At 59.3% G+C, this 57671-nt stretch carries 52 protein-coding genes and 3 tRNA genes (1 of these 55 only partly in view); 29 read left to right on the top strand and 26 right to left on the bottom strand.

The window, feature by feature from the left end:
* Positions 1 to 159, bottom strand: partial view of a hypothetical protein gene (locus CKW17_RS18525; RefSeq protein WP_095120936.1) — the 5' end (the start) only. 198 nt of this gene lie to the left of the window's left edge; only the first 159 of its 357 coding nucleotides appear in the window; its start codon is at positions 157 to 159; the stop codon falls past the left edge of the window.
* A 210-nt stretch (positions 160 to 369) separates the two neighbouring features.
* Here CKW17_RS18525 and CKW17_RS18530 point away from each other — a divergent pair, with 210 nt between their 5' ends.
* The 5 genes from CKW17_RS18530 to ada all read left to right on the top strand — a co-directional run bounded on the left by CKW17_RS18530 (position 370) and on the right by ada (position 3507).
* The gene (locus tag CKW17_RS18530) at positions 370 to 672 is read left to right on the top strand and encodes a DUF1883 domain-containing protein (protein ID WP_007912251.1); all 303 of its coding nucleotides are present in this window, start codon (positions 370 to 372) and stop codon (positions 670 to 672) included.
* Between the two features lie 28 nt (positions 673 to 700).
* Complete coding sequence (locus CKW17_RS30405) at positions 701 to 877, top strand: hypothetical protein (RefSeq protein ID WP_095120937.1); 177 nt, start codon at positions 701 to 703, stop codon at positions 875 to 877.
* Between the two features lie 93 nt (positions 878 to 970).
* On the top strand, positions 971 to 1681 hold the full coding sequence (locus CKW17_RS18540; protein WP_095121021.1) for a 2OG-Fe(II) oxygenase: 711 nt from the start codon (positions 971 to 973) through the stop codon (positions 1679 to 1681).
* Positions 1682 to 1686: 5 nt separating this feature from the next.
* Positions 1687 to 2352 (top strand): DNA oxidative demethylase AlkB, encoded by a 666-nt coding sequence (gene alkB, locus CKW17_RS18545; protein ID WP_095121022.1) that lies wholly within the window; start codon positions 1687 to 1689, stop codon positions 2350 to 2352.
* Positions 2353 to 2439: 87 nt separating this feature from the next.
* Positions 2440 to 3507 (top strand): bifunctional DNA-binding transcriptional regulator/O6-methylguanine-DNA methyltransferase Ada, encoded by a 1068-nt coding sequence (ada, locus tag CKW17_RS18550; RefSeq protein WP_095120938.1) that lies wholly within the window; start codon positions 2440 to 2442, stop codon positions 3505 to 3507.
* Positions 3508 to 3534: 27 nt separating this feature from the next.
* Here ada and CKW17_RS18555 read toward each other — a convergent pair whose 3' ends face one another.
* Positions 3535 to 4518 carry an MDR family oxidoreductase gene (locus CKW17_RS18555; RefSeq protein WP_095120939.1) on the bottom strand — a complete coding sequence of 328 codons (984 nt, stop codon included), beginning with the start codon at positions 4516 to 4518 and terminating at the stop codon, positions 3535 to 3537.
* Positions 4519 to 4705: 187 nt separating this feature from the next.
* Here CKW17_RS18555 and CKW17_RS18560 point away from each other — a divergent pair, with 187 nt between their 5' ends.
* The 9 genes from CKW17_RS18560 to CKW17_RS30600 all read left to right on the top strand — a co-directional run bounded on the left by CKW17_RS18560 (position 4706) and on the right by CKW17_RS30600 (position 13469).
* A complete protein-coding gene (locus CKW17_RS18560) occupies positions 4706 to 7156 on the top strand; it encodes an autotransporter (protein WP_095120940.1) in 2451 nt (816 codons plus the stop codon).
* 108 nt (positions 7157 to 7264) lie between these two features.
* On the top strand, positions 7265 to 8329 hold the full coding sequence (locus CKW17_RS18565) for a nitronate monooxygenase family protein (RefSeq protein WP_095120941.1): 1065 nt from the start codon (positions 7265 to 7267) through the stop codon (positions 8327 to 8329).
* Positions 8330 to 8499: 170 nt separating this feature from the next.
* Positions 8500 to 9267, top strand: coding sequence for a molybdate ABC transporter substrate-binding protein (modA, locus tag CKW17_RS18570; protein WP_095120942.1), 768 nt, complete (start codon positions 8500 to 8502; stop codon positions 9265 to 9267).
* A complete protein-coding gene (modB, locus tag CKW17_RS18575) occupies positions 9268 to 9948 on the top strand; it encodes a molybdate ABC transporter permease subunit (RefSeq protein ID WP_095120943.1) in 681 nt (226 codons plus the stop codon).
* Between the two features lie 3 nt (positions 9949 to 9951).
* Positions 9952 to 11031, top strand: coding sequence for a molybdenum ABC transporter ATP-binding protein (gene modC / locus CKW17_RS18580; protein ID WP_095120944.1), 1080 nt, complete (start codon positions 9952 to 9954; stop codon positions 11029 to 11031).
* Positions 11032 to 11103: 72 nt separating this feature from the next.
* Positions 11104 to 12141, top strand: a complete 1038-nt coding sequence (locus CKW17_RS18585; RefSeq protein WP_095120945.1) for a DNA topoisomerase IB — start codon at positions 11104 to 11106, stop codon at positions 12139 to 12141.
* 196 nt (positions 12142 to 12337) lie between these two features.
* Positions 12338 to 12568: a hypothetical protein gene (locus CKW17_RS18590; RefSeq protein WP_095120946.1), complete on the top strand. Its 231-nt coding sequence runs from the start codon at positions 12338 to 12340 to the stop codon at positions 12566 to 12568.
* 118 nt (positions 12569 to 12686) lie between these two features.
* Positions 12687 to 12917: a hypothetical protein gene (locus tag CKW17_RS18595; protein ID WP_008082703.1), complete on the top strand. Its 231-nt coding sequence runs from the start codon at positions 12687 to 12689 to the stop codon at positions 12915 to 12917.
* A 267-nt stretch (positions 12918 to 13184) separates the two neighbouring features.
* Positions 13185 to 13469: a hypothetical protein gene (locus CKW17_RS30600; protein WP_095120947.1), complete on the top strand. Its 285-nt coding sequence runs from the start codon at positions 13185 to 13187 to the stop codon at positions 13467 to 13469.
* A 65-nt stretch (positions 13470 to 13534) separates the two neighbouring features.
* On the opposite strand, the gene CKW17_RS18605 is transcribed toward CKW17_RS30600, so the two are convergent.
* The 8 genes from CKW17_RS18605 to CKW17_RS18640 form a co-directional block, all read right to left on the bottom strand.
* A tRNA-Leu gene (locus CKW17_RS18605) sits at positions 13535 to 13621 on the bottom strand.
* A gap of 196 nt (positions 13622 to 13817) precedes the next feature.
* Positions 13818 to 13891, bottom strand: a tRNA-Cys gene (locus CKW17_RS18610).
* Positions 13892 to 13936: 45 nt separating this feature from the next.
* Positions 13937 to 14012, bottom strand: a tRNA-Gly gene (locus tag CKW17_RS18615).
* 60 nt (positions 14013 to 14072) lie between these two features.
* Positions 14073 to 14633 (bottom strand): CDP-diacylglycerol--glycerol-3-phosphate 3-phosphatidyltransferase, encoded by a 561-nt coding sequence (gene pgsA / locus CKW17_RS18620; RefSeq protein ID WP_007950102.1) that lies wholly within the window; start codon positions 14631 to 14633, stop codon positions 14073 to 14075.
* A 32-nt stretch (positions 14634 to 14665) separates the two neighbouring features.
* The gene (gene uvrC, locus CKW17_RS18625) at positions 14666 to 16489 is read right to left on the bottom strand and encodes an excinuclease ABC subunit UvrC (protein ID WP_095120948.1); all 1824 of its coding nucleotides are present in this window, start codon (positions 16487 to 16489) and stop codon (positions 14666 to 14668) included.
* A gap of 2 nt (positions 16490 to 16491) precedes the next feature.
* The gene (uvrY, locus tag CKW17_RS18630; protein WP_016984198.1) at positions 16492 to 17133 is read right to left on the bottom strand and encodes a UvrY/SirA/GacA family response regulator transcription factor; all 642 of its coding nucleotides are present in this window, start codon (positions 17131 to 17133) and stop codon (positions 16492 to 16494) included.
* Between the two features lie 127 nt (positions 17134 to 17260).
* Positions 17261 to 17704: an N-acetyltransferase gene (locus tag CKW17_RS18635; protein ID WP_095120949.1), complete on the bottom strand. Its 444-nt coding sequence runs from the start codon at positions 17702 to 17704 to the stop codon at positions 17261 to 17263.
* Positions 17701 to 18462, bottom strand: a complete 762-nt coding sequence (locus CKW17_RS18640; protein ID WP_095120950.1) for a carbon-nitrogen hydrolase family protein — start codon at positions 18460 to 18462, stop codon at positions 17701 to 17703. Before CKW17_RS18640 ends, CKW17_RS18635 begins: the two co-directional genes overlap by 4 nt.
* A 616-nt stretch (positions 18463 to 19078) precedes the next feature.
* Between CKW17_RS18640 and CKW17_RS18645 the strand changes: the two genes are divergently transcribed.
* Positions 19079 to 20149 carry a 3-deoxy-7-phosphoheptulonate synthase gene (locus CKW17_RS18645; RefSeq protein WP_095120951.1) on the top strand — a complete coding sequence of 357 codons (1071 nt, stop codon included), beginning with the start codon at positions 19079 to 19081 and terminating at the stop codon, positions 20147 to 20149.
* Positions 20150 to 20200: 51 nt separating this feature from the next.
* On the opposite strand, the gene CKW17_RS18650 is transcribed toward CKW17_RS18645, so the two are convergent.
* Positions 20201 to 21280, bottom strand: coding sequence for a hypothetical protein (locus CKW17_RS18650; RefSeq protein ID WP_095120952.1), 1080 nt, complete (start codon positions 21278 to 21280; stop codon positions 20201 to 20203).
* Between the two features lie 334 nt (positions 21281 to 21614).
* Here CKW17_RS18650 and CKW17_RS18655 point away from each other — a divergent pair, with 334 nt between their 5' ends.
* The 10 genes from CKW17_RS18655 (at position 21615) to CKW17_RS18700 (ending at position 34580) form a co-directional block, all read left to right on the top strand.
* Positions 21615 to 22493, top strand: a complete 879-nt coding sequence (locus CKW17_RS18655) for a triacylglycerol lipase (protein ID WP_095120953.1) — start codon at positions 21615 to 21617, stop codon at positions 22491 to 22493.
* 96 nt (positions 22494 to 22589) lie between these two features.
* Entirely contained in the window at positions 22590 to 22871 is a 282-nt protein-coding gene (locus CKW17_RS18660; RefSeq protein WP_003445034.1) for a peptidylprolyl isomerase, read from the top strand.
* 133 nt (positions 22872 to 23004) lie between these two features.
* A complete protein-coding gene (locus CKW17_RS18665) occupies positions 23005 to 24873 on the top strand; it encodes an extracellular solute-binding protein (RefSeq protein ID WP_095120954.1) in 1869 nt (622 codons plus the stop codon).
* On the top strand, positions 24873 to 25934 hold the full coding sequence (locus CKW17_RS18670; protein WP_095120955.1) for a microcin C ABC transporter permease YejB: 1062 nt from the start codon (positions 24873 to 24875) through the stop codon (positions 25932 to 25934). The genes CKW17_RS18665 and CKW17_RS18670 overlap by 1 nt, the downstream gene beginning before the upstream one ends.
* A complete protein-coding gene (locus tag CKW17_RS18675; RefSeq protein WP_095120956.1) occupies positions 25934 to 26956 on the top strand; it encodes an ABC transporter permease in 1023 nt (340 codons plus the stop codon). Before CKW17_RS18670 ends, CKW17_RS18675 begins: the two co-directional genes overlap by 1 nt.
* A gap of 9 nt (positions 26957 to 26965) precedes the next feature.
* Positions 26966 to 28540 carry an ABC transporter ATP-binding protein gene (locus tag CKW17_RS18680; protein ID WP_095120957.1) on the top strand — a complete coding sequence of 525 codons (1575 nt, stop codon included), beginning with the start codon at positions 26966 to 26968 and terminating at the stop codon, positions 28538 to 28540.
* A 140-nt stretch (positions 28541 to 28680) separates the two neighbouring features.
* Positions 28681 to 30087, top strand: a complete 1407-nt coding sequence (locus CKW17_RS18685; protein WP_095120958.1) for a sigma-54-dependent Fis family transcriptional regulator — start codon at positions 28681 to 28683, stop codon at positions 30085 to 30087.
* A 294-nt stretch (positions 30088 to 30381) separates the two neighbouring features.
* The gene (locus tag CKW17_RS18690; protein ID WP_095120959.1) at positions 30382 to 31773 is read left to right on the top strand and encodes a GntP family permease; all 1392 of its coding nucleotides are present in this window, start codon (positions 30382 to 30384) and stop codon (positions 31771 to 31773) included.
* A 7-nt stretch (positions 31774 to 31780) separates the two neighbouring features.
* Positions 31781 to 32554, top strand: a complete 774-nt coding sequence (gene hbdH, locus CKW17_RS18695) for a 3-hydroxybutyrate dehydrogenase (protein WP_095120960.1) — start codon at positions 31781 to 31783, stop codon at positions 32552 to 32554.
* 70 nt (positions 32555 to 32624) lie between these two features.
* A complete protein-coding gene (locus tag CKW17_RS18700; RefSeq protein WP_095120961.1) occupies positions 32625 to 34580 on the top strand; it encodes an acetoacetate--CoA ligase in 1956 nt (651 codons plus the stop codon).
* 4 nt (positions 34581 to 34584) lie between these two features.
* On the opposite strand, the gene CKW17_RS18705 is transcribed toward CKW17_RS18700, so the two are convergent.
* Positions 34585 to 35697: a PilT/PilU family type 4a pilus ATPase gene (locus CKW17_RS18705; RefSeq protein WP_095120962.1), complete on the bottom strand. Its 1113-nt coding sequence runs from the start codon at positions 35695 to 35697 to the stop codon at positions 34585 to 34587.
* A 129-nt stretch (positions 35698 to 35826) separates the two neighbouring features.
* Here CKW17_RS18705 and CKW17_RS18710 point away from each other — a divergent pair, with 129 nt between their 5' ends.
* Together CKW17_RS18710 and CKW17_RS18715 are read left to right on the top strand one after the other, a co-directional pair.
* Positions 35827 to 38364 (top strand): PAS domain-containing protein, encoded by a 2538-nt coding sequence (locus CKW17_RS18710; RefSeq protein ID WP_095120963.1) that lies wholly within the window; start codon positions 35827 to 35829, stop codon positions 38362 to 38364.
* A 51-nt stretch (positions 38365 to 38415) separates the two neighbouring features.
* Positions 38416 to 38691: a peptidylprolyl isomerase gene (locus tag CKW17_RS18715; protein WP_007912322.1), complete on the top strand. Its 276-nt coding sequence runs from the start codon at positions 38416 to 38418 to the stop codon at positions 38689 to 38691.
* A gap of 130 nt (positions 38692 to 38821) precedes the next feature.
* On the opposite strand, the gene CKW17_RS18720 is transcribed toward CKW17_RS18715, so the two are convergent.
* From CKW17_RS18720 to CKW17_RS18755, 8 genes are all read right to left on the bottom strand, one after another.
* A complete protein-coding gene (locus CKW17_RS18720) occupies positions 38822 to 39757 on the bottom strand; it encodes a sugar kinase (RefSeq protein ID WP_095120964.1) in 936 nt (311 codons plus the stop codon).
* Between the two features lie 132 nt (positions 39758 to 39889).
* Positions 39890 to 41104, bottom strand: a complete 1215-nt coding sequence (locus CKW17_RS18725; protein ID WP_095120965.1) for an amino acid deaminase — start codon at positions 41102 to 41104, stop codon at positions 39890 to 39892.
* A gap of 39 nt (positions 41105 to 41143) precedes the next feature.
* Positions 41144 to 41908 (bottom strand): IclR family transcriptional regulator, encoded by a 765-nt coding sequence (locus tag CKW17_RS18730; RefSeq protein ID WP_007912327.1) that lies wholly within the window; start codon positions 41906 to 41908, stop codon positions 41144 to 41146.
* A gap of 224 nt (positions 41909 to 42132) precedes the next feature.
* Positions 42133 to 42522 carry a RidA family protein gene (locus CKW17_RS18735; protein ID WP_007912330.1) on the bottom strand — a complete coding sequence of 130 codons (390 nt, stop codon included), beginning with the start codon at positions 42520 to 42522 and terminating at the stop codon, positions 42133 to 42135.
* Between the two features lie 29 nt (positions 42523 to 42551).
* Positions 42552 to 43343: an amino acid ABC transporter ATP-binding protein gene (locus CKW17_RS18740; protein WP_073474746.1), complete on the bottom strand. Its 792-nt coding sequence runs from the start codon at positions 43341 to 43343 to the stop codon at positions 42552 to 42554.
* The gene (locus CKW17_RS18745) at positions 43340 to 44002 is read right to left on the bottom strand and encodes an amino acid ABC transporter permease (protein WP_095120966.1); all 663 of its coding nucleotides are present in this window, start codon (positions 44000 to 44002) and stop codon (positions 43340 to 43342) included. The genes CKW17_RS18740 and CKW17_RS18745 overlap by 4 nt, the downstream gene beginning before the upstream one ends.
* A gap of 9 nt (positions 44003 to 44011) precedes the next feature.
* The gene (locus CKW17_RS18750) at positions 44012 to 44674 is read right to left on the bottom strand and encodes an amino acid ABC transporter permease (protein ID WP_095120967.1); all 663 of its coding nucleotides are present in this window, start codon (positions 44672 to 44674) and stop codon (positions 44012 to 44014) included.
* A gap of 51 nt (positions 44675 to 44725) precedes the next feature.
* The gene (locus CKW17_RS18755; RefSeq protein WP_095120968.1) at positions 44726 to 45574 is read right to left on the bottom strand and encodes a transporter substrate-binding domain-containing protein; all 849 of its coding nucleotides are present in this window, start codon (positions 45572 to 45574) and stop codon (positions 44726 to 44728) included.
* 394 nt (positions 45575 to 45968) lie between these two features.
* Between CKW17_RS18755 and CKW17_RS18760 the strand changes: the two genes are divergently transcribed.
* Both CKW17_RS18760 and CKW17_RS18765 read left to right on the top strand, forming a co-directional pair.
* Positions 45969 to 46367, top strand: a complete 399-nt coding sequence (locus CKW17_RS18760) for a hypothetical protein (RefSeq protein WP_095120969.1) — start codon at positions 45969 to 45971, stop codon at positions 46365 to 46367.
* Positions 46368 to 46448: 81 nt separating this feature from the next.
* Entirely contained in the window at positions 46449 to 46880 is a 432-nt protein-coding gene (locus CKW17_RS18765) for a thioredoxin family protein (protein WP_095120970.1), read from the top strand.
* A gap of 158 nt (positions 46881 to 47038) precedes the next feature.
* On the opposite strand, the gene CKW17_RS18770 is transcribed toward CKW17_RS18765, so the two are convergent.
* The 6 genes from CKW17_RS18770 to cobW all read right to left on the bottom strand — a co-directional run bounded on the left by CKW17_RS18770 (position 47039) and on the right by cobW (position 57629).
* Positions 47039 to 48598 carry a TerC family protein gene (locus CKW17_RS18770; RefSeq protein WP_095120971.1) on the bottom strand — a complete coding sequence of 520 codons (1560 nt, stop codon included), beginning with the start codon at positions 48596 to 48598 and terminating at the stop codon, positions 47039 to 47041.
* Positions 48599 to 48975: 377 nt separating this feature from the next.
* On the bottom strand, positions 48976 to 50622 hold the full coding sequence (locus CKW17_RS18775; RefSeq protein WP_095120972.1) for a phospholipase D-like domain-containing protein: 1647 nt from the start codon (positions 50620 to 50622) through the stop codon (positions 48976 to 48978).
* Positions 50623 to 50797: 175 nt separating this feature from the next.
* The gene (locus CKW17_RS18780) at positions 50798 to 51409 is read right to left on the bottom strand and encodes a VWA domain-containing protein (protein WP_095120973.1); all 612 of its coding nucleotides are present in this window, start codon (positions 51407 to 51409) and stop codon (positions 50798 to 50800) included.
* A 53-nt stretch (positions 51410 to 51462) separates the two neighbouring features.
* Positions 51463 to 52464: an ATP-binding protein gene (locus CKW17_RS18785; protein ID WP_095120974.1), complete on the bottom strand. Its 1002-nt coding sequence runs from the start codon at positions 52462 to 52464 to the stop codon at positions 51463 to 51465.
* Positions 52465 to 52703: 239 nt separating this feature from the next.
* Positions 52704 to 56552, bottom strand: a complete 3849-nt coding sequence (gene cobN, locus CKW17_RS18790) for a cobaltochelatase subunit CobN (protein WP_095120975.1) — start codon at positions 56550 to 56552, stop codon at positions 52704 to 52706.
* A 3-nt stretch (positions 56553 to 56555) separates the two neighbouring features.
* A complete protein-coding gene (gene cobW, locus CKW17_RS18795) occupies positions 56556 to 57629 on the bottom strand; it encodes a cobalamin biosynthesis protein CobW (protein WP_095120976.1) in 1074 nt (357 codons plus the stop codon).
* Positions 57630 to 57671 lie beyond the last annotated feature (42 nt).

Below are 57671 nucleotides of genomic sequence, written 5' to 3' on the forward strand. Positions count from 1 at the left end.
GCGGCTATCCGCCAGCTTCTCGGCCAGGCATTGAGCATATTCATGGGGTTTCTTGCCGGAGATTACGCTCACGGTCGGCAGCGTTTCATTGATTTCGGAAACACTCGCACAACCACCCACAGCCAGAACCAACGGCAGACACACCACACCCCACTTCATACAATTCCTCCGTTAAAGACCGTCCGACAGCACAAATGCCGTTTTTCTCCAGGGCCTTCTGCATTTAACTCGCATCCGATCGCGAATATCTGTTCAAAATTGTCAAACCAACGCCCGACGGCCAGATAATAACCCGTGCAGGCTGATAAACTGCGCGCAATTACAAGCTATCGTTTTGATTTTGTAGAAAAAGCCCTTCTGGAGGCGCCCATGAAATTCATTCACCAGCGCGAGCACCTCAACGAAGACGACATCGTCGTCATCCAATGCTCGCAAATGTGCAACATCCGTCTGATGAACGACGCCAACTTCCGCAGCTTCAAGAATGGCGGCCGTCACACCTATCACGGCGGCGCCTTCGACACGTTTCCGGCCCGTATCACCGCGCCGAGCACTGGTTTCTGGAACATCACCATCGACACCGTCAATCGCCGTGCGATCAGCGTGACCCGCAAGCCGACGCTGACCCATTCGATCAAGATCATCCGTCGCTCCAGCACCAAACTCAGCTGAGACGCGCCATCCAACCAGAAAGGAAAGCATGACCGTGGCCCAAACGACCAAATACGTCATCAAGTACAAACTCAACGGTGAACGCCGCTTTGAGTTCGCGCAGCTCGAAAACGGCACCGAAGAAGAGGCCAAAGTTGCCCTGGACGCGATTCACGGTCAGAGCGACGACGTGATCAGCGAAATCAGCGTCAGCAAAGCACTGTAAGGCGCAACCACGAATTCGACCGCAAGCGGCGGAGTGTTCTGCCGCAAGGCCCTGCCTAAACTGACCGCCTCGACCATGAGTCAAGGCGTCAGCATGTCAATGTCACCCTCCCGGCTGGAGTTGCTCGACTGGGCAAGTCTGGAGCAGCAAATGGATCACGATGGTTGCGCGATTATCCGCTCACTGCTGTCGTCAAAAAGCTGCGAGCGGATAATCGCGCTCTATCCGCAAGCCGAACCGTTTCGCTCGCAGGTCATCATGGCGCGTCACGGTTTCGGTCGTGGCGAGTACAAGTATTTCCGCTATCCGCTTCCCTCAACCGTAGAACGCCTGCGCACTGCGCTTTACCCTCATCTGGTGCCGCTGGCAAACCGCTGGTTCGAACGCATGAACCTGGCAAAGCGCTTTCCCGAGACCCACAGCGAGTTCCTGCAACACTGCCATGCCGCCGGCCAGACGCGCCCTACTCCGCTTCTATTGCAGTACGGCCCGCAGGATTACAACTGTCTGCACCAGGACTTGTACGGCGAATTGGTATTTCCCTTGCAAGTGGCGATTCTTCTGTCAGAACCGGGCAAGGATTTTACCGGTGGCGAATTCGTGCTCACCGAACAACGCCCGCGCATGCAATCGCGCCCATTGGTGCAAGACCTGAAACAAGGCGACGCACTGATTTTTGCCGTGAATCAACGCCCGGTCAAAGGCGGGCGCGGCGACTATCGAGTGACCATGCGTCATGGCGTCAGTCGCCTGCACAGTGGAAAAAGGCATACCCTAGGCATCATCTTTCACGACGCAACCTGATGGCTATGTTTTCAACAACATTCGACCTGTTCGCTGACCACGAACCCGAACAACAAGCCCGAGCCGAACAGATTGGCGAGCAATCCTGGTTATTGCGCGGCTTCGCCCTGCCGATTGTCGATCAGTTGCTGCCGGCACTGGACGTCGTTCTCGCCGCATCGCCCTTGCGTCACATGGTGACGCCTGGCGGCTTCAGCATGTCAGTCGGCACCAGCAGTTGCGGTGACTGGGGCTGGATTACCGATCGCAGCGGCTATCGTTATTCGGCTGTCGATCCGCTCAACGGGCAGCCTTGGCCGCAGATGCCAACATCGTTCGCTGCTCTGGCGCATTCGGCTGCCGAGCGAGCTGGTTTTTCTGATTTCACTGCAGATTCCTGTCTGATCAATCGCTATGTCCCTGGCGCAAAAATGTCATTGCATCAGGATAAAGACGAAAAGGACTACGCCGCGCCGATCGTTTCCCTGTCACTCGGATTGCCGGCCATGTTTCTGTTCGGTGGTTTTGCGCGCAGCGACAAGACCCGACGAATCCCCCTGCTGCACGGTGACTTGGTGGTCTGGGGCGGCGTTGACCGATTGCGCTACCACGGCGTATTGCCGATCAAACAAGGTCAGCATCCACGCTTGGGTGAACAGCGGATCAACCTGACGTTTCGGGTTGCTCGCTGAGCTCGAAAAGTTTGACCGCAAGGCCCGGAGTGTTGTGCCAGGCGAGGCTGGTTAACCTGAATCAAACAGGTCAACGGATCACTCATCATGAAAACGCTTTCGACCCCGCTCAACACCGAACATGATCCTCGCTGGGCCGCCGTGATTGCGCGCGATCCGCAGGCGGACGGGCAGTTTGTCTACGCGGTGAAAACCACTGGCATCTACTGCCGCCCGAGCAGCCTGGCACGCCTGCCGAAACCGCAAAATGTCGAGTTTTTCGACACCGCCCAACAGGCCGAAGCAGCGGGGTATCGGCCTAGCAAACGTGCAAGCAAGGATCAAAGTGATGTCGCCGCGCAGCATGCCACGACCGTCGCCACAGCTTGCCGGCAAATCGAAACGGCCGAGAATCCGCCCGCCCTGAGCGAGCTGGCAGAGACGGCCGGTTTGAGCCCGTTTCACTTTCATCGGGTGTTCAAAGCCGCCACCGGCCTCACACCCAGAGCCTACGCGGCGGCCCATCGTTCGCGCAGAGTGCGTGAGCATCTCGCGGACGGCAGTTCAGTGACGGACGCCCTGTATGAAGCAGGTTTCAACTCCAACAGTCGTTTCTATGAATCAGCCAATCACTTGCTGGGGATGAAACCCGGTGACTATCGCGCTGCCGGAAAGAACAACGACATTCATTTTGCCGTCGGCCAATGCTCGCTCGGCGCGATTCTGGTGGCGCAAAGCGAGCGTGGGGTGTGCGCAATTCTGTTGGGTGACGACCCGCATCAACTGGTGTGCGACCTGCAGGATCAGTTTCGTAAAGCCAACCTGATTGGCGCAGACAGCGGGTTTGAACAGTTGATCGCCAAAGTCGTGGGTTTTATCGAAGCGCCGGCCATTGGCCTGGACCTGCCACTGGACGTGCGTGGGACAGCGTTTCAGGAACGTGTCTGGCAAGCGCTGCGGGAGATTCCGTTGGGCAGCACCGCCAGCTACGCCGAAATTGCCCAGCGCATCGGCGCACCGACATCCATGCGCGCGGTGGCCCAGGCTTGCGGAGCCAACCGCCTGGCCGTGGCGATCCCTTGCCACCGCGTGGTGCGCAGCGATGGCAATCTTTCCGGTTATCGCTGGGGTGTCGAGCGCAAGCGTCAGTTGCTGGAGCGCGAGACGACGTCCTGAGAGGCTGTCCCGCGCCGTCGGCGACTGTCAGCGATTGACGTCCACCACAACCCGCCCACGAAGCTGCCCGGCGAGCAATTCTGGCGCCGCATCGATGGCTTCACTCAAGCCGATTTCATGGCTGATCAAGGCCAGCAACGAGAAATCCAGATCCCTCGCCAAACGATCCCAAGCTTCCAGGCGGCGGGCCTTGGGCTGGGTCACGCTGTTGATGCCGGCCAGCGTCACACCGCGCAAAATGAACGGCGCCACCGAGGCCGGGAAATCCATACCTTGGGCCAGACCACAGGCGGCGACGGTGCCTTCGGAGCGGGTGCTCGCGCAAGCATTGGCCAGTGTATGACTGCCCACCGAATCGATCACCGCTGCCCAACGCTCTTTGGCCAGCGGCTTGCCGGGCGCTGACAACGTGGCGCGGTCGATGATTTCACCGGCGCCCAACTGCTGCAAATATTCATGCTCGGAAACCCGGCCAGTCGACGCGACGACACGATAGCCAAGCTTGCTCAGCAGCGCGATGGCAAAACTGCCGACACCACCATTGGCGCCCGTCACCAGGACCTCACCCTGCTCTGGCGTCACGCCATTACGCTCAAGCGCGAGAATGCACAGCATCGCCGTAAAACCGGCCGTGCCGATGGCCATGGCTTGCGCCGCTGTAAAGGCTTTGGGCAACGGAATCAGCCAATCGCCATTGAGCCGCGCCTTCTGCGCCAGACCTCCCCAGTGATTTTCGCCAACGCCCCAGCCATTCAGCAGCACCTGATCACCCACCTTATAGTCGGGGTGGGAACTGGCTTCCACGGTGCCCGCCAGGTCGATCCCCGGCACCATTGGAAATTTGCGCACCACCGGACTGCTGCCGGTAATCGCCAGACCATCCTTGAAGTTAAGCGTGCTGTACGCAACAGCGACGGTGACATCGCCTTCGGGCAATTGCTCTTCGTTGACCTGTTGCAGGTTGGCGCGATAACCGCTGTCGTCTTTGTCGATCACAATGGCGTTGAACATGACTGCCTCGCATGACTGTTTTCAAAATGTCGTGCCTTGAAATACCACATCGCAACACCCTGCCACATTCGACTTTGCGCCAATCGCCGAATCCGCCGGGTATTTCCATGGCGGGCGGCTATGCTTTTTCGACGGTCGTGCTTTTGCCGTTATTCCTTTAGAAATAGGCCTGTCGATGGAGCTGACAATGTCTTACCCGCGCTCGTGCTTCGTGCTGTTGATGCTCTTTCTGCTGGCGTTCGGCAGCGCCTCGGCGGCACCGGCCACCGAGACCCCGATCGAGCCAACCTGGCCACAAGTCATCAGCAGCGGCAAAGCGAAACTGACCGTATATCAGCCGCAACTCGACAGTTGGGACGGCTACACCCTCAATGCCCGCGCAGCCGTTGAAGCCACCGGTGCGGATGGCAAATCCACCTTTGGCATTGTGCAATTCAGTGCGCATACGCTGGTCGACAAGGCCACGCGCTGGGTCGCGCTGGATCAGTACAAAATCATCAAGGCCGATTTCCCGGCTGATGCCAGTCAAGCCACCACGTGGCTCGCGGCTTTGCAGAAAGACGCCGAAAACCGCAAGAAAACCATCTCGCTGGATCAACTCGAAGCGGCCGTTGGCGTACTGTCAGCCGAGCAGAAAGCTGACAGCGCGCCGCTGGAAAACACACCACCGACGATCATCAGCTCCGACGTCCCCGCCCTGCTCGTCTATATCGATGGCGACGCGGCCTACCGGCCGGTAGACGGCACGACGCTGCAACGGGTGATCAACACTCGCCCGCTGTTGTTGAAAGACGCGCAGGGCAAACATTACCTGCACGTCTTCGATGGCTGGATGGTCGCCGATCGGCTCAATGGCGCCTATACGCGTCTGGCCACACCGCCGGCGGATCTGGCGAAAGCCAAACAGGCCGCCATTCAGAGCCGGCAAGTGGATCTGCTGACCGGGCAAAGCGACCCGAAAGACAAGGTCCCCAGCCTGGCCAAACCGCCACAACCGAAAATTTTCATCGCCACCACTCCCACCGAATTGCTGGTCACCGATGGCGCAGCGCAGTGGTCACCGATTCAAGGCACAGGCTTGCTGTATGTCACCAATACCACCGGGCACATCTTCAAGGAGATCGGTGACCAGAACAGCTATGTGCTGATCTCCGGCCGCTGGTTTCGCGCCACTGACATGAATGGCCCGTGGACGTTTACCCCGGCAGACAAACTGCCGGCAGATTTCGCCAACATCCCCGACGATAGCCCGAAAGAAAACATCAAGGCGTCGGTAGCCGGCACGCCGCAAGCCAAAGAAGCAGCTATCGCCGCGACCATTCCACAGACCTCGGCGATCAAGAAAAGCGCGGTAAAAATGACCGCACCACAGTTCGATGGCGAGCCGCAACTCAAAGCCATCAACAGCACGACGTTGCAATACGTGGTCAACAGCGCAACGCCCATCATCCGCGTCGACAACAACAGTTGGTACGCCGTGGAAAACGGTATCTGGTTCACCGCCACCAGCGTGAGCGGCCCTTGGCTTGTCGCCAGTTCCGTGCCGGCAGTGATCTATTCGATCCCGCCGAGCTCGCCCATGCACTACCTCACCTACGTCAAAGTCTACGAGTCCAGCGGCGATACCGTGGTAGTCGGCTACACGCCCGGTTATCAGGGTTCGAATCTTGATCCGGCCACGGGCGTCGTGGTCTATGGCACCGGTTATCCCTACACACCCTGGGTGGGCAGCGTCTGGTATGGCCCGCCGGTGACTTATGGGTTTGGCGTCGCCATTCGCTATACACCGTGGACGGGCTGGACCTTCGGTTTCGGTTTTGGCTGGAGCTGGGGCGGCAGCACTGTCGCCATGGGTTGGGGCTGGGGCGCCTACCCGTGGTGGGGCAATTACGGCTGGGGATACGCCTGGGGCCCGCACCTGTACCCAGCGCCGTTGGCCTGGGGCGGCGCCGCTTACGGGTATCGCGGTGGCGCGGTGGCCTGGGGTCCCGGTGGCTGGGCGGGCACTACCGGCAACATCTATCACCAATGGGGTGATCGGGCCACGGTCAGCCGCTATGGCGCTGGCTACAACGCCTGGACCGGCAATCGCTGGGCCGGTCAGGTTGGTTCTTCCTATAACTCACGCACTGGCGTCGCGGCTGCCGGTCAACGCGGTGCCGTGCATAACGTCTACACCGGAAATTACGCGGCTGGGCGCAGCGGCGTGGCCGTCGGACCGAACGGTGGCGCCATTGCCGGCGAACGCGTCACCGCCGGCAATGCGCGCAGCGGTACGCAGGTCACGGCCAATCGTGGCGCCGTGTACAACCCCGACACTGGCAACACCACACAGTATGGTGGCGTTCGCGGGCGCAATGGCGGCGCCGCACGCGTGGGTGACAACGTTTACGCGGGTCACGATGGCAACGTGTACAAAAAAACCGATAACGGCTGGCAACCAATGGTCAAGGGTGGCGCGACCCGGACTGCACCGGTCAATAACAATGCCCAGTTGCAGAACCTCAACCGTGAGTCCGCCGCACGCAACTTCGGCAACCAGCGCACCAACAACTTTCACAACTCCTCACAATTGATGAATCGCTCGTTTGGCGGTGGTGGTGGAGGTGGAGGTGGTGGCGGACTTCATCGACGCTGAAAAACTGCACGGGTTGTTCTGAATTTCGAACTGGCTGCGGATCCGCTTTTGCTGTTAAAAACCGGTTCTGCCGTCCCTGCCCGCTACCTCGTTCGGAGAACAGCTTTCATGAGCCAATGGCCAGACACCCGCATACTTGATCTGCTCGGCATTGAACTGCCAATCATCCAGGGCCCGATGGCCGGTGCGACGAATTCGTCCATGGTCATCGCCGTGTGCAATGCCGGTGGTCTGGGGTCGATGCCGGCGGCGATGCTGAGCATCGAGCAATTGCGCGAAGAGCTGAAAACCATTCGCCAACACACCAACAAGCCCTTCAACGTGAACTTCTTCTGCCATCAGCCACCGACAGCCGATGAACAACGTGCACGTGACTGGAAGCATCTGCTGGAGCCTTATTACCGTGAACTGGGTGCCGATTTCGCTGCGCCGACGCCGGTGTCGAACCGCGCGCCGTTCGATGCGGCAGCCTGTGAGGTGCTGGAAGAATTTCGGCCGCAGGTGGTGAGTTTCCATTTCGGTCTGCCAGAGAAATCCCTGCTCGATCGGGTCAAGGCAACCGGAGCAAAAATTCTCTCCTCGGCCACCACTGTCGATGAAGCGATCTGGCTGGAACAGCACGGCTGCGACGCGATTATCGCCATGGGTTACGAGGCCGGCGGCCATCGCGGCATGTTTCTCAGTGATGACCTGAGCAGTCAGGTCGGCACGTTTGCCTTGGTGCCTCAGATAGTCGATGCGGTGACAGTGCCGGTGATTGCCGCCGGGGCTATTGCCGATGCACGCGGCGTGGCGGCGGCGTTCCTGTTGGGGGCCTCAGCGGCACAGGTTGGCACTGCCTACCTGTTCACGCCAGAAGCGAAAGTCAGCGCTTCTCACCACAAGGCACTGCGCACCGCCAAGGAAAGCGAAACGGCGGTCACCAATATTTTCACCGGGCGGCCGGCGCGGGGCATTCTCAACCGCGTCATGCGTGAGCTGGGGCCGATGTCTTCGAAAGCACCGGCGTTTCCCTTGGCCGGTGGGGCGCTGATGCCATTGCGGGCAATCAACGAGGCAGAGTTTGCCAACCTCTGGGCCGGTCAGGCATTCACCCTGGGCAAAGACATGGGCAGCGCTGAACTGACCCGACAACTGGCTGAAGGTGCACTGGCAAAACTTACTGGTCATTGAGCTGCGCAGTGTGAGGATTCAGGCGTCCTCACACGGTTTTCAACCAACACTTCCTGTTTGGCGGCATTTCGCTATATATTCCGCTATATAGCGAATTACCCCCCCTGCATGGGCGCAGTCCACTTCCAACAATAGCTGCGCTCTGCACTCGCCAATAACGGAGCTGTTACATGACCATTCGTGCCCCACGTTTTGCCCCTGCCTGCGTGGCCTCCTTGCTCGCGGTCTTCGCCGTCGGCGCTGTTCAGGCTGATGAAGTTCAGGTAGCGGTTGCGGCCAACTTCACCGCGCCGATCCAGGCCATCGCCGCCGATTTCGAAAAAGACACCGGGCACAAACTGGTTGCAGCCTACGGCGCCACCGGACAGTTCTACACCCAGATCAAAAACGGCGCGCCGTTCGAAGTGTTCCTCTCCGCTGACGACACCACCCCGGAAAAACTCGAGAAAGAAGGCGACACCGTCAAGGGCTCGCGCTTCACCTACGCCGTCGGCACACTTGCGTTGTGGTCGGCGAAAGAGGGTTATGTAGATGACAAAGGCGAGGTGCTGAAAAAGAACGAGTACCAGCACCTGTCCATCGCCAATCCGAAAGCCGCACCCTATGGCCTGGCCGCCACGCAAGTGCTGGAAAAACTCAAACTGACCGAGGCGACCAAAGCCAAGATCGTTGAAGGTCAGAACATCACCCAGGCTTACCAATTCGTCTCCACCGGAAACGCCGAACTGGGCTTCGTGGCCCTGTCCCAGATCTACAAGGACGGCAAAGTCAGGAGCGGTTCGGCATGGATCGTCCCTGCCAGCATGCACGAGCCGATCAAACAAGACGCCGTCATTCTCAACAAAGGCAAAGACAATGCCGCCGCCAAGGCGCTGGTTGAATACCTCAAAGGCCCGAAAGCCGCTGCGGTGATCAAGTCCTACGGATACCAGCTGTAAATGTCGCTGACGAGTGCCGATTTCGCGGCGATCTGGCTGACCCTGCAACTGGCGTCCCTGACCACCGCGATTCTGCTGGTTGTCGGCACACCGATTGCCCTGTGGTTGTCGCGTACCCGCTCGTGGTTGCGCGGCCCGATCGGGGCGATCGTTGCCCTGCCCCTCGTGCTGCCACCGACCGTGATCGGTTTCTATCTATTGTTGATGATGGGGCCGCACGGTTTTCTCGGCCAATTCACCCAATGGCTGGGTCTGGGCACCCTGACCTTCAGTTTCACGGGCCTGGTGATCGGTTCGGTGATCTATTCCATGCCGTTCGTGGTGCAACCGTTGCAAAACGCGTTCTCGGCGATCGGCACCCGCCCACTGGAAGTCGCCGCGACCTTGCGCGCCAATCCGTGGGACACTTTTTTCAGCGTGATTGTGCCGCTGGCGCGCCCCGGCTTTATCACTGCGGCGATTCTCGGTTTCGCGCATACCGTCGGTGAATTCGGCGTGGTGCTGATGATTGGCGGCAACATTCCCGACAAGACCCGCGTGGTTTCCGTGCAAATCTACGACCACGTCGAAGCAATGGAATACGCACAGGCTCATTGGCTGGCCGGGGCGATGCTGGTGTTCTCGTTTCTGGTGTTGCTGGCGCTGTACTCCAGCCGCAAGACCCGCGCAGGTTGGAGCTGACCAATGATTGTTGTACGTCTGAAACGGGTCTATGCGGACTTCGGCCTCGATGTCGACCTGAACTTGCCCGGCCGTGGCGTGACCGCGCTTTACGGGCATTCCGGCTCGGGCAAAACCACCTGTCTGCGCTGTATCGCCGGGCTTGAACGCGCTGAACATGGCTTCGTGCAGATCAACGACGAAGTCTGGCAGGACAGCGACAACGGCATTTTCGTCCCGCCACACAAGCGTGCGCTCGGCTATGTGTTTCAAGAAGCCAGCCTGTTCCCCCACCTGTCAGTGCTGGCCAATCTGCAATTCGGCCTCAAGCGTATCGCCCGATCCCAACGTCGGGTAGACATGGCGCAGGCCACTGAACTCTTGGGTATCGGTCATTTGCTCGAACGTCATCCGCAGCATTTGTCGGGAGGCGAACGCCAGAGGGTCGGTATCGCCCGTGCGTTGCTGACCAGCCCGAAACTGCTGTTGATGGACGAGCCACTGGCCGCTCTCGACAGCCAGCGCAAAAGTGAAATCCTGCCGTACCTGCAACGGTTGCATGACGAGCTGGACATTCCAGTGTTGTACGTCAGCCATGCGCAGGACGAAGTCGCGCGGCTGGCTGACCATCTGGTGTTGCTCAGCGAAGGTAAGGCGCTGGCCAGCGGCCCGATCGGTGAAACTCTCGCGCGTCTCGACCTGCCGATGGCGATGGGCGATGACGCTGGCGTGATCATTGAAGGCCAGGTCAGCGCTTACGACGCGGACTACCAATTACTGAGCCTGCAATTGCCGGCCACCGAGATGAGCATTCGCGTCACCCACGCGCCAATTGCATTGGGTCAGCCCCTACGCTGCAAAGTGCACGCCCGGGACATCAGCCTGAGCCTGCAGAACAGCGAGTTCAGCAGCATTCTCAATCGACTGCCGGTCACCGTGGTCAGCGAGCAATCAGCAGACAATGCCGCCCACGTGCTGATTCGTCTCGACGCCGGCGGTACTCCATTGGTCGCACGCATCACGCGCTACTCCAGAGACCAATTGGGCGTGCATCCGGGCCAGCATTTATGGGCGCAGATCAAAGCGGTCGCGGTCCTCGCCTAAATCATTCGGCACCACGGCAACGGCGTGCGGTCAATCGTTTTACAGACCGCCGCGCCATTAAAGGAAACTGCCATGCCCGACACCGTGCTGACTGCCGACCTGCCATCCGACCTGCATTACGTCGACGACACCCAGCCCGGTATCACCCGCAAGAAACTGCGCGGCAAGTTCTGCTACTTCGAGCCGTCAGGCCAGCGCATCACCGACACCGACGAAATCAAACGCATCAATGCTCTCGCGGTACCACCGGCCTACATCGATGTGTGGATCTGCCCCGATCCGCAAGGTCATTTGCAAGCCACCGGCCGTGATGCCCGTGGCCGCAAGCAATATCGTTATCACGCTCGCTGGCGCGAAGTGCGCGATGCCGATAAATATTCGCGGCTGCGCGAGTTCGGTCTGGCCTTGCCAAAACTGCGCAAGCAACTGGAAGCGTTGTTGGCCGCGCCCGGCTTCAGTCGCGACAAGGTCATGGCCACCGTAATCACCCTGCTCGACGCCACGCTGATTCGGGTCGGCAATACGCAATACGCACGCGACAACCGCTCCTACGGCCTGACCACCCTGCGCAGCCGGCATGTCGAAGTCAACGGCAGTGCGATTCTGTTTCAGTTTCGCGGCAAGAGCGGCATCGAACACCAGATTACCGTCAAGGATCGACGGCTGGCGCGCATCATCAAGCGCTGTCTGGAGATTCCCGGGCAGAACCTGTTTCAGTATCTGGATGAAAACGGTGAGCGGCACACCGTCAGTTCTTCCGACGTCAATGCGTACCTGCAAACCCTGACCGGTGCCGACTTCACCGCCAAGGACTATCGCACCTGGGCTGGCAGCGCCCTGGCGTTGGCGGTATTGCGCGAACTCAAGCATGAATCCGAGACCGAGGCCAAACGGCATGTGGTGGAGATGGTGAAAAATGTCTCCAGGCAGTTGGGTAACACCCCGGCGGTGTGTCGCAAGTGCTATATCCACCCGGCGGTGGTGGAGAATTTCATGCTCGGCACCCTCGCCGAATTACCGCGCCCCCGCGTGCGCAAAGGCTTGCGCGCCGAAGAAGTGGCTTTGGCAATGTTTCTTGAACGCATGAGCGACATCACCACCGCGCCTTGATCGACAACTTATCACCCAGCAACAGCCCAGAACCGGCCGTTCACCAGCGTCGAAGATTCGTGCCCGTTGACCAACGCCTGGATTGATCGGAACGCTGAGAAAGGCGTCGGCAACCGACGAGTTGACCTGTCTATTTTTTGCACGATTGCCGGGGGCTTCTATAGTTGATCTGACACGAATCAGCTGCGGTGACGCCATGGAAGACATTTTCGTTGTGAAGCGTTGCAACAAGATCATTATTCATGGTCGACGCGCCGGAGACAGCCAGCATGATCCCGCCGAAGCCCTGAGTTGGTTTCGCATCTGCGACAACCGCACCAACGGCTTCATCGGCGATGGCTACGACGTTGAAGAGGACGCACGACGTGAATGCAAACGCCTCAACGCAGCCAGTTCCCCAAAAGCGGTCCGCGAATCGTCCGGCTGATGCCGATCATAAGCGGGTCTATACTGAAACCAGCTGAAGGAGCAGCGCCCCACGGTAGAAGGCTCGCAACACGCGGGCTTTTTGCTGCAGCTCAGGTTTCATAGAACGGAGGTGTTCCATGTCCGAAAAAGAGTCCATCACCACCCTCCTCACCTTGCTCGACGCCCGTCAGGCACGCCTCGCGGCCGCTTGCAAAGAGATCGCCGACTGGGTCGACCACCAAGGCGGGCATCCGACCGCCCTGCGTATCCGTGACCGGCTGAACGATATAGAGAAGGATGCTCCGCTGATCCGCAACACGCTGTCGGCGCTCAAGCCTGTCGATCGGCCACTGCCTCGGTTCAGATGACAGCGATTTCGCCAAGGTCTCAGGAATTTGCCTCACAAGCGGTGACACACAGGTCACCGCGTATTTGCCTGTCCGAAATGTTTATTCCCCCCCGCGATTGCGTTTTCACATAACGATCACATCTGCGCGTCTACAGTGAAACCACTCCTTTGCAAAAACACCCCTCTCACCCGCCCGCATGCGGGTGTTTTTTTGCCTGCACCCCATTGCCGAACGGCACAGGAGGTGAGTTGTCAAAAGCAATACACGTCGCAAAGGAGACAGTTCATGGTTATCCATTTCAACGTTGACGGGCATCTGGCCTGTGGTCATAAAGGCAAACAACTGTCGGCAAGCAGAGAGCTCAATCGTGTGAAATGCCGCAGTTGCCGTAATACCGATGCCTTCAAACAGGCACGAAAAGACCAGCGCAACGCAGCCCGCAGAATGGCCCGCCAGGCCAAAGCCACGCATGGCGAAGCAAGCTGGCGCACAGAATGGGTCGAGCGGTTGACAGCAATGGCCGGACTTCAGCGCTTGCCTCGGGGTTTTAGCGGGCAGACTTTCGTTTAGCCCTGCATAAAAAAGGCACAAAAAAAGGCCTGCATGAGAAAACTCATGCAGGCCTTTGATATTCATGGTGCCCGAAGCCGGAATCGAACCGGCACGCCCTTACGAGCGGGGGATTTTAAGTCCCATGCGTCTACCAGTTTCGCCATTCGGGCGGTAGCGCGGTGTTGCTGCTTCCTGCTGCACAGTCGCGACCCTGACAGGATCCAACCTAGAACAGCAGAGCGGGAAATATATACATCACTTCCCGGCGAAGCAAGTTTGCAATGGCCGTATTTCAAGACTAAATCTTGCAGCGCAGTGCAAATAAAAAAGCTCCGTAAATCATGGATCTACGGAGCTTGTTTATAGTGGAGGCCGAGGTCGGAATCGAACCGGCGTAGGTGGATTTGCAATCCACTGCATAACCATTTTGCTACTCGGCCTCAAAGCATTTGCTGTCAGTAGCACAACAACAAACACGTACAAACTGGAGCGGGAAACGAGACTCGAACTCGCGACCCCGACCTTGGCAAGGTCGTGCTCTACCAACTGAGCTATTCCCGCTTGGTGTGGCGCATTCTATAGATTTCAGAAGCCCCGTCAACCCTTTGATTCAAAAAAGTTTTATTTCTTTTCTACATCGGTTTTCAGATGTGGCCAGGCCGCACGAAGGTATTGAACCATCGACCATAAAGTCAGGCCTGCGGACACCATCAACAACGCGTAACCCAATATCACCCAGAAGCTGAAGTCCTTTGGATTGGCCAACAGGATTACCAGTGCCAGCATTTGCGCAGCGGTTTTCCATTTGCCCAGGTTCGAGACTGCGACGTGAGCACGGGCGCCGAGTTCGGCCATCCATTCACGCAGTGCCGAAACGACGATCTCGCGACCAATGATGACGGCCGCAGGCAAAGTCAGCCACAGATTGCCGTGCTCCTGCACCAGCAGCACCAATGCCACGGCGACCATGAGTTTGTCGGCCACCGGATCTAGAAACGCACCAAACGGAGTGCTTTGTTCGAGGCGGCGCGCCAGGTAGCCGTCCAGCCAATCAGTCGCTGCCGCAAAGGCAAACACCGAGGCGGAGGCCATGTAACTCCACTGATAAGGCAGATAGAACAGCAAAATGAAGATCGGAATGAGCAGAACGCGTAGAACGGTAATCAGATTAGGGATATTCATCGGCACAACTGGCTACGAGGTGAAGGGGCATTCTACTCGCTATGCAGGTTTGCATAAATCGACTCTGCGAGCTTTTTACTGATCCCCGGGGCTTTGGCGATCTCTTCGATGCTTGCACGAGTCAGCTCCTGCAATCCACCAAAATGTTTCAACAAGTCGCGACGCCGCGTCGGGCCAACGCCCGCAACGCCTTCCAGCGTTGACGTACGGCGGGTTTTGCCGCGACGGGCGCGGTGTCCGGTAATTGCAAAACGGTGGGCCTCATCGCGGATTTGTTGAATCAGGTGCAGCGCCGGCGAATCGCCACGTAAGGTGAACTCATGCGCCGCATCATTTAGATACAACGTTTCGAAGCCTGCCTTGCGCGTGGCCCCCTTGGCGACACCCAGCAAGATCAGATCCGGCACGGCGAGTTCATTGAGAACATCACGAGCCATCGACAGCTGACCCTTGCCACCGTCGACCAGCAGGATGTCCGGCAGCTTGCCCTCGCCCTCCTTGAGTTTACTGAAGCGTCGTGTAAGGGCCTGATGCATGGCGGCATAGTCGTCACCCGCCGTGACCCCTTCGATGTTGTAGCGCCGGTAGTCCGACTTGATTGCGCCTTCCGGGCCAAACACCACGCAGGAAGCAACCGTCGCCTCACCACTGGAATGACTGATGTCGTAGCACTCCAGACGCTGCGGCGGCTCATCCAGATTCAACACTTCGGCCAATGCCTCAAACCGCGCTGCCGTGTGTTGACGGTTGGCCAGGCGTGCGCCCAATGCCTGCTCTGCGTTGGTCACGGCCAGTTGCTGCCAGCGCGCACGTGTACCACGCACCCGATGACTGATGGCCAGCTCTCGGCCACGCAACTCATGGATCGCCTCGATCAACGTCGGAAAATCTTCGTGAACCACATTGACGATCAGTTCACTCGGCAAATCCCGCTCGGGGCTGCTGATGAAGTACTGGCCGAGAAACGCGGCCATGACCTCCGACACATCCTCTTCGATACCGACTTGCGGAAAGAAATTCTTGCTGCCCAGCACGCGCCCGCCGCGGACGCTGATCAAATGCACGCAGGCACCACCCGGGTTGACGAAAGCCGCGATGACGTCGATATCTCCCGTGCCGCCTTCCATGCTTTGTTGATCCTGGACCCTGCGCAACAGCGCGATCTGATCGCGCAACTCGGCAGCTCGCTCGAACTCAAGGTTGATCGCCGCCTCTTCCATCGCCGTCGACAATTCGTTGGTCAGCGCGTGACTGCGCCCCTCAAGAAACATGACCGAGTGACGCACGTCTTCGGCATAGACCTCAGGCTCGACCAGCCCGACGCAAGGCGCTTTGCAGCGTTTGATCTGATACTGCAGACATGGCCGGGTACGGTTCTTGTAGTAGCTGTCTTCACACTGGCGAACGAAAAAGGTCTTTTGCAGCAGACTCAGGCTTTCGCGTATGGCGCCGGCGCTCGGATAAGGACCGAAGTACTTGCCCTTGGCTTTTTTGGCCCCGCGATGAATGCTCAGGCGCGGAAACTGCCCGTCGGACAGAAACACGTAGGGATAGGATTTGTCGTCGCGCAACAGGATGTTGTACGGCGGCCGCCACTCTTTGATCAGCGTTTGTTCAAGCAGCAGCGCTTCGGTTTCGTTGGCGGTGATGGTCGTTTCGACCTGCGCAATGCGACCCACCAACGCTGCGGTTTTAGGCGCCAGACCGGTTTTGCGAAAGTAGCTGGCCAGGCGTTTTTTCAGATTTTTGGCCTTGCCCACGTACAACAGGCGTGCATCGCTGTCGAACATGCGATAGACGCCCGGGCGGCCGCTGACTGTCGACAGAAACGCGCCGGAATCGAATGTGTCAGTCATGGTCAGAGGCTGGCATCAACCATGCCGTGACGAACCGCCAACAGTGTCAACTCGACGTCGCTGCTGATCGAAAGCTTCTCGAAAATACGGTAGCGATAGGTGTTCACGGTTTTCGGCGACAGGCACAACTTGTCGGAAATGATTTGCACCTTCTGACAGCCGACGATCATCAACGCGATTTGAATTTCGCGCTCGGACAAGGCATCGAAAGGAGAATCGTTGGACGGTTGAAAGGATTTGATCGCCAATTGCTGGGCGATTTGCGGACTGATATAGCGTTGTCCGGCAAACACCAGGCGAATCGCCTGAACCATTTCCGGCAAACCCGCACCCTTGGTCAGATACCCCGCAGCGCCAGCCTGCAGCAAGCGTGTCGGAAAAGGATCCTCCTCACACACCGTAACCGCGACCACTTTGATATCCGGATGACTGCGCAACAGTTTGCGCGTGGCTTCGAGGCCGCCGATGCCAGGCATCTTGACGTCCATCAGCACCACATCGGGCTTCAACTCTCGGGCCTTGATCAGGGACTCTTCCCCGGATTCGGCCTGGCCAACCACTTGCAAGCCATCGATATCGGCCAGCATACGTGTAATGCCTGTACGAACGAGATCATGGTCATCGACCACTAGCACCCTAATCAAGCAGACACCTCGCGATATGGTCATATTGGGATGCCGGACACCTTAGCAAAAAGTGCCACACAGACCTAGCGGAAAGCTTCATTTAAAAAGTTTCAATTCATCATTGAAGGCTTGCCGGCTGCGGGTTTCAGAGCACAGGTGTACTTATATCAAGCTGCATTCGCAGAAAACACTCGTCCGCACCCTGAACCTGTAGTCCTTTTCTTTCGTACAAGTTTCTTGCCGGATTATTTACGAACACGGTAAGGCGCAGAGCCCGGCGCCTTTCTTTAATGGCCATGTCGATAACCTGATCAATCGCCCAGGAACCAGCGCCCTGCCTCTGAAACGCTTCAGCAATCTGCAATTCCCGAATGTAGAGTGCACGCAGATCCCGGCTGAGACTGAGAAACCCCAGCGCCAACTCACCCCGCACTATCAGCCAGTTCTGTCGCCCCGGCCACGCTACGTCAAACGCTTCATCTTGCCATAACAGGTCATGGTGAATGTAGTAACGCAGCATGTTCTGACAGGTGAGATCGCGGGCAAATCCCAGGTCTTCTGGAGCGGCAAGACGTAGGTGGAATGTCATCGGGCTTGCGTAACAGGAACAACCCGTCCCTGCCATACACCTTCATTACGCTGAGCGACGACCAGAAGATCGCCCGTCCCCGGAGCGGCAACAATCAGCGAACCGTCTTCAGACCAGATGCAACTGCGCCCGGCGGATTGCCAACCGCCGGTCAGCCCACCGTGATTGGCCACTAGCACAGCCATCGAGTGTTGCCGGGCGTAGCCCTGAAGTATTGCCGTATCAACTGCGTAACCTTTCTCGCTGATCAATACACCGGCTGCGTACAGGTTAGCGCCCTGATCGGCGGCCGCCGCGGCATGGCTGGCATGCGTGAAATCGGCGCACACCGCCAACGCGACGACGTCCCCGTCGATATTCAGCGTCGGGCCACCGAAACCGGGTGCAAAAACAAGTTCCTCGCCCGTGTGCAAATGCTGCTTGCTGTACACGCCGAGAGAACCATCCGCGCCCAGAACCAGAGCGCCGATCAGCGCCGAAACACTGCCCTCCAACCGGATGGGCATACCGACAACGGCAGTTACCCCAAGCTTTCGGGCCAAATCCCTAAGAGGTTGCAACACGGCATCTTGCGGTTCGATCGCCAACGCTGCGGCCGTTTCTCCTTCATAGCCAGTCAGCGACAACTCGGGAAAAACCAGTAACTCAACACCCTGCTCCGCTGCTGTCTCGATGAAGCGGCAATGTCGGGCAATGTTGCCGGGGAGGTCCCCGGCAAGGGAGAGGCTTTGGGCAGCGGCAATGGTCAGTGTCGACACGGTTCATCCTTGGCAATCAAGCAAAACGCTGAGTGTCACCACTCTTGCCCAAATCAGGCAATAGGCATTTTGTTGATAACGCGATAGCAATTTCTGATTGCTGAGCCACATCGGCCTCTAGTAAGCTCGGCCCACTCATCGGAGACAAACCATGTTCAACACCCTCTCACAGCTTCGTACCGCCAGCGCCCTGCGCTCGGTTGCGGCTGCCCGGGTGAATGACGTTTGCGCTCCGGTCAGCTTTTATTTTGGGTATTGGTTTAGCCACTGGCGCGCCTGATACCCAAACGGCGCCCATGATAACGGGTCGCCTACCAGAGATTTCTCAACCCCCGGTCGGCCTCCCGACCGGGGGTTTTGTTTTTTCAGCCCCGAACTTTTTCAGCAACACACCAGATACTTTGAGGATTCACGAAATGAACTACGCCACTTATTACCGTTACGACAGCTTTAGCGCCTGGCGATTTACCAGCCTCCGCTCGGGACAGCCTGCCGCCTCCGATCGGTCACCTACAGGTGGCAAACACGCCCACATTGCCAATACGGCCAATTGTCGAACACCCCAGTAGGGCCGAGCGCGCGGGAAGAACCCGCCGCCAGCCCAGGAAGACCGAATATGAACTCGTCCGTTTCTGCTCTGCCATTGTCCACCCTCGATTGCGCCAACGAAGCGCTGACCGTGCGTCTGCCCAGTTCGTTGCAACTCAAACAGCAATTGCCCTTGAGCAATGCCTTGAGCCAACAAGTCGCCGCCCATCGCGAGGCGGTTCGAGCGATCCTCAACGGTGATGATCAGCGTCTGCTGATAATCGTCGGCCCCTGCTCTATCCACGATCCCCAGTCTGCACTCGAATATGCCGGCAAACTGTCACGACTGGCCGAACAGGTCAGCGACAGAATGCTCCTGGTGATGCGAGCCTACGTCGAGAAGCCGCGCACTACCGTTGGCTGGAAAGGCCTGGCTTACGATCCGCACCTGGATGGCAGTGATGACATGGCCGCTGGCCTGGCACTGTCCCGTGAACTGATGCTGGAAATGATCCACCTCGGTCTGCCCGTGGCGACCGAGCTGCTGCAACCCCTGGCGGCCGGCTACCTTGACGATCTGCTCAGTTGGGTTGCCATTGGCGCACGCACCACCGAATCTCAAATTCATCGCGAAATGGCCAGTGGTTTGAGCATGCCCGTAGGCTTCAAAAACGGCACCGACGGCGGCGCAGCCGTAGCTGTAGATGCCATGCGTTCGGCAGCCCATCCTCATCGGCATTTCGGAGTAGACAGCCAGGGTCACCCGGCGATCATTCAGACACCTGGCAACCCTGATACTCATTTGGTCCTGCGCGGCGGTCATCACGGCCCCAATCATGATCGCGAGAGCATTGCCAGAATCCACGCTGACCTGAACCGACTGAAGGTCCCGAACCGGATCATGGTTGATTGCAGTCACGCCAACAGCGGCAAGGATCCATTACGCCAGCCAGGCATTTTCAATGAAGTGCTTGAACAACGCTTGCAGGGCGATAGCTCTCTGATCGGCATGATGCTGGAGTCTCACCTGTTCGAAGGTTGTCAGCCGCTGAGTGCCTCGCTACGGTACGGTGTATCGATCACCGATGGCTGTCTCGGCTTTGACGCAACGCAACAATTGCTGCTTGATGCAGCTCAGCGCATTGGCGCGCACCACTGAAGTTGACGGCGCTACCCTCCGGTCAAAGAACCGGAGGGTGGTCCGCTCCAGCTACGCCTCCAGCCGGACCTGAGTCACCGCTGACTCCTGACTGACGTCATCCAGACGCTCAACCGTGTAGGCAACGCGCACGATCGACCCGTGATGCTCGCGCCAGAAGCGTTGTGGCACGATAAAGATAAGCGGCTTGCCGGCGGTTTCCCGGGTGATTTCGCGGTCATCGCGGTGATTGAAAAAATCGCCATCACACTTGAGATAGACCAGCTCGCCTTCTTGCGTCCGGGCATTGCCGATCACAACGGTGACGCCATCAATGCAATCCTGCACCAATAACACGCCATCCTCAGCTTCAAGCACATCGGGCGCGTCCAGTTGACCATGCAGCAAGGCGCTGATGAGAACTCTCGCGGGATCGGATTCGAGCACCGCTCCACCCTCTCGCTCGACTCGATAGCGTACCGTCACCTCGCCTCCAAGATGTGCAGCTATGTACTCATGCGGGATCCAGAAAGACAGGGTGTCGGCAACAGCGAAGACTTCGACCTTCAATCGATCACTGAATGATAGTGGCGAGGTGTCTCCAGACCACATCAACGCAACGTGGTCACCTGCCGCCATTCGGGCATAAGGCTGGAGAGTGACGAGTGCACCTTCCGTGACCCGTGCCGGATCCAGTGTCCCGGCGACTGCGTCCACAATATGTGGAGCCAGCAGTTGAGGCCGTGTATCGCCTACCGACAATTGCACGCGCGCAGACGGTGCGGGCTCGGTCAGGCCGGCGCTGAAAAGTGTCCAGTAGACCTCCAGTGAACCGCCATCCAGTGCGGCGATATGCAGCCCCTTGATCACGAAAATGATGTCTTTGCCAACCTGGGCCTCACTGACATGCCGCGTCATCTCGTGGTGATAGGCGAAGCCCTCTATATCAAGCCCTTCCCAGCGCAAAAGCAATTGATCGCCAGACGCCATGTTCGGATAAGGGGCAATACGGACGACGACTTTGCCCAGCGAAGGATCAAGTACGCGCCCTTCCAGCGATTCGAGCGTCGCTGCCGGCAGCAACTCTTTGGCGGCGAGAGGGCTGGCGGGGTGGCGCATCCGGTAGCAAAACTCGATTTCATGCGTGTTCATTGTTGGCTCCATGCCTTGGACTAACGCTGTCTTCATTGACGACGTCGACAGTCAACATTCAACGCGATTGTTCCTGCTCTGGATATCAGCCCAATACGCCGCAGACACGAAGTAAAAGCTACTAGCCCAGTAGGCAACCGACGCTAAATCGACTTCGGCCAGGCGCGAGACCGCCAGATCTTCCGATTTGGACTTCCCAAGTATCCGAAAAATCATACAGCCCATAGTCCAGATTCAACGGGCAAGTGAAGCCCCTTCTTACTTCTTAAACGAGTTGTGTGTTTTAGAGTGGCCCACAGATTTCCCGATGAACTTCTGAGAAAAAGGTAAGAACATGCAACGGAATGCTACAACTCGTTATCCCATCCTTCTGGTACACGGCCTGTTCGGATTCGAACGCATCGGCCATTTCGAGCTGTTCCATGACGTCAAGAGCGCCCTGAAAGCGGTTGGCAACCGAGTGTTCGTTCCCCACCTCAGCGCAACCCACGACAATGAAGTCAGGGGTGAGCAACTGTTGAAGCAGATCGATAGTGTCCTGCGCGGCACGCGTGCCAGGAAGGTCAATCTCATCGGGCACAGCCAGGGTGCTTTGGCTGCACGATACGCTGCGGCGCTTGCGCCAGACGCCATCGCCTCGGTGACTTCGGTCAGCGGCCCGAACCACGGTTCGGAACTGGCGGACTTCCTGCGCAAGGCGCTGGTGCCAGGCCGGCTGCCGGAAATCGTCGCGCAGAACGTGGCGACAGTGTTTGCCGATTTTCTGTCACTGCTCAGCGGTAGCGTCACGCTGCCGCAAAATGCACTGGCAGCGCTCAATGGACTGACAACCGAGGGCGTGGGCACTTTCAACGACAAATTCCCCCAAGGGCTGCCCGGCACCTGGGGCGGACATGGCGCAGCAAAGGTCAATGGCGTGCACTATTACTCGTGGAGCGGGGTGCTGCCGACAAACGAGACAAACGAGCTACCGATTGGCGACCCGGTACGAAGCGTTTGCCTGGCGCTGTCACAATACTTCATGACTGAAGGAGAACAGAATGACGGTTTCGTCGGGCGTTTCAGCTCTCACCTGGGGCAAGTGATCCGTTCCGACTATCCACTGGATCACCTGAGCAGTCTGCGCCGCAGTGCTGGCGCGGCCATCCGCGAACTCGATCCGATTGATCTTTACGTTGAACACGCCGCGCGCCTGCGAGCTGCGAATCTCTGATCAGCCCGCAACCCTGCGAACGGAACTTTGCCGAGAATTCGCCCACTGAATCCGGTAGGCTCCACACTTTACTGAAATAGACTGGAGAGTTTCCCCATGGCAAAAGCCACTGCCCGCCACATCCTTGTTGCCAGCGAAGACAAGTGCAACGAACTGAAGGCCCAGATCGAAGGCGGCGCCGATTTCGCCGAAGTCGCCAAGGCCAACTCCACCTGCCCGTCCAGCCGTCAGGGCGGTGATCTGGGTTCGTTCGGTCCTGGCCAGATGGTCAAGGAATTCGACACCGTGGTCTTCAGCGCGCCAATCAACGTCGTGCAAGGCCCGGTCAAAACCCAGTTCGGTTATCACCTGCTGGAAGTCACCAGCCGTCAGGACTGATCCGTCACCTGATTGCTAGCCAACGGCCCGCCTTCTGGTGGGCCGTTGTGTTTCAGTTACACATACGGCTGGCGACTGGCGTGCCTCTCGCGTAAAACTTGCGCTTATCGATTTCCCGGTTCCAAGGCTGACAATGCGACTGGTTTTCCCCACATTGATGCTCACCGCCCTAGCCCTCCTGTCGGGCGCCGCCGGTGTGAACGCGGCCCCGCAACATGCGTTGACCGTTTACGGCGAACCCGCCAAATACCCTGCCGGTTTCAGTCATTTCGACTACACCAACCTGCAGGCTCCCAAGGGTGGGACGATGCGCCGCTCGGCGATTGAAATCGGTCACTTCGACCACGTCCTTCCTTATATAGACAAAGGCATCGGCGTCACCCAGATTGACGGCATGCTGTACTCGCCCCTGGCCCAGCGCTCGCTGGACGAGCCTTACACCGTTTACGGCCTGGTCGCGCAAAAGATGGAGCGCTCGGACGACGGTCTGTCGTTGCGTTTCTTCATCAATCCAAAGGCCCGTTTCGCCGACGGCAAAGCGATCACCGCCGAAGACGTGCGCTACACCTACGATTTATTGATGACCCAGGGCAGCCTGCGTTATCGCACGCAGTTTGCCGATGTCAAAGGCGTCGAAGTCGAAGCACCGCTGATCGTGCGTTTCGACTTCAAGAGCAATGAAAACCGCACCCTGCCCCTGGACGTCGCGACCCTGCCGGTATTCCCCGAACATTGGTGGAAGAGCCGCGACTTCGCCGGTGGTGGGGGTTACGAAGCACCACTGGACAGCGGCCCCTATCGAGTCGGCAAAGTCGATTCGGGGCGCAGCATCACCTTTGAGCGCAACGCTGACTGGTGGGGCAAAGACTTGCCGGTCAGTCGCGGCCTCTACAATTTCGATCATTTCAGCATCGAGTACTTCGGTGATACCGACGTCGCCCGCCAAGTGCTGCGCGGCGGTGCCTATGACTACAACCGCGAGTTCTCGGCCACTGGCTACTCGATCGGCTATGACAGCCCCGCGCTGAACGACGGGCGTCTGCAAAAAGCACACTTGGCCACGGAGGCGCCACAGTCGGCTCAGGGTTTTGTATTCAACCTGCAGAAACCGATGTTCGCCGATCGCCGTGTGCGCCAGGCCCTGGCAATGCTCTGGGACTTCGAGTGGAGCAACCGGCAAATGATGCGCGGTATGTATATCCGCCAGCAGAGCTACTTTTCCAACACGCCACTGGCGGCAAGCGAACTGCCCGATGCGCAAGAACTGAAAATCCTCGAACCGCTGCGTGGCCAGGTTCCGGACGAGGTTTTCAGCAAAGTCTTCGAAGCGCCGAAAACCGACGGCAGCGGCGTTATCCGTGACAAACAGTTGCAAGCCCTTGAACTGCTCGAGCAGGCCGGCTGGAAACCCGATGGCGATCAGTTGGTGAATGCCCAGGGTGAGCCGCTGAGCTTTACCTTCCTGGTCAGCCAGAACGGTATGGATCGCCTGCTGCTACCGTACAAGCGCACGCTGAAACAGATCGGCATCGACCTGAACATTCGCCGCATCGACTCCTCGCAATACGTCAATCGCCTGATGAGCCGTGACTACGACATGATCGTCACCGGCTACCCGGTCAGTACTTCACCGGGAGGCGAGTTGCTCAATTACTTTGCTTCCGCGTCGGCCAACGACCCGGGCGCGAACAACTACATGGTGTTGAAAAACCCTGCGGTGGATACGCTGATCAACGGCCTGATTCGCGCCTCAACCCAGTCCGACATGCTGCATTACGCCCATGCCCTGGACCGAGTGCTGCAATGGAATTACTACTGGATTCCCAACTACTATCCACCAGGCACCTCGACCGTGTGGTGGAACCGCTTCGGCATACCGTCGGTGCAAGCCAGCAATGACGAAGCCATCGAGAGCTGGTGGGAAATCAGCAGCACACCGCTGACCAATCAGCAGATGACCGCGGAAAAAATTGCCCGTGGCAGACCCGGAGGGCCGCACTGATGTGGGGTTACATACTGCGGCGTCTGCTGCTGATCATTCCGACGCTGGTGATCATTCTGCTGGTCAATTTCGTGATCATTCAAGCCGCGCCCGGTGGCCCGGTAGAACAGGCCATCGCCCACCTGCAAGGGATCGGTGGCGCGGGTGTCGGCGGCGGCGCCAGCGAAACAATGAGCGGCACTTCCCGCGCCAGTCGCGGCCTCGATCCGCAACTGATCAAGGACATCGAAAAACAGTACGGTTTCGACAAGCCGGCCCATGAGCGCTTGTGGCTGATGCTGAAGAACTACGCGCAACTGGATTTCGGCAAAAGCTTTTTCCGTGGCGCGACGGTCACCGATCTGATCCTGGAAAAAATGCCGGTGACCATTTCCCTCGGGTTGTGGGCGACGCTGATCACCTATCTGGTGTCGATCCCGCTGGGGATCCGCAAGGCCGTGCATCATGGCAGTCATTTCGATATCTGGAGCAGCACGGCGATCATCATTGGCTACGCGATGCCGGCGTTTCTGTTTGCGATGTTCCTGATCGTGGTGTTTGCCGGCGGTACGTCGCTGAACTGGTTTCCGGTGCGCGGGCTGGTCTCGGACAACTTCGAATCCCTGTCGACTATCGGCAAAATCGCCGACTACTTCTGGCACCTGGTGCTGCCGGTAACGGCACTGGTGATCGGTGGTTTCGCCACGCTGACGATCCTGACGAAAAACTCGTTTCTCAATGAAATCACTCGCCAGTACGTGGTAACCGCCCGCGCCAAAGGCCTGAGCGAACGCCGTGTGCTGTACGGCCATGTGTTCCGCAATGCGATGCTGCTGGTGGTGTCCGGCATCCCGCAGGCGTTTATCAGTGTGTTCTTCGCCGGTTCCTTGCTGATCGAAGTGATCTTCTCTCTCGACGGTCTCGGGCGCATGAGCTACGAAGCCGCAGTTTCGCGGGATTATCCGGTGGTGTTCGGTTCGCTGTTCATCTTTACCCTCTTCGGCCTGCTGATAAAACTGGTGGGTGATCTGTGTTACACGCTGGTCGATCCGCGTATCGACTTCGCCGCGAGGAACGCCTGATGTTCAAGCTCTCGCCTCTTGGGCGTCGGCGCTTCGAGCGCTTCAAGAAAAACCGCCGCGGCTGGTGGTCGCTGTGGCTGTTTATCGGCCTGTTTGTGCTGACACTGGGCGGTGAGTTGATCGCCAACGACAAGCCTCTGGTTGTCAGCTATCAGGACCAATGGTACTTCCCGGTATTCAAGCGCCACACCGAGCAGGAGTTCGGCGGGCAACTGCCGTTTCAGGCCGATTATCGCAGCGACTATGTGCAGAACCTGATTCGCAAGGACGGTGGCTGGTTGCTGTTCCCGCCGATTCCGTTCAGTGACGACACACCGAACTACGACCTCAACAAACCGGCGCCGAGTCCGCCGACGTCAGTCAACTGGCTGGGCACTGACGACCAGTCGCGAGATGTGCTGGCGCGGGTGATTTTCGGCGCACGGGTGTCGATCCTGTTTGCCTTGATGCTGACCTTTGTCAGCGCCCTGATCGGCATCGCCGCCGGTGCATTGCAGGGCTACTACGGTGGCTGGGTCGATTTGCTCGGGCAACGCGTGCTGGAAGTCTGGTCGGGGCTGCCGGTGCTGTATCTGCTGATCATCCTCTCCGGTTTTGTCGAACCGAACTTCTGGTGGCTGCTAGGGATCATGGCGCTGTTTTCATGGCTGGCACTGGTGGATGTAGTGCGCGCCGAGTTCCTGCGCGGACGCAATCTGGAGTACGTCAAAGCCGCCCGCGCGCTGGGCCTGAGCGACCGCAAGGTGATTTTCCGGCACATTCTGCCCAATGCGATGAACGCGACACTGAGCTACTTGCCGTTCATTCTGACCGGGGCCATTTCCACCCTCACCGCGCTGGATTTCCTCGGCTTCGGCATGCCCGCCGGCAGCGCCTCGCTGGGTGAGTTGATCGGTCAGGGCAAACAGAACCTGCAAGCTCCGTGGCTTGGGTTGACGGCGTTTTTCACCCTGGCGCTGATCCTTTCCTTATTGGTGTTCATCGGCGAAGCGTTGCGAGACGCGTTCGACCCTCGATCCTGAAGCGTGGCCATGACTGACAACCTGATTGAAATCCGTAACCTCAACGTTGCCTTCCGTAGTCAGACCGTGGTGCGTGATCTGTGCCTGGACATTCGCCCCGGTGAGTGTCTGGCGCTGGTTGGCGAGTCGGGCTCGGGCAAATCGGTGACTGCCCATTCGATTCTGCAATTGCTGCCGGAAAGCGAAGCGCAAACCACTGGCAGCATTCGCTATCGCGGACAGGAACTGATCGGCGCCGATCCCAAGGTTTTGCGCGAATTGCGCGGTAACCGCATCGCCATGATCTTTCAGGAGCCGATGACCTCGCTCAATCCGCTGCACACCCTCGAAAAACAGATTGGCGAAACCCTGCTGTTGCACCGTGGCCTCGGCGGCAAAGCGGCGCAGGCACGGATCCTCGAACTGCTCGGTCTGGTGGGCATCCAGAAACCCAAGGAACGCCTCAAGGCCTATCCACATCAACTCTCTGGCGGGCAACGGCAACGGGTGATGATCGCCATGGCCCTGGCCTGCGAACCGGAGCTGTTGATCGCCGACGAACCGACCACGGCGCTCGACGTGACGGTGCAGCGCAAGATCCTGCTGCTGCTCAAATCCCTGCAACAACGCCTGGGCATGTCGTTGCTGCTGATCAGCCATGACCTCAATCTGGTGCGCAGTATTGCCCAGCGCGTGTGCGTGATGAAGGCCGGGGAAATCGTTGAGCAGGCGCCCTGCGAAACCCTGTTTACCGAGCCGAAGCATCCTTACAGCTGCGTGTTGCTCAACGCCGAACCCGAAGGCGAAGCGCTGCCTCGAGATGAGCGCGAGAACGTACTGGAAGTCGACGACCTTAAGGTTGAGTTTGTCGTCGGCGGCGGTCTGTTCCAGCGCAAGCAATACCTGCGGGCGGTGGACGGCATCAGTCTGAGCATCCAGCGTGGCAAGACCCTCGGCATCGTTGGCGAATCCGGTTCCGGCAAGTCGACATTGGGCCAGGCGATCCTGCGCTTGCTCGACTCCGAAGGCGGTATCCGCTTTCAGGGCCAGGCGCTCGACGGTCTCAATCAGAAACAGATGCGCCCGTGGCGTCGACAGATGCAGGTGGTGTTTCAGGATCCCTTCGGCAGCCTCAGCCCGCGCATGTCGGTCGCGCAGATCATCAGCGAAGGCCTCGAAGTGCATTGCGAGTCGAGCGCTGACGAGTGCGATGAGCAAGTGATCCGCGTACTCAAAGAGGTCGGCCTCGACCCGGAAAGTCGCCATCGCTATCCCCACGAGTTCTCCGGTGGTCAGCGCCAGCGCATTGCCATCGCGCGGGCGCTGGTGCTGAAACCGGCGCTGATCCTGCTTGATGAACCGACGTCAGCGCTGGATCGCACGGTGCAGAAACAAGTGGTCGCCCTGCTCCGTCAGCTTCAGGAAAAACACGGTTTGACCTATCTGTTCATCAGCCACGATCTGGCGGTGGTGCGCGCCCTGGCCCACGACATGATCGTGATCAAGGACGGTAAAGTGGTCGAGCGTGGCGCCAGTCATGATGTGTTCGATGCGCCACAACATCCGTATACCAAAGAGCTGTTGGCGGCGGCGCATCCGGGGTAGGCATGATCCGGGCAAGTCGAACCACCGTATCGAATTCATCGCGAGCAGGCTCACTCCTACAATGAAATGCGCTTCAACTGTAGGAGTGAGCCTGCTCGCGATGGCGTCATAACAGGCGAAATATCCTCAGGATCTGTCAGATGAACACCACCGAAAGCCTCAAGGACTACCAACGGGTGCGCACCCTGGCGATCCGCTCGCTGTTCGAGATCATCGAGCAATCCAGCGAAGGCACGGTGATTGTCGATCGCGATGCCAACATCGTCTGGATGAACGAACGTTATGCCCGGCGTTTCGGTCTTGAATCGGCTGCCGGCGCAATCGGCAAACCCTGTGAGAGCGTGATTCCCGGCAGCCTGCTGCGCGAAGTCGTGCGCACCGGCCGCCCCATTCTTCTGGACATGCAAGACACACCCAAAGAGCCATTGGTGGTGATGCGCCTGCCGATCCACGACGATGCCGGCACGGTGATCGGTGCGATCGGCTTTGCCCTGTTCGACGAATTGCGCACCTTGTCGCCAATGCTCAAACGTTACTTGAGCATGCAAGAGGAGCTGGCCTCGACCCGCTCTCTGCTGCGCGCCCGGCAAACCAAATACAACTTCGCCCACTTCATCGGCACCAGCACCGCCAGCCTTGAAGTCAAACGCCGTGCCCGACGCAGTGCCAGCGCCGAGTCGCCGGTGTTGCTGCTCGGTGAAACCGGCACCGGCAAGGAGCTGCTGGCCCAGGCCATCCACAGTGCGTCGCCACGGGCACACAAAGCTTTCGTCAGTATCAATAGCGCAGCGATTCCCGAGGCATTGCTGGAAGCCGAGTTTTTCGGCACCGCGCCGGGCGCCTTCACCGGTGCCGATCGCAAGGGTCGTACCGGCAAGCTGCAAATCGCTCAGGGCGGGACGTTGTTTCTCGACGAGATTGGCGATATGCCGCTGCCACTGCAAAGCAAACTGCTGCGTGTATTGCAGGAAAAGGAGTTCGAACCCGTGGGCTCCAATGACGTCATTCAGAGCGACGTTCGCGTGATTGCCGCCACGTCGACCGATCTGCAAGCAGCCATCAAGCGCGGTGAGTTTCGCGCCGATCTGTACTATCGCCTCAATGTGTTACCGATCCAGGTACCGCCGTTGCGTGAACGACTTGATGACCTGCCGGCGCTGAGCGAAGCGATCCTTGAAGAGCTGCGCAGTCAGCATGAGTTGCACCGTGATGCGCTGGCGTTGCTGGGTCAGCATGCGTGGCCGGGGAACATTCGCGAACTGCGCAATGTTTTGGAGCGGGCGGCGTTGCTCAGTGATGACTTGATGCTGACCGAGCAGGATATTCGTGCGGCGATCGGTACGTTGACGCCGGTTGAGCGTGGTTCTGACCCACTGGCTGAGGTGGTGCCAGAGGAAACATTCGCCCAGGCACGCGAGCGGTTTGATCGGCAGTTGATTCAGTCTGCCCTCGCGCAATGCAACGGAAATGTACCGCAAGCAGCTGCTCGGCTGGGGCTTGGTCGGTCGACGCTGTACAAGAAAATGGTGGCGCTGGGGATTGCGTGAGTCTCTATAAAGAGACACGGATCTCATTAATTAGAAAATTCGTCAAGATCAAAAGATCGCAGCCTTCGGCAGCTCCTACAGGGGAATATCGGGTCCGCACTGTAGGAGCTGCCGAAAGCTGCGATCTATTCGGCTTAATGCCGTCTCTATAGTGAGACAAAAACTCTGAAGCCTGCCCTACTTGCATGACATTATCTTTATATTTCAACGTGTTAGATAACTGGCACAGATCTCGCTAACGCCTCTCTCACACCCGTTCCACCCACAAAAATAACAATTCTGGAGAGACACACCATGAGTGTGATCATTGCCTTGGCAGCCCTTACGCTGCTGATGCTGGCTGCCTACCGTGGCTACAGCGTTATCCTCTTCGCACCGATTGCCGCCCTCGGCGCAGTCCTGCTCACCGACCCTTCCGCCGTCGCCCCTGCGTTCACCGGGGTATTCATGGAGAAAATGGTCGGCTTCATCAAACTGTATTTCCCTGTATTCCTGCTCGGTGCGGTATTCGGCAAGTTGATCGAACTGTCGGGTTTCTCCCGCTCGATCGTTGCCGCCGCCATTCGCTTGCTCGGCACCAAACAGGCAATGCTGGTGATCGTGCTGGTCTGTGCCCTGCTCACCTACGGCGGCGTATCACTGTTCGTCGTTGTGTTTGCGGTCTATCCGTTTGCTGCCGAGATGTTCCGTCAGAGCAATATTCCCAAGCGTCTGATCCCGGCCACCATCGCGCTTGGCGCGTTTTCGTTCACCATGGACGCCCTGCCCGGCACGCCGCAGATCCAGAACATCATTCCCAGCACCTTCTTCAATACCACCGCGTGGGCGGCGCCGTGGCTGGGTGTGATCGGTACAATTTTCGTGTTCTGCGCCGGCATGCTGTTTCTCCAGCGTCAACGCAACAAAGCGCAGCGCGCCGGTGAAGGCTACGGCACTGAACTGCGCAACGAACCGGAAACCGCCGAAGACCTGAAGCTGCCGAACCCATGGATTGCCCTGTCGCCGCTGCTGGCAGTGGGCATCATGAACCTGCTGTTCACCCAGTGGATTCCGCAGTGGTATGGCAAGACTCACAGCCTTGCGCTGCCGGGCATGGCCACACCGGTCACCACTGAAATCGCCAAACTGACGGCGATCTGGGCGGTGCAAGCGGCTTTGCTGGTTGGCATTCTGATGGTGTTGGCGTTCGGTTTTCAGGCGATTCGCAGCAAGCTCGCCGAGGGCAGCAAAAGCGCGGTCAGCGGTGCGTTGCTGGCGGCAATGAACACCGCGTCGGAATACGGCTTCGGCGCAGTGATCGCTTCGCTGCCGGGCTTTCTGGTGCTGGCTGACTGGCTCAAGCAAATCCCCAATCCGCTGGTCAACGAAGCCATCACCGTGACCCTGCTCGCTGGCATCACCGGGTCCGCATCCGGCGGCATGAGCATTGCGCTGGCGGCGATGTCCGAGCAGTTCATCAGTGCGGCCCACGCCGCGAACATTCCGCTGGAAGTGCTGCACCGCGTAGCCGCGATGGCCAGCGGCGGCATGGACACCCTGCCGCACAACGGCGCGGTCATCACCCTGCTGGCCGTCACCGGCCTGACCCACCGTGAAGCCTATAAAGACATTTTCTGTATTACGCTGATCAAGACCCTGGCGGTTTTCGTAGTGATCGGCACTTTCTACGCCACTGGCATTGTGTGAGGTATTCATGACGACTCTTTCCGGCAAGACCGCACTGGTTACCGGTTCCACCAGCGGCATCGGTCTGGGCATCGCGCTGAGCCTGGCAAAGGCTGGCGCGAATCTGATTCTCAACGGCTTTGGTGATGCGTCCAAAGTCATCGCTGAGGTCGGGCAATTCGGCGGTAAAGTCGGCCATCATCCGGCCGATGTCAGTGACCCGGCGCAAATTGCCGACATGATCAATTACGCCGAGCGCGAGTTCGGCGGTGTCGACATTCTGGTCAACAACGCCGGCATCCAGCATGTCGCCGCCGTGGAAGAGTTCCCTGTCGAGCGCTGGGATTCGATCATCGCCATCAATCTGTCCTCGGTGTTTCACAGCACGCGCCTGAGCGTGCCGGGTATGCGCGCCAAAGGCTGGGGGAGGATCATCAATATCGCCTCGGTGCATGGTCAGGTTGGCTCGACGGGTAAGGCAGCTTATGTGGCCGCCAAGCACGGCGTAATCGGTCTGACCAAAGTGGTCGGTCTGGAAACCGCGACCAGCAACGTCACCTGCAACGCGATCTGCCCGGGCTGGGTGCTGACGCCACTGGTACAGAAACAAATCGATGATCGCGCCGCCAAGGGTGTCGATCCACAGCAGGCGCAGCATGATCTGCTGGCCGAGAAACAACCTTCGCTGGAGTTCGTCACACCGCAGCATCTGGGCGAGTTGGTATTATTTTTGTGCAGCGAGGCTGGCAGTCAGGTTCGTGGGGCAGCGTGGAATATCGATGGTGGCTGGCTGGCGCAATAATTCGCCCTCGGCACAGATGGGTCTTTGGCACACAGACTGTGTGCATGAATCAGATAACAAGAGGCACGCAATGTCCGACATCCTCTGGCAACCCGACGCCAATCGTATCGCCCGATCGCGCATGGACGCGTTCCGACGCTTCGTCAATCAGCGCCATTCGCTGGACCTTCATGACTACCCTGCCCTGCACCACTGGAGTATCGATCAGCGCGCAGCGTTCTGGCAGGCCATCGTCGATTTCTTCGATATTCGTTTCCATAACCCGCCAGATGCCGTGCTGCGCGAAGGCCCTTCAATGCCCGGCGCCGAATGGTTTCCCGGCGCAACCGTGAATTTCGCCGAGCATCTGTTGCGCCGTCGCGATGACGCCGTAGCGGTGGTGGCCGTGGCCGAGAATGGCCTGCGTGAACAACTGACCTGGGCCGAACTCGCAGAGCACGTCGGCGGTTTTCAAGCCAGCCTGCAAGCCGCCGGCGTTGGCCTCGGCGACCGGGTGGCTGCGTGCATGCCCAACACCTGGCAAACGCTGGTGGCGATGCTCGCAACCACCAGCCTCGGCGCAATCTGGTCGTGTTCTTCACCGGACTTCGGCACCCACGGTGTCATCGACCGCTTCGGCCAGATCGAACCGAAGGTGTTGATCACGTGCGCCGGTTACCGCTATGCCGGCAAAGAAATCGATCAAACCACCAAGCTCAACGAAATCCTTGCGCAACTGCCGTCGCTGCAACAGCTGATCATCGTGCCGTATGCCCGTGCACAAGCCCGCTGCGAGGATTACCGGACGCAGGCTGACGTCACGCTCTGGGATGATTTCTACCAACCCGGCGAAGCACCGCGTTTCGTACCGGTGCCATTCAATCATCCGTTGTACGTGCTGTATTCCAGCGGCACCACAGGCGTTCCGAAATGCATCGTCCACAGCAGCGGCGGCGTGCTACTGCAACACGTCAAGGAACACGGGCTGCACGTTGACCTCGGCCCCGCTGATCGCCTGTTTTACTACACCACCTGCGGCTGGATGATGTGGAACTGGCTGGTCTCGGCGCTCGCGGTCGGCAGCGCCGTGGTGCTGTACGACGGTTCGCCGTTTCATCCCGCCAATGATCGCTTGCTGGATTTGATCGACGACGAGCGCATCAGCGTGTTTGGCACCAGTCCCAAGTTCCTCGCCACCCTGGAAAGCGGTGGCAGCAAACCCCGCGAAACTCATGATCTGGTCAGTTTGAAAACCCTGCTGTGCACCGGCTCTGCCCTGTCGCCGCAGAGTTACGATTTCGTCTACCGCGACATCAAGTCCGATGTCTGCCTGGCCTCGATGTCCGGTGGCACCGATATCGTCTCGTGCTTCGTCAACAGCAATCCGCTGTCGGCGGTACGTCGCGGTGAAATCATGGGCAAGAGTCTGGGCATGGCCGTTGAAGTGTGGAATGACGCCGGCCAGGCGGTGGTCGGCGAGAAAGGCGAACTGGTCTGCACCCGGCATTTTCCGGCGATGCCGATCGGGCTATGGAACGATGCTGATGGCGAAAAGCTGCGAAAATCCTATTTCAGCCTGTTCCCCGGTGTCTGGGCGCAGGGCGATTACGCTGAACAGTTGCCCCATGGCGCAATGCTGATCCACGGTCGCTCCGATGCAGTGCTCAACCCGGGAGGCGTGCGCATCGGCACGGCGGAGATTTATCGGCAGGTAGAGAAAGTCCCGCAGGTGCTCGACAGCGTGGCCATCGGGCAGCAATGGCAGGATGACGTGCGAGTGGTGTTGTTTGTGCGCTTGCAGGATGGCGTTGAACTGGATGCCTCCCTGCAGGAGCAGATTCGCCAGGTGATCCGCGCCAACACCACGCCACGTCATGTGCCGGCGAAGATCGTCGCGGTTACGGATATCCCGCGCACCATCAGCGGCAAGGTCGTGGAACTTGCCGTGAGAAACGTGGTGCACGGGGAACCGGTGAAGAACACCGATGCACTGGCCAACCCGCAAGCGTTAGAACAATTTCGCAACAGAAACGAATTGAGCTGTTGATCCTCTAGTCCATCAATCCCCACTCACCCGAAGAGGATGGCGGCAACCCGGGGCCGGCATCGTCATGCAATTTCAAACGCAACCGCAGGTTGTTTACCGAGTCCGCATGTTTGAGCGCCTCTTCCTCACTGATCACTTTCTCCACCACCAACGCAAACAGTGCGGCATCAAACGTCTGCATGCCGAGCTCGGCAGACTTCTCCATGATGCCCTTCAACTCGGTGAATTCGTTTCGACAAATCAGATCCGTCACTGTCGGTGTACCCAGCATGACCTCGACCGCGGCCCTGCGCTGTCCGTCCAGCGTGCGCACCAACCGTTGTGAGACAAAGGCTCTCAGGTTATTGCCCAGCGCGTGCAACAACTGCGGGCGACGCTCTTCGGTGAACATGTTGGTGATCCGGTCTAGCGCTTGGTTGGCATTGTTTGCATGCAGCGTTGAAAGCACCAGATGCCCGGTCTCGGCAAACGCCAGCGCATGTTCCATGGTTTCGCGGTCACGAATTTCGCCGATCAGCACCACGTCCGGCGCCTGGCGCAGGGTGTTCTTCAATGCGGCGTGAAAACTGCGGGTGTCGACGCCGACTTCTCGCTGGTTGATGATTGAGCGTTGATGCCGGTGGATGTACTCGATCGGGTCTTCAATGGTGACGATGTGCCCGCTACTATGGCGGTTGCGGTGGTCGATCAATGCCGCCAGCGAGGTCGATTTGCCCGAATCGGTGGCACCGACAAACAGGATCAGGCCCTGTTTGAGCATCATGGTTTCAAGCAACACCGGCGGCAGTTTCAGGTCTTCGAAGCGCGGGATGTCGAGTTTGACGTTACGGATCACGATCGACACATCGTTGCGCTGTTTGAAAATGTTGACCCGGAAGCGGCCAATCCCGGTACGCGAGATCGCCAGGTTCATTTCCAGATCCCGGTCGAACTCCCGGCGCTGCTCGGCGTCCATCAGTGAGGCGGCGACAGTCGCCACCTCGCCGGGTTTGAAGGGTTGCTCGCTTAGCGGCGCAAGCACGCCGTCGAACCTTGCACTGGGTGGCGCGCCCGTGGACAGAAACAGATCCGAACCGTGCCGGCTTGCCAGTTGTTTAAGCAGTGCGTCGATTTCCATGACAAAAAGCACCCGTGAAGCTTGCAATGAACAGAGAGGGGGCCGCGCCGTGACGCACGAGGCCATACCGCGTCTACCGAACTAGGATAGTAGACGCCGTCTCACCGACTGACGCTCAGGACTGATGTAATGAATGCTGTACCGACCACTGACGATGCCCAAGTAATGATCGCCCGAACGGATTGGAGTCGTACTCCGTTGGGCGCGTCTGGCACCTGGCCGCAGAGCTTGCGAACCGCGGTGGACATCGTGATTCACTCGCCGATGCCGATGCTGCTGCTGTGGGGCGCGGAGCTGACGCAGATCTACAACAACGGCTTTGCCCTGCTCGCCGGGAGCAAGCATCCGCACGCTTTCGGACAACCTGCGCACCAGATATGGCCAGAACTTCGAGACTTCACTGACCCGATTTACAGCGCCGTCCTACAAGGCCAGGTGCGCACCTACAGTGAGCGGCGTTTCACCTTGCAGCGTGAGGGCAAGGAATCGGATTTCTGGCTTGATCTGACTTACAGTCCGATCCGCGATGAGAGCGCGCAAGTGGCCGGGATTCTGGTGACCGCCATCGAAACCAACGAGCGCCGGCGCATCGCGCTGGAACTGCAACAACGCTCCGATGACAGCCTCAAGGCCCAGCGCGAAACCGAAGAGCGCCTGCAACTGGCGCTTGCCGCAACTGATGCAGTCGGCACTTGGGACTGGGACATCGGCGAAGATCGCTTCATTGCCGACGCCCATTTCGCCCAGTTGCACGGCATTGATCCGGCGCGCGCCGCGCAATTGCCCATCAGTGATTACCTGCAAGGCGTGCATCCCGAAGACCGCGCGCTGGTCGCCCGCAGCATCAAGCATTGCATCACTCACGGCACTGAATATGCGGAGGAATACCGCTTGTTGCTGCCCGGTGGCGAACAGCGCTGGGTGTTTGCCCGCGGGCGCTGCTACAAGGATCACCATGGCCGCCCGGTGCGTTTCCTCGGTGCTGCACTGGATCTGACCGAACGCAAACACACCGAACAGGCATTGCGCCAAAGCCAGACCGAGCTGCAGTTGATCATCAACGCCATGCCGATCCTGATCAGTTACGTCGACCACGAGGAACGTTTTCGCCTGAACAACGCGGCGTATCTCGACTGGTACGGGCTGACTCCGCAGGAGTTGTACGGCCGCACAATTCGCGAAGTGATCGGCGAAGAGGCCTATTTTCTGCGCGCAGCGTATATCGCCGAAGCGCTGGCCGGCCGCCCCTGTTCGTTCAGCCTCTATACCCATCACCGTGACGGCAGCGCCCGGCATGCGCTGATGAACTACTTGCCGCGTCACGGCCCCGATGGAGCGGTCAACGGTTTCTACATTTTCGTGATCGACGAAACCGAACGCAAAAAGACCGAAGAAGCACTGCGCAATCTCAATGAAACCCTTGAGGAGCGGGTCAGCGCCCGCACGGATCAACTGGCGCAGGCCAATCAACGTTTGCAGAACGAGATGTTCGAGCGTGAGCGCGCCGAAGATGCGTTGCGCCATGCACAGAAGATGGAAGCGGTCGGCCAGCTCACTGGCGGCATCGCCCATGACTTCAACAACATGCTCACTGGGATCATCGGAAGCCTCGACCTGATGCAGCGCTATATCGCAAATGGTCGGGCCGACGAGATCGGCCGTTTCACCGAAGCAGCGGTGTCCTCGGCCAACCGTGCAGCAGCCCTCACCCACCGTTTACTGGCGTTTTCGCGGCGCCAGTCGCTGGATCGCAAGACCCTGAACGTCAACGAGCTGATCCATTCGTTGGAGGATCTGATCCGTCGCACCAAGGGCGATCCGATCGAACTCACCTTGCGTCTGGCCGAAGACGTGTGGCCGGTCAGCACCGATGTCAGCCAACTGGAAAATGCCCTGCTCAATCTGGTGATCAACGCCCGCGACGCCATGCCCGAGGGTGGTGAGCTGCTGATCGAAACGGCCAATGTCTATCTCGATGGCAGTGACCTTACGACGCTTGAACCGGTCAAGGCTGGCGACTACTTGATGTTGGCGGTCAGCGACAACGGCACTGGCATGACGCCTTCGGTGCGCTCCAAGGCCTTCGATCCGTTTTTCACCACCAAACCCATCGGCCAGGGCACGGGCCTCGGGTTGTCGATGATTTATGGTTTTGCCCAGCAATCCGGCGGCCATGTCAGCCTCGACAGTTTGCCGGGCCAGGGCACTTGCGTGCGCCTGTACTTGCCGCGTTTGCATGGCATCGAGCCTGAATGCCCGTATGTCGAGCCGATCGAGCAGACGTCGCCCACTGCAACAGGTGAAACCGTGGTGGTGGTCGAGGATGACCCGGCGGTGCGCATGCTGGTCACCGATCTGTTGAAGAGCCTGGGTTACCTGGCTCACGAAGCGGAAGACGCCAAGACCGCCCTACCGCTGCTGGAGTCGGATTTGCGCGTGGATCTGCTGGTCACCGACGTTGGCCTGCCGGGCATGAATGGTCGGCAACTGGCAGAGATCGCCCGCCAGCATCGGCCGACCCTCAAAGTGCTGTTCATGACCGGGTATGCGCAGAACGCCGCCGAGCGTCAGGGCTTCCTGGAGGATGGCATGGACATGGTCGCCAAACCGTTTGCCATTGAGCTTCTGGCCAGCAAGATCCGCACGATGCTCAGCCAAACGCCTTGACTTGAGGCATAATCCGCGCCCCGCCGTCACCCCGTTATCAGGTACCGCACGATGAAAGCCCAAGCCCGCCACATTCTGGTGAAAACCGCCGAAGAGGCCGAACAGCTCAAACAACGCATCGCCAAGGGTGAAGCGTTTGACGTGTTGGCCAAGAAATTTTCGACCTGCCCGTCCGGCAAGCGCGGCGGCGATCTGGGTGAAGTGCGGCCGGGGCAGATGGTTGGTGCGATCGACGCGGTGATTTTCAAAAAGCCGCTGCGCACGGTGCATGGGCCGATCAAGAGCAAGTTCGGGTATCACCTGGTGCAGGTGTTTTACCGCGATTAATACTTTCCTCACTGGAGCTGTGTAGGAGCTGTCGAGTGAAACGAGGCTGCGATCTTTTGATCTTGATCTTGATCTTGAAAAACAAGATCAAAAGATCGCAGCCTTCGGCAGCTCCTACAGGGATTGCATTTCAGGTTCTGGGGATCAGTGCTCCTGGCACCTGAATCACTTGGCTGGCCAGCAGATGCCCGGCCTCGGCAGCCTCCGCCGGACTGCCGCCCAGCAATCGACTGGCCAGATACGCCGCACTGAACGAATCCCCCGCCGCTGTGGTGTCCATTACCGTTTCAACCTTCTGCGCCGGCACTTCGAATGACTCACCATCACAACGAATCAGACACGCCTCGGCCCCACGCTTGAGCACCACTTCCGGCGTGCCGAACTGCGCGTAAGCGGCAAACACCGCTTCGCCATCGGCGAAACCGAACAGCGCCTGTTCGTCATCCACCGTCAGCAACGCCAGATCAACGTACGGCAGAACGCTGCGATAAGCGTCCCGCGCGGCTTCCACCGAGGTCCACAAGCGTGGCCGATAGTTGTTGTCGAAAACGATCCGCGCATCACGCTGGCGCGCTTCGACCAGGGTCTGGATCAAGCGTTCACGCCCCAGCGCACCGAGCACCGCCAGAGTAATGCCACTGAAATACAGCACATCGTAATCCGGCAACGCGGCCAGAATCGGCGCGGCGGCCGGGGTGGTAAAACAGTCGCGAACCGCCGCTTCGTTGCGCCAATAGAGGAAACGCCGCTCACCGTTGGCGTCAGTCTGAATGCAATACAGGCCCGGCAAGCGTCCGGGTAGACGCTGAACCAGATCGAGGCCGATACCTTCGTCGGACCAGATCTGGCACATGGCGTCGCTAAAGCTGTCATCGCCCAGCGCGGTGACGTAATCAACCCGGGCCTTGTCGCCCATGGCGCGGGACAGGTACACCGCGGTGTTCAGGGTGTCGCCGCCGAAGCTTTGCTGCAGGCTGCCGTCGGCGCGTTGCTGCAGTTCGATCATGCATTCGCCGATCAGGGCGATGCGCGGGGTGTTCGGGCCGAGGGGGCTGAGGGTGTTCATCTTGTGCTGTCTCTGTTGATGCGCGGGTGTCTGGACTGGCGCCTTCGCGAGCAGGCTCTCTCCCACAATTTGGAATGCATTCCCCTGTGGGAGCGAGCCTGCTCGCGAATGGCCGCGACTCGGTCTCAAGCGTTAGAAACAGGTCTCCATGCTTTCGATCACCGACAACTGCTCATCCACCAACAACCCCACGCGCCACTTGTCGAACGTCAGGCACGGGTGCGACGTACCAAAGGAAATGATGTCCCCGACCCGCAACTCAATCCCTGGCGCCACAGTCATGAACGCGTGCTGATCCATCACCGCCGTGACCTTGCACGCACCGACATCCTCGCCCACCGCTGGTACCACTCCGGCCTTGTAACGCAACAACGGCACCGGCAAACCGGCATCGAACGCGACATCGCGCTTGCCCAGTGCAATTACCGCAAAACCCGGCTCCGGCAGCGATTGCACGTGGGCCCAGACTTCCATTGCTGGACGCAGGCCTTCGTGCAAATCGCTGCGGCGGTCGAGCACGCAGCATTGCGCCTCTTTGTAGATGCCATGGTCGTGCGCCACATAACTGCCCGGACGCAACACGCTAAGGAAGCGCCCAGCCGCATTCTGCGCTTCGAACGATTCGGCAATCAGGTCGTACCACGCCGAGCCCGAGGCGGTGATGATCGGCTTGGCGATGGCGAACGCGCCGCTGTTCTGCAACTGCACGGCCAGACGCACCAGTGACGCGGCGAATTCGCGGATACCGCTGACCGCGTGATCACCATGAATCACGCCCTCATAACCTTCGATACCGGTCAGGGCCAACGCCGGTTGCGCGTTGATCGCTTTCGCCAGTTCGATGACTTCCTGCTCGCTGCGGCAACCACAACGACCACCGACCACGCCGTACTCGATCATCACGTTGAGCTTCACCCCGCGCGAGGCGAAGTAAGCGCCAAGATCGGCGACGTTGTCCGGGTGATCGACCATGCAGTAGAAATCAAACGTCGGGTCGGCGAGCAGATCGGCAACCAGCGCCATGTTCGGCGTGCCGACCAGTTGGTTGGCCATCAACACGCGGCGCACACCATGGGCGTAAGCAGCCTGGGTCTGGGTCGCGCTGGCGAGGGTGATGCCCCACGCGCCGGCGTCGAGCTGACGTTTGAACAGTGCCGGGGTCATGCTGGTTTTGCCGTGGGGCGCAAGTTCCGCGCCGCTGTCGCTGACAAACTTCTGCATCCAGTGGATGTTGTGCTCCAGCGCTTCGCGATGCAGCACCAGCGCCGGCAGGCTGACGTCACGCGTCAGGTGCGCGCCGATCGCAGCGTTGCCCTTTTCCACAGCGTTTTTGTTGGCAGTCGTCATGGTCGAACTCCTCACTTTCGCGGCCGCAGGCAGCCGCGGTTATTCGTTGATGCGCCGGGCGAGGCTGTTGGCGCTCTCGATCAGCACCCGGCGATAGTCGTTGTAATTGTTCTTCGCATCGGCCCGTGGAGCGACGATGCACAACGTGCAAATCGCTACGCCTTGAGGGTCTTTGACCGGTGCGGCGAAGCAATGGGTAAAGGTGTCGGCAACGCTGTCGAAGGAGAAAAATCCATCGATGCCGGCCTGACGGATTTCCGCGAGAAAACGCTCCAGCGGCAGACGTTCGCCATCGGGCAGGATGAAGTCGTCTTCGTCGATCAGGTCAATGATCTGTTGATCGCTCAAGTGCGCGAGCAGCAGGCGTCCGGAAGCCGTCCACGGGATTGGCGCGTTTTCGCCGATGTCTGAGGAAATGCGGAAATGCCGCTCGCCCTCCTTCATCAACGCCACCGTGTATTTGCGTCCGTTGAGCAGGCACATCTGCGCGGTTTCATGGGTCTGGCTGACGATCTCCTGCAAGGCGTGATCGGCCTCGCGACTGAGGTCGAAGTGACGCAAGTGCGCCTGACCGAGAAAGTACAACTGCCGGCCCAGATAGACGTGACCGTCCTTGCCCACCGGCTCCAGAATCCGTCGTTCCAGCAGCGAAGCGACCAGTTCGTAGACCGTGGATTTCGGGCTGCCGATGCCGTTGGCGATGTCGTTCGGGCGCAGCGGCTGGCCGATCTCCTTGAGGAAATCGAGGATATCGAACGCCCGGTCCAGACCGCGTGCCCGGCGTTTGATGGTGTCTTCGGTCATTTCAGTGGGTTCCCATTCAAAGTCGCCGGATGGTAACTGGCCCTTGGTGTTGTGTCAGTTGGATTGCTGCCCTCACCCCCCGCCCTCTCCCAGAGAGAAAGAGCCTGACCGTATCAATGTAAATGTAAGCGTCATACGCAAAATCGGCATCGATACAGATAAGTCCCCTCTCCCTTGGGAGAGGGTTAGGGTGAGGGGCTGCGGCCTAAGCAACGCAGCAATTTTCAAGCCTTTTTCTTGTACGCAATGCAGTCGATCTCGACCTTGCAGTCGACCATCATGCTCGCCTGCACACAGGCCCGCGCCGGTGCGTGTTCCGGTTTGAAGTATTCGCCGAAGACCTTGTTGAAACTGCTGAAATCCCGCGGATCGTCCAGCCACACGCCAGCGCGCACCACGTCTTCGAGGCCATACCCGGCCTCTTCGAGAATCGCGATCAGGTTCTTCATGGTCTGGTGAGTCTGCTCGACGATGCCGCCGACAATGATCTCGCCATCCACGGCCGGCACCTGGCCGGACACATGCAGCCAGCCATCCGCTTCAACAGCGCGAGCGAATGGACGGGGCTGGCCGCCAGCGGCGGTGCTGCCGGTGCCGTAACGGGTAATGCTCATGGGTACTTCTCCTGATTACAAATCGAAAGTTAAAACCGCGTGCTCTTGAGAAACTCGGCCAGACGCGGCGATTGCGGGCGCTCGAACAGTTCCTTGGGAGGCCCCTGCTCTTCGATTCGCCCCTGATTCATGAAAACGATCTTGTCCGAGACCTCGAAGGCGAAACGCATCTCGTGGGTCACCAGCAACATGGTCATGCCGTCTTCGGCCAGGCCCTTGATGACGTTGAGCACTTCGCCAACCAGTTCCGGGTCGAGGGCCGAAGTGACTTCATCAAACAGCATCAGGCTCGGGTTCATCGCAATCGCCCGAGCAATCGCCACGCGCTGTTGCTGACCGCCGGACAACTGACCGGGAAAGTGATTGCGCCGCTCCAGCAGGCCAACGCGCTCCAGCCATTTCTCGGCGAGCACCACTGCTTCGTCCTTGTGCATCTTCTTCACCTTGAGCAGGCCCAGGGTGACGTTCTGCAACGCGGTCAGATGCGGAAACAGGTTGAATTGCTGGAACGCCATGCCGGTCATCGCGCGATGGCGGGCAATGACTTTTTCCGCGTGACGCACACGCTTGCCGTTGACCTCGTCATAGCCGATGGATTCACCGTCGAGCAGGATCTGCCCGCCCTGGAATTCCTCGAGCATGTTCACGCAACGCAGCAGCGTTGTCTTGCCCGAACCGCTGGAGCCGATCAGCGTGACCACGTTGCCGCGCTGCATGCTCAGATCGACACCCTTGAGCACTTCGACCGCGCCGTATTGTTTGTGCAGGCCGCGAATGTCCAGCAGCGCCTGATCCTGTGAAGCAACTTGAGCTTGAGTCATGGCAGGGCCACCCGCTTTTCAATGTGCCGGCCGAGTAATTCGATGCCGTAGTTGATGACGAAGAACAGAAAACCGGCGAACAGGTAGAACTCCAGGGTCATGAAGTTCCGGGCGATGACCTGTTGCGTGCTGAGCAACAATTCGGCGACGCCGATCACCGACAACAAGGTCGAAGCCTTGACGATTTCAGTGGACGAGTTGACCCAGGTCGGCAGGATCTGCCGCAAGGCCTGAGGCAACAGCACGTAGCCTAGGGATTGGTAGAACGTCAGGCCGATGGCCTGGCTCGCTTCCATCTGCCCGCGCGGCAACGCTTGCAACGCGCCGCGCACGATCTCGGCAACGTGCGAACCGCAAAACAGCGTCAGCCCCAAGGCACCGGCCTGAAACGCGCTGATCTGCCAACCGAGTGCCGGCGCCATATAGAAGCAGGCCAGCACCAGCACAAATACCGGCGTACCGCGGATCAGGTCGACGTAAAAACGGAACGGCGCGCGCATCCAGAACTTGCCGTAGGTCAGCACCAGACCGGTGACCACGCCGAGCACAGTGCCGAGCAGAATCGCCAGCGCCGACACTTGCACACTGGTCAAAAAGCCCTGCCACAGCGGCTCGCGCGCCACCCACAACTCATGTAACCAACTGGGCGATTCGTACATCGCAGCCTCCTATCGGCGGATCGCCAGACGCTGCTCGAGGTAACGCAGCAGCATGGCAATGAGGTAACAGGCCGCGACATACAACGCCGTGGTCACCAACCAGGTTTCAATCACCCGGTAGCTCTCGACGTTGATCTTGCGCGCGTAATAGGTCAGCTCCGGCACCGCAATTGCGGCGGCCAGCGAGGTGTCCTTGAACAGCGAAATGAAGTTGTTCGACAGCGCCGGCAAGACATTGCGCAGCATCACCGGCACCGTGACGTAGGCCTTGACCTGCCACTCGCCGAGGCCGATGGCCAGCCCGGCTTCGCGCTGCCCTTTGGGGATGCTCAGTAAACCGCCACGGAAGACTTCGGTCAGGTACGCCCCGGCATACAACGACAGCGTGATGATGAACGAGGGAATCTTGTCCAGACGAATGCCCAGGCTTGGCAAGGCAAAGTAGATCAACAGAATCAACACCAGAATCGGCGTATTACGCACCACCGTGACGTACACCGAAGCCAGCACCCGCAAGGCGCGATGCTTGGAAAGCAAGGCAAACGCCATCAGCAGGCCGATCACGCAGCCGAAGGCGATCGACACCAGCGCCAGTTCGAGACCCAGACCGAGCCCGGCCAGCAAAGTGTCGAAATCGCGCCACACGGCGGCAAAGTTCAACTGATAGTTCATGGTCAGCAGTACCTTGAGCGGGGCGACGGGAATCGCCCCACTCTCACGGGATCATTTGAATTCGACTGGGAAACCGATGGCTGGCGACGGCAGATCTACACCGAACCACTGCTTGAACGACGCCGCATAAGTCGGGAATTCAACGCCGGTCATGGCTTCATGCAGCGCGGTGTTGACGAAGTTCAGCCAGTCCTGATCGCCACGCTTGACTGCGCAGGCGTAGGTTTGCGGGCTCCACGCATAGCTTGGGCTGCGGTAGCGGCCAGGGTTCTGCACCATCAGGTATTTGACCGAAGACTGGTCGGTGGCGGCGGCATCGGCGCGACCGGAGTTCACCGCCTGATACATCAGGTCAACGCTGTCGTACTGATCGACCTTGGCCTTGGGCAGCGCCTGATGCACCAATTCTTCGGCGTACACGTTCTGCAGCACCGCCACGGTGACGTCATCGCCTGCCGCTTGCAGGTCTTCGATTTCCTTGTACTTGCTGTTGTTCGGCAACAACAGGCCAACGCCTTCGCGGTAGTACGGCAAGGTGAACGCGACTTGCTGCGCACGGCTGGCGGTGACGGTGATGAACTGGCAGCTCATATCGACCTTGTCGGTGAGCAGATTGGGAATCCGCGCATCGGACGACTGCACCACGAACTCGACTTTGCTCGGGTCGTTGAACAGACCCTTGGCGACGATTCTGGCGATGTCGATATCAAAGCCCTGCAATTTGCCGTCCGCACCCTGAAAGTGCCACGGCGCATTGGTGCTGCCAGTGCCGACAATCAATTTGCCACGGGCCAGAACACTGTCGAGCTTGCTGTCGGCTGCCTGGGCCAGGCCCATGACAGCGGACGAAGCCGCAAGAACAAAAACACATGCTTTGAACAACGAAGGACGGCGATGCATGGCAAGCACTCCAGGATGGTGTTTATTCCGCTATACCGGAACACGGTTTGTTACTACGGAATAGACAGCAGAAAGTGTGCCACAGGATTCGTTGTAAATCGTGTGAGTTTTGAAAATTCATTGAATTCATTGAGTTAAGAGAGATGAACGCAGCCTGCTTACGTGCTCGGCTTTTTCGGCTGCGCTACGGAACGCTACCTTTCTGGGAAGGAATGCCACATCGGAGTGCGCCGCTTGATGTTTGCCCTCAGGCATCACAGCTACCGTTCATCGGATTTAGCGCTCCACCTGTCAGACCTGACAGTTGTCGATTCGGGATGCTAGTCGCCTAATCGCTCAGTGCGCCCATTTGGCGCAGCATCAACTCACTCTGATATCAGAAAAGGACTTTGAAATGGCTAACTTAATCAAGAACGGCGACTTTTCCCAAGAAGGCAATGAATGGACAGCGTCCAATCCCGACAATGTGGTTTATGAGGAGGGCTACTGCCTGATCGGCTCCCAGGACTCTATTAGTCAGGACGTCGTAATTGGTAACGGCGGGACGTTCAAGCTGTCCGCGCGGTTGAAAACCGACCGTGGGTTTGGAAGTCGTGTATCGGTTCAACCGCATCCTACCGGCGAGCCAACTTATCTTTACGCCAGTGGCGGGCAGCCGTGGACAGAGGCTTCGGAAGTCTTTTCGGTACAAACTGGCACTCTCAAACTCACCATCACGTTGCTGGCGAACGATGGACCGTTCGATGAGAAGGGATCTTACTTTGACGACTTAGAACTCTTGCGTCAGCCCTAGCCAGCCTTGATACCTGAAAGCGGCTTGCTGTCCATCAGTGAGCTGCTTCCTTTTCCAGATATGAACACGAGAAGGTTTTCCATGGACGAGATGGCCGACTGCTCCAAGTTACCCTCCACTTACCGCAAAGCGCTGAAAACCTGGCGCCCGGTAATCCTGTATTTCGCCAACGAACATTGCCCCGCCTGCGAGTGGGCCGGTCCGATTTTTCGCCAGACTGCCGAGCCGTACCGGCACCGCGCCAATATCTACATGCTCAATACCAGTGAAACTGCGCGTCATCCGCTGGTGACCGAGACGCCAACCGTGCTGTTTTACAAGAACGGCAGGCTGGTGAAAAAACTCAAAGGCATCGGCACTGAAGAAAGCCTCGCGCGGGATTTCGCCGAGCATGTCGGCAAGACCAAAGTGCCCACTGCGCCCCGAAAGCGAACGCATGATCTGTCTTGGCTGCGTCGAACATTTCGTACTCTGCGCACTGTTCCTCGGGCACGCCTGCGGAGTCTGTGTTGAACATGCGGACTGAAAAACTACACTTTTCATCAGTGAATACTGCGGTGCCTGAACCCAAGCATTCGCGAGCAGGCTCGCTCCCACATTTGCAACGCGTTCCAATGTGGGAGCGAGCCTGCTCGCGAAGAGGCCAGTACAGTCGCCAGAGAACTCAAGTATTACGCGGCAGCGCGCACCAACAACACCCGCATCACCCGCCGCTCTTCCACGGCTTTGACCGTCATGTGCCAGCCATCAAGCTCCAGACGATCACCAATGACCGGCAGACGATCCAGCAGGCTCATGACCAGCCCGGCCATGGTCTGATAGTCCTCGGTCGCCGAGGCGCCAAACCCGGTGCGCTGACGCACACGCGCCAGGTTCAACGCGCCGCTGACGATAAACCCGCCCTGCTCCTCGACAACGTCCGGGCCTTCGATCTCGCTGGCGTCCGGCAACTCACCGGCGATCGATTCGAGGATGTCGGTCATGGTCAACACCCCGACGAAATCACCGAATTCATTGACCACGAAGGCAATATGCGTCGAAGCGGCGCGCATCTGCTCCAGCGCATTGAGGATCGAATAGCTATCGAGCAAATTGATGGTCTTGCGCGCCAGGTGTTCCAGGTTCGGCTCGGCGCCGGCCAGGTACTCCTTGAGCAATTCTTTCTTGTGCACGAAGCCCAAGGGCTCATCCACCGCACCGTTGCGAATCAACGGCAGACGCGAATAGGACGAGTGCATCAAGCGGGTACGAATCGCCTCGCGATCATCGGCCAGATCAATGGTGTCGACATCGGCGCGCACGGTCATCAGCCCGCGAATCGGGCGCTCGGCCAGTTGCAGTACGCCGCTGATCATCACCCGCTCGCGACGATCGAACAGTTCCGCGCTTGGCGCGTCACCGTCGTCGAGCAGATCGGAAATTTCCTCGCCGACCTCCTCCGCCGCCAGTTTGCGCCCGCCCAGCAAGCGCATGACCGCGTGAGCCGTGCGCTCGCGTATCGGCCGCAAGCCCTGCATCGAGCGCTTGCGTCGAGCCCGGGCGATCTGGTTGAACACTTCGATCAGAATCGAGAAACCGATGGCGGCGTACAGATAACCTTTCGGAATGTGGAAGCCCAGACCTTCGGCCGTCAGGGCAAAACCGATCATCATCAGGAAGCCCAGACACAGCATGATCACCGTCGGGTGCGCGTTGACGAAGCGCGTCAGCGGCTTGCTGGCGACAATCATCAAGCCGATCGAGATGATCACCGCGATCATCATCACCGCCAGTTCATCGACCATGCCCACGGCAGTGATCACAGCATCAAGCGAGAACACCGCATCAAGCACCACGATCTGTGCAACGATCGGCCAGAACAAGGCATAAGCGGCGTTGGTCGTGCGTTCACCGATGTGGCCTTCAAGGCGCTCGTGCAATTCCATCGTCGCCTTGAACAACAGGAACACACCACCGAAGAGCATGATCAGGTCACGGCCGGAGAAGCTCTTGTCGAACACCTCGAACAACGGCTGCGTGAGGGTCACCAGCCAGGAAATACTCGCCAGCAGGCCAAGCCGCATGATCAGCGCCAGCGACAGGCCGATGATCCGCGCACGGTCACGCTGATGCGGTGGCAGTTTGTCCGCCAGGATTGCGATGAACACCAGGTTGTCGATACCCAGCACCAGTTCCAGCACGATCAAAGTCAACAAGCCTAACCAGGCCGTGGGGTCCGCTAACCATTCCATAAAACGTCTCTATCTCTCTCGGTGAATTCAGGCTGCCGGACACGGCAAAGCGCAACGCGAAGGCTCTGGGGCCGCGTTATCTACGATAGTCGGGTGTCGGAAAACCGGATGCTGCGAGTGCGTCAAGACCGCGCCATGGCGCGTGGGGAAGGTGCGACTGGGAGGCTCCGAGAGGGTGTTCATGCATATCCTGAATGAAAAATGGCCTTGGAGCGTACAGGCTTTGGGAACATTTCCTACAGCGGCAAATCATTTCAAAATCTGTAATCCGCACCGAAACCCACTGTAGGAGCTGCCGAAGGCTGCGATCCTTTGATCTTCTTATCTAATTCGAAAGTCAAAAGATCGCAGCCTTCGGCAGCTCCTACAGTACGGTGTCAGCGTCCGGCAAAACGCAGCCGGGAGAGCTGGCGCAAATCCCCCTCGACGTAGTAATCGTTGGTCCAGCGATCATCCACGGCCAATGGACTCACCTGTTTCAACGCCAGTTTCTTCGCGAAATAACGGAAGCGGTAATGCTCGTAGAACCGCAACAGTTCCAGACCATAGCGATCGGCCAGATCGGTGTCGCCGCGAATGATCAGGTAATTTTCATCGTTGCCATTGCTGGCCGAAGCGCTGAGGTTGTGGCTGCCGCTGATGATCGTCGGCGAGTCGCTGGTGAAATCGGTGACCACCGCTTTGGTGTGCACCAGCAGGTTGCCTTTCTGACCTTTCATGTTCTCGCGCAACCAGCCTTCGAGCCCAGTGTTGAGCAAAGCGGTGGCGGCGAATTCGGCGCTGCGGTCGGCATGGAAACCGGTGATGCGGCTGGCCGTGTTTTGCAGGCCATAGCGCAAAATGTCGTCGTGGGGCTGACCCAGCAAGGCATTGAGGACCGCGTCCGGCAGCGAGAACGCCGTGACGAACAGCACGTCCTTTTTCGCCGCACCGATGATCCGCACAAACTCCTGCAGATCAGCCCCACCGGTACGCGGTGAGAACCCGGCGAACAACGGTTGCTGCGGATTTATCGGGTTGTGTTCGGACACCCAGTCACGGGTGGCGCCGAGATCATCCGGCTGCACCCAGATCTGCTCGAACGTCTGCAGATAACTGGCAGCAACCGATTCGTCGTCCAGCACATGCACCACGTTGGCCTGACGATAAACCCCGTTGGCGGTGAAATTGGTGCTGCCACACAGAACCGCTTCAGGCTGCTGCTCCCCACTGACGCCGACGCGGCTGAGGACCATGAATTTGTTGTGAAAGATGTTGTGGGTCACTCGCCCGCGCTTGCTCGCGGAAGGCAGTGCCGCCAGGCTCGCTTCGTTGATCGTAGTGTCTTCGTCATCCGGCCGGGCGTGATAGAGCACCCGCACCTTCACGCCCCGCGCGAACGCCGCGTTCACCGCATCGATGATCGCCTGTAACTGGTATTCGTAGATGGCAATGTCCAGCGCCCACTGACCATCGACCGCACGCTCGATAAAACCCAGCAAGCGCCCGAGCAAGCCGTTTTCCAGCCACTGACGGGCCGCATCCGGCCAGGCTTCGATGGGCATGTTTTTATTGGCGCTGATCTGCGCGTCCAGTTCGGGAAACTTGCGCTGGAAGGCCTGACTGGCGGCGACAGCACGATTGAACATCACGCTTTGATTGCTCGGCTGACCGTCATCGGAAGTAATCGTCAGCTGCAGCGACTCGCCCAACTGCACGGCGTCCGCAGTGCCGTAAGCCAGGTGCACGCGATAGTGAAGGGTCATGCCCGGATTGACCGCGTAATCGGCCCAGCGAAACTTTTGCAGTGGTGCGATATCGCTCGGTGTGGCGTGGAACCGGGGAAACGTGTGCGCCTTGCCAGGGAATGTCAGGCTGTTGAACAGGAACAACCAAGGTTTGGCGCCCTGCTGCTTTTCGATGGCAAATCCCAGCAGGCCGTTGCGCCGCGGTTCGGCCAGATCCATGGCCAGCAGCACGCCGTTGGTACCGGCGTAGGCTTTGACGCGGAAATCGTCCGCGGGATTTCTGACCAGTACGCGCATCGCTCACTCCTTGTGATTGGGCTGGGGTGCAGCATAGAGCAGTGATGCGGGTTTTGAGTGTTCGGCTCTAGACCGGATCGATGCAATCGCGAGCAGGCTCACTCCTACAGGGGAACGCATTCCAAATGTAGGAGTGAGCCTGCTCGCGATGAGGCCCGACCATACACAGAAGGTATCAGAGAGAAATCAGCTCATCGATATGTCGATAGTCTGACCCCAACACTGAAGCCAGATCCCGCGCCCGGCCCAACCGGATCGGCCCGCGCTCGATATCGATCAACAAGCCCGGACACGCCAGCGCCGGCAGTCCCGAGCACTGTTTCAAACGCCCATCGGTCACCACCAACAGCCGTTGCTGCTCGGCGGGAAAGCGCTTGCGTCGCACCGCCAGCCATTGCTCTGCCTGCACCAGCGCCGCGAGCAACGGTGTGCCGCCGCCAGCGCCCAAAGCCTCCAGCCAGACACGCAAGCCGCTGGACGCCTTCAACCCCTGCACCTGCCATTGCGGCGCCGAGCCACTGGCCGTCAATAATGCGAGGCGCGCGCGCTGGCGATAGGCGTCATCGAACAGTTGCGCGAGCAAACCTTTGGCATCGCTCAAGGCGTGATGGCGCCGCGTCGAAGCTGAAGCATCGACGATGACCAGCCACAGTTCATGCGGCGAACGCGTGCGCAGTTGAAAGACCAGATCTTCACGGGTCCGAGGACGCCCGTTGAGCAACGTGCCCGGCCAATTCACCGTGCCGCTGCGCGCGGTATGGCGCTTGCCCTGGCGTCCGTTGTCCAGCCGTCCGGCGCGGGGTCTGGCATTCGCCCCCGCATCGGATCGGGGGCGAATGCCTAAGGCTTTTTTGGCCAGCTCGGCACTTCACGGCGAGCGCCGGTGGCAAGCGCGGGCGCCGGCATGTCGCCCCACTGGCCCTGCCCTTCGCTCGACGAGGCCTGGGTTTCGGCTGGCGACTGGGCAGGTTGTTGCGGACTCGAAGGCGCTTGCTCTCGACGACGATGGCGCAGGGCAAACTCGGCCACGGCGTCGATGTCCTCTTCGCCAATCTCCTCAGCCCCGCGCCATGCCGCGTGGGCACGCGCCGCGCGCAACCAGACCAGGTCGGCACGCAGACCATCGACTCCGGCGGCGAAACAACGCTCAGTGATCTGCGCGAGTGCGGCATCGTCCAGCGCAATATTGGCCAAGGCGCCGCGAGCGTGTTCGCAACGCGCGCGCAGGTTTTGCTGTTCGGTTTCCCACTGCGCGCAGAACGCTTGCGGGTTGCTGTCGAAATCCAGCCGCCGACGGATGATCTGCCCGCGCTCGGTCGGTGCCGTGTGACCACTGAGGGCGACGTTCAAGCCGAAGCGATCAAGCAGCTGCGGACGCAACTCGCCCTCTTCCGGATTCATGGTGCCGATCAGCACGAACTTCGCCGAGTGCCGATGGGAGATACCGTCACGCTCGATCAGGTTGGTGCCGCTGGCGGCAACGTCGAGCAGCAGATCCACCAAATGATCGGGCAGCAGATTGACTTCATCGACGTAGAGCACGCCGCCGTCAGCCTTGGCCAGCACGCCCGGTGAGAATTGCGCGCGACCCTCGCTGAGGGCGGCGTCGAGGTCGAGGGTGCCGACCAGACGTTCTTCGGTAGCGCCCAGTGGCAAGGTGACGAACTGGCCGCTGGCGAGCAGATCGGCAAGGCCACGGGCCAGGGTGGATTTGGCCATGCCGCGCGGGCCTTCGATCAGCACGCCACCGATTTTCGGGTCGATGGCGGTGAGGCACAGGGCGAGTTTCAGGTCATCGGCGCCGACCACGGCGGAGAGCGGGAAATTTGGGATGTCGGTCATTTGGGTTTTCTCTGTCGTGGTCTTGGGTGTTCTTGGTGTGGTGGTGTGTCAGTCAGGGTAGCCCTCACCCTAGCCCTCTCCCGGAGGGAGAGGGAACTGACCGAGGTGTACTTTCAAGGTACGCCGACCTGAATTATCGAGTTGAACTCAGGCCTCAAAGCCAACACAAATCGGCTCCCTTTCCCCCTCGCCCCCTTGGGGGAGAGGGCTGGGGTGAGGGGGTGACTTTCCTGAGGACGCTACATATCTTCCTCAATATCCAGCAGCAGATTCTCCAACGCCTCTTTATAAGCCCCCGGCTCCTGCCACATCCCCCGCTGCTGCGCCTCAAGCATCCGCTCGGTCATATCCCGCAGCGCATGCGGATTATGCTCACGAACAAACTCCCGCGTCGCCGGATCGAGCAAATAAGCATCCGCCAACAAAGCGTACTGGTGGTCATCAATCAACTGCGTGGTGGCATCAAACGCAAACAGGTTATCAACCGTCGCCGCCATTTCGAACGCGCCTTTATAGCCGTGGCGCTTGACCCCGTCGATCCATTTCGGATTGGCCGCCCGCGAGCGGATCACCCGGTTCAGCTCTTCTTTCAGCGTGCGAATCTTCGGTAGATCCGGTTGGCTGTGATCGCCGTGATAACTGGCCGCCGCCTCGCCACGCAGGGTTTCCACAGCAGCAAGCATGCCGCCCTGGAATTGGTAGTAGTCGTTGGAATCAAGCAAGTCGTGCTCGCGATTGTCCTGATTCTGCAGCACCGCTTGCACCTGACTCAGGCGCTGGACGAATTGTTCGCGCGCGGCAGTGCCCTCATCGGAGCCGCCATAGGCGTAGGCGCCCCAGTTCAGATAGACCTCGGCAAGGTCTTCGCGGCTTTGCCACAAACGCCCATCGATCGCGCCTTGCACACCTGCGCCGTAAGCGCCGGGTTTGGCACCGAAAATGCGCCAACCGGCCTGGCGCCGCGCGCTGTCCTCATCCAGACCCGACTGCAACAACGCCTCGCGTTCGGCCCGAACTTTCGCCGCCAGCGGATTGAGATCATCCGGCTCGTCCAGCGCTGCCACTGCCTGCACCGCCGCGTCGAACAGGCGGATCAAATTGGCAAACGCATCGCGGAAAAATCCGGAAACTCGCAGCGTGACATCGACACGCGGACGGTCGAGCAGGCTCAGCGGCAGAATTTCGAAATCATCGACGCGCTGACTGCCGGTGGCCCATACCGGGCGCACGCCCATCAGCGCCATGGCCTGGGCGATGTCGTCGCCGCCGGTGCGCATGGTCGCGGTGCCCCACACGGATAAACCGAGCTGGCGCAGGTGATCGCCGTGGTCTTGCAGGTGTCGCTCAAGAATCAACGTTGCTGACTGGAAACCGATGCGCCACGCGGTGGTGGTCGGCAGGTTGCGCACGTCGACCGAGTAGAAGTTGCGTCCGGTCGGCAGCACGTCGAGGCGACCACGGCTGGGCGCGCCGCTCGGGCCGGCGGGGACGAAGCGACCACTGAGGGCGTCGAGCAGGCCGCGCATTTCGGCGGGGCCGCAAGCATCGAGGCGCGGGGCGACGACTTCGCGCAGGTGGTCGGTGATTGCACTGACTTCAACCCAACGCGGTCCTTGTAGGAGTGAGCCTGCTCGCGATGGCGGTGTATCAGGCAAATCTGTATCGAATGACACTCCGCTATCGCGAGCAGGCTCACTCCTACAGGGGATTTGTAGTGTTTGGGAGATTAGGTTCGAAGCGAACAGTTCCAAGCGTTCGCGGGTGTCGCCGGCGGTGCGCCAGACTTCATCGCTTTGCGATTGCAACGCTTCGGGACGCGGGCCGGTCCATGGATCGGCCAGCGCGCAGTCGAGCGGATCGAAACCGAGTTCGAACGCTTTGGCGAGTGCTCGCAATAGGCTTGATTGCGCGCCTTTGCCGTCTCCGCGTGGAATGCGCAGCAACGCCAGCAACGTATCAATGCGCAATCGCCCGCTGGGTGACTCACCAAAAATATGCAAACCATCGCGAATCTGCGATTCCTTCAGATCACACAAATATGTATCGAGACGCGGCAGCCAGATCGCCGCATCGGCGTCACTGTCCAGAGCGGCATCGAGTTGCAGCTCACGGTCGATCTGCGTCTCGCGCACCAGTTGCAGAATATCGCGCTGCAACTCGCGGGCGCGGCGCGGATCGAGCAGTTGCGCTTCGTAATACTCGTCGGCCAGCAGTTCCAGATTGCGCAGCGGGCCATAGGTTTCGGCACGGGTCAGCGGTGGCATCAGGTGGTCGATGATTACCGCTTGGGTGCGTCGTTTGGCCTGCGCGCCCTCGCCCGGGTCATTGACGATAAACGGATAGATATTCGGCAGCGGCCCGAGCAACGCATCCGGCCAGCAGTTTTCCGAAAGCCCGACGCCTTTGCCCGGCAGCCATTCAAGGTTGCCGTGCTTGCCGACGTGAATCACGCCGTGCGCGCCGTAGGTGTTGCGCAACCAGAAATAGAACGCCAGATAAGCGTGCGGCGGGACCAGATCCGGGTCGTGATAGACCGCACTCGGATCGACCTGATAACCGCGTGCCGGCTGGATGCCGACGAAGGTCAGGCCGAAACGCAGACCGGCAATCATCATCCGCCCGTCGCGGCACATCGGATCGTTTTCTGGCGTACCCCAGCGCTCCATCACGGCGCTGCGATTGGCCTCAGGCAGCGCGTTGAACATCGTCAGGTAAGCGTCCATCGCCAGGCTTTGTTGGCACGGACGCAGGTCAATCGTGTCGAGATCGTTGCTGACGCCACCGAGCAATTGCTGGATCAACTCGGTGCCGCTGCCCGGCAGTTCGGCCGCAATGGGATAACCCTCAGCCTGCAACGCGCGAAGGATATTCAGCGCTGCTGCCGGCGTGTCGAGACCGACGCCGTTGCCGATGCGCCCATCGCGGGTCGGGTAGTTGGCGAGGATCAGCGCGATACGTTTTTCCGCGTTCGGCACCCGCGCCAGATCGATCCAGAGCCGCGCCAGTTCCGCGACAAAATCCATGCGCTCAGGCTGCGCGCGATAGCAGACCACATCGGACTGACTGCGCTCACTGCGCCAGGCGAGATCCTTGAAGCTGATCGGCCGGCTGATGATGCGCCCGTCAAGCTCCGGCAAGGCAATATGCATCGCCAGATCGCGCGGGCCGAGGCCTTGCTCGCTGTCGCGCCAACCGGGCTCGTTGTCTTGCGCGCAGATCGCCTGAATCACCGGGATATTGCGGCGAAACGGTCGTAAGTGCGGTGCTTCAGGGCTGGACTGGGCGAAACCGGTGGTGTTGAGAATCACCCCCGCCTCGACTTCATCCAGCCAATCCTCGACCACCGCCAGGCAGCCGGGTTCTTTCAGACTGGCCACTGCGATCGGCAGCGGATTCAACCCCGCTGCCTGCAAGCGCTGGCAGAAAACATCGATGAACGCGGTGTTCGCCGCTTGCAAATGCGAGCGGTAAAACAACACCGCCGCGACCGGGTTCTCGGGCAGCCATTCGGCTTGCCAGTCACTCAGTGCGGCGGTGGTTTTTTGTGGATGGTAAATCGCCGTGCGCGGCAGGGTTTGCGGTTCGTCCCAAGCGTAATCACGGGCGAGCCAACGGTTGGCCAGACAACGGAAAAAATCCAGCGCATTGCCCAAACCGCCCTGACGCAGGAATTGCCAGAGCCGGTCGCGATCCTCGGCATTGACGGTGCTCAAGTCGCTGAGCTCCGGATCGGGACGGTCATCGCCCGGTACCAGAATCACCTGCACGCCACGCGCGGACAACTCGATCAGACGCTCGACACCGTAACGCCAATAGGCGATGCCACCGTGCAGCGAAATCAGGATCACCTTGGCGTGGCGCAGCACTTCATCGACGTACAGATCGACCGAGGCGTGATTCTGTACCTGCATCGGATTGGCCAGACGCAGGCTCGGATAATCCTCGGGCAACTGCTGCGCAGCTTCGGCGAGCAGCGCCAGGCTGGAGTCGCCGCTGCACAGGATCACCAGCTCGGCGGGGGTTTGGCCAAGGTCGGCAATGTTGTCATCCGAGACGAAACCGCCGGGCTGGGTCCTGAGCAGGTGCATGGTTTAAACGCTGAGCGCAGCGCGCAGTTGCGCTTCGAGTTGGGCGGCGTCGAGTTCCTGACCGATCAACACCAGACGCGTGACGCGCGCTTCATCGGCGCCCCACTGGCGGTCGAAATGCTTGTCGAAACGCGTACCCACGCCCTGGATCAGCAAACGCATTGGCTTGTTCGGAATGGCCGCAAAGCCCTTCACGCGCAAGATGCCGTGCTTGACCACCAGTTGCGTCAAGGCGTCGAGCAGCAGGCTTTCGTCAGCTTGCGGCAGTTCGATGGAGATCGAATCGAAGGCGTCGTGATCGTGGTCATCGTGGTCGTCATCGCCTTCACCGTGGTGATGATCATGGTGGCTGTGGCGGCTGTCGATGTGTTCTTCGGAACCGGCGCCGAGGCCGATCAACACGTCCAGTGGCAGACGACCGTTGCTGGCTTCGATGATTTTCACCGCCGGTGGCAGCTCTTCGGCGACTTCAGCGCGCACGCGAGCGAGATCTTCCGGGCTGGTCTGGTCGGCCTTGTTGAGGATGACGAGGTCGGCGCTGGCCAGTTGGTCGGCGAACAGTTCGTGCAATGGCGATTCGTGGTCGAGGTTCGGATCGAGTTTGCGCTGGGCATCGACCTGATCCGGGAATGCAGCGAAGGTGCCCGCGGCCACGGCCGGGCTGTCGACCACGGTGATCACCGCGTCAACGGTGCAGGCGCTGCGGATTTCCGGCCACTGGAAGGCTTGCACCAGCGGTTTTGGCAGGGCCAGGCCCGAGGTTTCGATGAGGATGTGGTCGAGATCGCTGCGACGGGCGACCAGTTCGCGCATCACCGGGAAGAATTCTTCCTGAACGGTGCAGCACAGGCAGCCGTTGGCCAGTTCGTAAACGCGGCCGGTGGCTTCTTCTTCGGTGCAACCGATGGTGCACTGCTTGAGGATTTCACCGTCGATGCCCAGCTCGCCAAACTCGTTGACGATCACCGCGATGCGACGGCCCTGAGCGTTATCGAGCATGTGCCGCAGCAGCGTGGTTTTGCCCGAGCCGAGGAAGCCGGTGACGATGGTGACAGGGAGTTTGGCCAGTGTTTTCATCGGTATGCCCTTTGGCAAGCGGCGGGCATACGGGACGAGAAC

Origin of the sequence: Pseudomonas sp. Irchel s3f10 (assembly GCF_900187515.1) — a bacterium.
GTDB classification, from domain to species: domain Bacteria; phylum Pseudomonadota; class Gammaproteobacteria; order Pseudomonadales; family Pseudomonadaceae; genus Aquipseudomonas; species Aquipseudomonas tensinigenes.

Bases quoted from the DNA above. Each gene is read 5' to 3' on its own strand.
- CKW17_RS18530 (WP_007912251.1), top strand. From the start codon at position 370: ATGAAATTCATTCACCAGCGCGAGCACCTCAACGAAGACGACATCGTC.
- CKW17_RS30405 (WP_095120937.1), top strand. From the start codon at position 701: ATGACCGTGGCCCAAACGACCAAATACGTCATCAAGTACAAACTCAAC.
- CKW17_RS18540 (WP_095121021.1), top strand. From the start codon at position 971: ATGTCAATGTCACCCTCCCGGCTGGAGTTGCTCGACTGGGCAAGTCTG.
- alkB (WP_095121022.1), top strand. From the start codon at position 1,687: ATGTTTTCAACAACATTCGACCTGTTCGCTGACCACGAACCCGAACAA.
- ada (WP_095120938.1), top strand. From the start codon at position 2,440: ATGAAAACGCTTTCGACCCCGCTCAACACCGAACATGATCCTCGCTGG.
- CKW17_RS18555 (WP_095120939.1), bottom strand. From the start codon at position 4,518: ATGTTCAACGCCATTGTGATCGACAAAGACGACAGCGGTTATCGCGCC.
- CKW17_RS18560 (WP_095120940.1), top strand. From the start codon at position 4,706: ATGTCTTACCCGCGCTCGTGCTTCGTGCTGTTGATGCTCTTTCTGCTG.
- CKW17_RS18565 (WP_095120941.1), top strand. From the start codon at position 7,265: ATGAGCCAATGGCCAGACACCCGCATACTTGATCTGCTCGGCATTGAA.
- modA (WP_095120942.1), top strand. From the start codon at position 8,500: ATGACCATTCGTGCCCCACGTTTTGCCCCTGCCTGCGTGGCCTCCTTG.
- modB (WP_095120943.1), top strand. From the start codon at position 9,268: ATGTCGCTGACGAGTGCCGATTTCGCGGCGATCTGGCTGACCCTGCAA.
- modC (WP_095120944.1), top strand. From the start codon at position 9,952: ATGATTGTTGTACGTCTGAAACGGGTCTATGCGGACTTCGGCCTCGAT.
- CKW17_RS18585 (WP_095120945.1), top strand. From the start codon at position 11,104: ATGCCCGACACCGTGCTGACTGCCGACCTGCCATCCGACCTGCATTAC.
- CKW17_RS18590 (WP_095120946.1), top strand. From the start codon at position 12,338: ATGGAAGACATTTTCGTTGTGAAGCGTTGCAACAAGATCATTATTCAT.
- CKW17_RS18595 (WP_008082703.1), top strand. From the start codon at position 12,687: ATGTCCGAAAAAGAGTCCATCACCACCCTCCTCACCTTGCTCGACGCC.
- CKW17_RS30600 (WP_095120947.1), top strand. From the start codon at position 13,185: ATGGTTATCCATTTCAACGTTGACGGGCATCTGGCCTGTGGTCATAAA.
- pgsA (WP_007950102.1), bottom strand. From the start codon at position 14,633: ATGAATATCCCTAATCTGATTACCGTTCTACGCGTTCTGCTCATTCCG.
- uvrC (WP_095120948.1), bottom strand. From the start codon at position 16,489: ATGACTGACACATTCGATTCCGGCGCGTTTCTGTCGACAGTCAGCGGC.
- CKW17_RS18635 (WP_095120949.1), bottom strand. From the start codon at position 17,704: ATGACATTCCACCTACGTCTTGCCGCTCCAGAAGACCTGGGATTTGCC.
- CKW17_RS18645 (WP_095120951.1), top strand. From the start codon at position 19,079: ATGAACTCGTCCGTTTCTGCTCTGCCATTGTCCACCCTCGATTGCGCC.
- CKW17_RS18650 (WP_095120952.1), bottom strand. From the start codon at position 21,280: ATGAACACGCATGAAATCGAGTTTTGCTACCGGATGCGCCACCCCGCC.
- CKW17_RS18655 (WP_095120953.1), top strand. From the start codon at position 21,615: ATGCAACGGAATGCTACAACTCGTTATCCCATCCTTCTGGTACACGGC.
- CKW17_RS18660 (WP_003445034.1), top strand. From the start codon at position 22,590: ATGGCAAAAGCCACTGCCCGCCACATCCTTGTTGCCAGCGAAGACAAG.
- CKW17_RS18665 (WP_095120954.1), top strand. From the start codon at position 23,005: ATGCGACTGGTTTTCCCCACATTGATGCTCACCGCCCTAGCCCTCCTG.
- CKW17_RS18670 (WP_095120955.1), top strand. From the start codon at position 24,873: ATGTGGGGTTACATACTGCGGCGTCTGCTGCTGATCATTCCGACGCTG.
- CKW17_RS18675 (WP_095120956.1), top strand. From the start codon at position 25,934: ATGTTCAAGCTCTCGCCTCTTGGGCGTCGGCGCTTCGAGCGCTTCAAG.
- CKW17_RS18680 (WP_095120957.1), top strand. From the start codon at position 26,966: ATGACTGACAACCTGATTGAAATCCGTAACCTCAACGTTGCCTTCCGT.
- CKW17_RS18685 (WP_095120958.1), top strand. From the start codon at position 28,681: ATGAACACCACCGAAAGCCTCAAGGACTACCAACGGGTGCGCACCCTG.
- CKW17_RS18690 (WP_095120959.1), top strand. From the start codon at position 30,382: ATGAGTGTGATCATTGCCTTGGCAGCCCTTACGCTGCTGATGCTGGCT.
- hbdH (WP_095120960.1), top strand. From the start codon at position 31,781: ATGACGACTCTTTCCGGCAAGACCGCACTGGTTACCGGTTCCACCAGC.
- CKW17_RS18700 (WP_095120961.1), top strand. From the start codon at position 32,625: ATGTCCGACATCCTCTGGCAACCCGACGCCAATCGTATCGCCCGATCG.
- CKW17_RS18705 (WP_095120962.1), bottom strand. From the start codon at position 35,697: ATGGAAATCGACGCACTGCTTAAACAACTGGCAAGCCGGCACGGTTCG.
- CKW17_RS18710 (WP_095120963.1), top strand. From the start codon at position 35,827: ATGAATGCTGTACCGACCACTGACGATGCCCAAGTAATGATCGCCCGA.
- CKW17_RS18715 (WP_007912322.1), top strand. From the start codon at position 38,416: ATGAAAGCCCAAGCCCGCCACATTCTGGTGAAAACCGCCGAAGAGGCC.
- CKW17_RS18720 (WP_095120964.1), bottom strand. From the start codon at position 39,757: ATGAACACCCTCAGCCCCCTCGGCCCGAACACCCCGCGCATCGCCCTG.
- CKW17_RS18725 (WP_095120965.1), bottom strand. From the start codon at position 41,104: ATGACGACTGCCAACAAAAACGCTGTGGAAAAGGGCAACGCTGCGATC.
- CKW17_RS18730 (WP_007912327.1), bottom strand. From the start codon at position 41,908: ATGACCGAAGACACCATCAAACGCCGGGCACGCGGTCTGGACCGGGCG.
- CKW17_RS18735 (WP_007912330.1), bottom strand. From the start codon at position 42,522: ATGAGCATTACCCGTTACGGCACCGGCAGCACCGCCGCTGGCGGCCAG.
- CKW17_RS18740 (WP_073474746.1), bottom strand. From the start codon at position 43,343: ATGACTCAAGCTCAAGTTGCTTCACAGGATCAGGCGCTGCTGGACATT.
- CKW17_RS18745 (WP_095120966.1), bottom strand. From the start codon at position 44,002: ATGTACGAATCGCCCAGTTGGTTACATGAGTTGTGGGTGGCGCGCGAG.
- CKW17_RS18750 (WP_095120967.1), bottom strand. From the start codon at position 44,674: ATGAACTATCAGTTGAACTTTGCCGCCGTGTGGCGCGATTTCGACACT.
- CKW17_RS18755 (WP_095120968.1), bottom strand. From the start codon at position 45,574: ATGCATCGCCGTCCTTCGTTGTTCAAAGCATGTGTTTTTGTTCTTGCG.
- CKW17_RS18760 (WP_095120969.1), top strand. From the start codon at position 45,969: ATGGCTAACTTAATCAAGAACGGCGACTTTTCCCAAGAAGGCAATGAA.
- CKW17_RS18765 (WP_095120970.1), top strand. From the start codon at position 46,449: ATGGACGAGATGGCCGACTGCTCCAAGTTACCCTCCACTTACCGCAAA.
- CKW17_RS18770 (WP_095120971.1), bottom strand. From the start codon at position 48,598: ATGGAATGGTTAGCGGACCCCACGGCCTGGTTAGGCTTGTTGACTTTG.
- CKW17_RS18775 (WP_095120972.1), bottom strand. From the start codon at position 50,622: ATGCGCGTACTGGTCAGAAATCCCGCGGACGATTTCCGCGTCAAAGCC.
- CKW17_RS18785 (WP_095120974.1), bottom strand. From the start codon at position 52,464: ATGACCGACATCCCAAATTTCCCGCTCTCCGCCGTGGTCGGCGCCGAT.
- cobN (WP_095120975.1), bottom strand. From the start codon at position 56,552: ATGCACCTGCTCAGGACCCAGCCCGGCGGTTTCGTCTCGGATGACAAC.
- cobW (WP_095120976.1), bottom strand. From the start codon at position 57,629: ATGAAAACACTGGCCAAACTCCCTGTCACCATCGTCACCGGCTTCCTC.